Source organism: Pseudomonas serbica (assembly GCF_028823535.1).
Classification (GTDB): Bacteria; Pseudomonadota; Gammaproteobacteria; order Pseudomonadales; family Pseudomonadaceae; genus Aquipseudomonas; species Aquipseudomonas serbica.
Genome location: NZ_JAQIYM010000010.1, coordinates 170,631 through 227,753 on the forward strand (window position 1 = coordinate 170,631; position 57,123 = coordinate 227,753).

The following is a 57,123-nucleotide window of genomic DNA, read 5'->3' on the forward strand; positions in this document are numbered from 1 at the left end:
GAATTCCGCGCCAACCACAACCACATGGCCATCGTCATTGACGAATACGGCGGCGTGGCAGGCCTGGTGACCATCGAAGACGTACTGGAACAGATCGTCGGCGATATCGAAGACGAACACGACGTCGAAGAAGACAGCTACATCAAGCCACTGCCCAGCGGCGACTTCCTGATCAAGGCCCTGACCCCGATCGAGAACTTCAACGAGTTCTTCGACAGCGAGTTTTCCGACGATGAGTTCGACACCGTTGGCGGCCTGGTGATGAGCGCGTTCGGACACCTGCCAAAACGCAACGAAATCACTGAAATCGGCGCCTATCGCTTCCGCATCCTGAACGCCGACAGTCGGCGGATTCATTTGCTGCGACTGACGCCTATCGCCCGGTAAAAACCTAAGGATTGAAATGCGCTGGACAACCCGCCCCGGCTGGCCCGGTAACCTGCTGGCCGTGGCGGCCGGTGCAATCACCACCCTGGCCCTGGCGCCGTTCGATATCTGGCCACTGGCACTGCTGGCGGTCGGGCTTTTCTATGCCGGCTTGCGTGAACTGAATCCACGCCAGGCCCTGGGGCGAGGCTGGTGTTTCGGCTTCGGCCTGTTTGGCGCCGGCACCAGCTGGATCTACTACAGCATTCATCACTTCGGCGGTGCGTCAGTGCTGCTGGCCGGTTTCCTGATGCTGATCTTCACGGCGGCGATTGCCTGGTTCTTCGCCCTGCCCGCCTGGATTTGGGCGCGCTGGCTGCGGCGCAACGAAGCGCCGCTGGCGGACACCCTGGCATTCGCTGCGCTATGGGTCGGCCAGGAGGCATTTCGCGGCTGGTTCCTGACCGGTTTCCCATGGCTCTACTCCGGCTACAGCCAACTGGACGGCCCCTTGGCCGGGCTCGCGCCTGTCGGCGGAATGTGGCTGATATCCTTCACCCTGGCCCTGACTGCGGCATTGATCTACAACGCCATGCGCCTGGTACGCACGGGACGCAAAGGTTTCATCGCCGTGGGCGTGGTGCTGCTGGCAGGTCCGTGGGTAGCCGGCATGGCGCTCAAGCAGCACGCCTGGACCAGCCCCTCCGGTGCGCCGTTGAGCGTCGCGGCGATCCAGGGCAACGTCGAACAGAGCATGAAGTGGGACCCGGCGCAGCTCAACGCGCAATTGGAGCTGTACCGCGACATGAGCTTCAGTTCGAAACGGGTCGATTTGCTGATCTGGCCGGAAACTGCGGTCCCGGTGCTCAAGGAGTCGGCCCAGGGCTACCTGGACATGATGGGTAAATTCGCAGCCGAGCGGGATTCGGCCATGATTACCGGCGTGCCTATCCGCGAAGTCGTCCACCAGCAGAAACGCTTCTACAACGGCATTACCGTAGTCGGCGAAGGCGATGGCACCTACCTCAAGCAGAAGCTGGTGCCGTTCGGCGAATACGTGCCGTTGCAGGATGTGCTGCGAGGCCTGATCGCGTTCTTCGACCTGCCCATGTCGGACTTTGCACGGGGCCCTTCCGACCAGGCCATGTTGCAAGCCAAGGGTTACCAGATTGCACCATACATCTGCTACGAAGTGGTGTACCCAGAGTTCGCCGCCGGCCTTGCCGCCCAAAGCGACCTGCTGCTGACCATCAGTAACGACACCTGGTTCGGCACGTCCATCGGCCCGCTGCAGCACTTGCAGATGGCACAGATGCGTGCACTCGAGGCTGGACGATGGATGATTCGCGCCACCAACAATGGCGTGACCGGCCTGATCAACCCATTTGGCCAGATCACCGCGCAGATCCCGCAGTTCGAGCGCGGCATTCTGTATGGCGAAGTGGTCCCGATGCACAACCTGACGCCTTACCTGCAATGGCGGTCGTGGCCGTTGATCATTGTTTGTGTGCTGCTGTTTGGCTGGGCGTTGATTGCCAGCCGGATGGCCAAGACGGTCTAGACCGACGACGCATGAACCCTGTAGGAGCTGGCTTGTCGGGTCGCCGCATCGCAGCGAAGAACGCCTTCGCCGGCAAGCCGGCTCCTACAGAACGGGGTCAACGGTAAAACAACCAATAACCGATCTGTCCCGCCGCCTCATTCAACAACTGTCCGTTGCGCCAGATCGCCTTGAACTCCGGCATCCAGCCACCCAGTGGCTCGCCGTTGTTGACGCTCAGGAATCCCACTGGCGCTGGTACCACTTCAAAACCTGCCTTGTGGAAACTCCAGACCGCTCGAGGCATGTGCCAGGCCTGAGTGACCACCACCACGCGCTTGATGCCTTCAGGCAACAAGACCTCGGCGCTGAATGTCGCGTTCTCCCAGGTGGTTCGACTTTGGCCTTCCTGCCAACGCACCGCCACGCCAAAATCATCGCGCAACGACTCAGCCATCAATTTGGCTTCAGTTGGCGGTGTGCCGTAATGCAAACCGCCACTGGTCAATATCGGCAAGCCCGAAGCCTTGGCCAGGCGAGCGGCATAGCGCATTCGCTCAAGGGCCACTCCGGTGGGCTGGTCACTGCCCCAGGCCAGATCACCCCGTTCGCGTCCGGCCCCCAGCACCACGATCGCATCGGCGCGCTGGGCCAAGGTTGCCCATTCGTCACGAGCCAAGGGAGCTTCACGCTCAAGGAGCCCGGCGCCCCATTGCACCATCACCGGCAGGCTCATCAACCAGAAGCCACCCACACCCAGCGCAAAGCACCCACCGGCAAGGCGCGGCCTTGAGCGGCGCAGCCACCAGGCAAGCACCAACAACAGGATTAGAACGCCGGGCGGCATCAGAAGGTGTTTAACGAAATAGCGAAAAGGCATCGGGCATCTCCTCAAAGATGCCCGAAGCCTAAGTGGGTTGACGCATTGCGACAATAAATACGGAAGGACTATGCTTCAAAAAACCGTGGAGCATGGCTCTATGCCTTATTTGAACTGCAGGGACCGGACCTTTACCGCGTCTCTGCCAGGTATTTTGTCCTTGAGCCAGATGATCTTGGCCGAACGTGGTGCGTCGAGTTGCTTCACTGCCTCAGACAAGCATCCCTGCGTCTCACGCTCACTGCGATCGAGGTACGCCTTGACCAGTGCAAACTCTGCGGGGCTCAGGCCCCGCAACTCCAGTTCCAAAGGGCGTTCGTCGCGCAGCCGACCAGCTGTTTTGGCTGCATCAAGGGCCATGCCCAAACGATCGATCAGTCTTTCGTACAACTCCGGTTTTGTAACTTTCTGCCGTGACTCAACCATCCCTCACCTCATTGGAAGATAAGACCTACTCCCCAGTTAGAGCTTAGCTTCCATCGACAAACCGGCTGGACGCCGCGACCAACGGCCCTCGCAGCGGTTTTTGCGAGACGCACGGCAGTAATCAGGGTTTCCCTCGATAGAGTGCGGTCATGTATGCTACGGCGCTTCCTGTAACTCCACTTCCAGCTCCTCTGGACACCGAAACGCCGAATTGGCGCGATCACCGTCCAGCGTCGCATTGAAGAGGATTAGGCCACCCCTATTCAGTTCAAAAGTAGCCATGCACGAACAATATCAGCCCCGTGAAATCGAAGCCGCCGCCCAGTCATTCTGGGACGAGCAAAAGTCCTTTGAAGTCAGTGAACAGCCAGGCAAGGAGACCTACTACTGCCTGTCGATGTTCCCTTACCCCAGCGGCAAGCTACACATGGGGCACGTGCGCAACTACACCATCGGCGACGTGATCTCCCGCTACCAGCGCATGCAGGGCAAGAACGTGCTGCAACCCATGGGTTGGGACGCCTTCGGCATGCCGGCGGAAAACGCCGCGATGAAGAACAACGTAGCGCCCGCCAAGTGGACCTACGAGAACATCGCCTACATGAAGACCCAGCTGCGCAGCCTGGGCCTGGCGGTGGACTGGTCGCGCGAAGTGACCACCTGCAAGCCCGACTACTACCGTTGGGAACAATGGCTGTTCACCCGCCTGTTCGAAAAAGGTGTGATCTACAAAAAAAGCGGCACCGTGAACTGGGACCCGGTCGACCAGACTGTCCTGGCCAACGAGCAAGTGATCGACGGCCGTGGCTGGCGTTCCGGCGCGCTGATCGAAAAGCGCGAAATCCCGATGTACTACTTCAAGATCACCGCCTACGCGGATGAGCTGCTGGAAAGCCTCGACGACCTGCCGGGCTGGCCTGAACAGGTCAAGACCATGCAGCGCAACTGGATCGGCAAATCCCGCGGCATGGAAGTGCAGTTCCCGTACAACGTCGACTCCATCGGCGAAACCGGCGCACTGAAAGTCTTCACCACCCGTCCGGATACACTCATGGGAGCGACGTACGTCGCTGTGGCTGCCGAGCACCACCTGGCCACCCTCGCCGCCAAGAACAACCCTGAGCTGCAAGCGTTCATCGCCGAATGCAAAGGCGGCAGCGTCGCCGAAGCCGACGTCGCCACCCAGGAGAAAAAAGGCCTGCCAACCGGCCTGTTCGTCGAGCACCCGCTGACGGGTGAAAAACTGCCGGTATGGGTCGCCAACTACGTGCTGATGCACTACGGCGACGGCGCGGTCATGGCTGTTCCGGCCCACGACGAGCGCGATTTCGAGTTTGCCCACAAGTACAACCTGCCGGTTAAATCGGTAGTGCGCACCAGTTCCGGTGACACCAACCCGGCGCCATGGCAAGACGCCTACGGCGAACACGGCACGCTGATCAATTCCGGCGAGTTCGACGGCCTGGACTTCGCCGGCGCGTTCGACGCCATTGAAGTCGCGCTGATCAAGAAAGAACTGGGCGCCTCGCGCACCCAATTCCGTCTGCGCGATTGGGGCATCAGCCGTCAGCGCTACTGGGGCTGCCCGATTCCGATCATCCACTGCACCACCTGCGGCGACGTGCCGGTGCCGGAAGATCAACTGCCTGTCGTACTGCCAGAAGACGTCGTACCCGATGGCGCCGGTTCGCCACTGGCACGCATGCCCGAGTTCTACGAGTGCAGCTGCCCGAAATGCGGCCAGCCTGCCAAGCGTGAAACCGACACGATGGACACCTTCGTCGAGTCCTCGTGGTACTACGCTCGTTACGCCTCGCCGCACTTTGAAGGCGGCCTGGTAGAAAAATCCGCGGCCGACCACTGGTTGCCGGTCGACCAGTACATCGGCGGCATCGAACACGCGATTCTGCACCTGCTCTATGCGCGCTTCTTCCACAAGCTGATGCGCGACGAAGGCCTGGTGAGCTCCAACGAGCCGTTCAAGAACCTGCTGACCCAAGGCATGGTGATCGCCGAGACTTATTACCGTCGTGAAGCCAACGGTGCCTACACCTGGTTCAACCCGGCGGACGTCGAGCTCGAACGCGACAGCAAAGCCAAGGTCATCAGCGCCAAGCTGATCGCGGACGGCCTGCCGGTGGAAATCGGTGGCACCGAGAAGATGGCCAAATCGAAGAACAACGGCGTTGACCCGCAGTCGATGATCGACCAGTTCGGCGCCGACACCTGCCGGCTGTTCATGATGTTCGCCTCGCCGCCGGACATGAGCGCGGAATGGTCCGACTCGGGTGTCGAAGGTTCGCACCGCTTCCTCAAGCGCGTCTGGCGCCTGGCTCAAGCGCACGTCACCCAGGGCCTGCCGGGCAAACTGGACGTCGCCGGCCTGAACGACGAGCAGAAAGCCATTCGCCGTTCGATCCACCAGGCCATCAAGCAGGCCAGCCACGACGTCGGCCAGAACCACAAATTCAACACCGCCATCGCCCAGGTGATGACGCTGATGAACGTACTGGAAAAAGCCGCGCAAGACACCGAACAGGATCGTGCACTGGTCCAGGAAGGCCTGGAAACCGTGACCTTGTTGCTGGCGCCGATCACCCCGCACATCAGCCACGAACTGTGGAATCGACTGGGTCACGCCGATCCGGTGATCGACGCCGCCTGGCCGGTGCTGGACGAGAGCGCGCTGGTGCAGGACAGCCTGACGCTGGTCATCCAGGTCAACGGCAAGCTGCGCGGCCAGATCGAAATGCCGGCCAGTGCCAGTCGCGAAGAAGTCGAAGCCGCCGCACGGGCCAACGAGAACGTGCTGCGCTTCGTCGATGGTCTGACCATTCGCAAAGTGATCGTGGTGCCCGGCAAACTGGTCAACATCGTCGCCAGCTAATTGGATCAGGCGCCTGGCCATGCCAGGCGCCGAACAAAACCTTTCGGGCCGCTCGATTGGCCCACATGGTTTCAAGGGGAGCAACACAATGATCAAACGCAACTTGCTGGTGATAGGCCTCGCAGTCCTGTTGAGCGCCTGCGGCTTCCAGCTGCGTGGCACCGGCACCACCGAACTGGCGATCAAGGAACTCGACGTGAGCGCCCGCGACGCTTACGGCGAAACCGTGACGCAACTGCGCCAGATGCTGGTAAGCAGCGGCGTCAAGGTCTACAACGGCGCCCCTTATAAACTCATCCTGACCAACCAGCAGGAATCCCAGCGTATCCTCAGCTACGCCGGCGCCGGTCGTACGGGCGAGTATCAACTGAGCACAGTGCTCAACTATGACATTCGCGGCCAGGGCAACCTGCCCCTGCTGAGCGACAAACTCGAAGTGCAGAAGGTGTTCATCCATGACGGCAACAACCTGGTAGGTTCCGACCAGGAGGCCAGCGATGCTCGCCGTGAAATGCGTCGCGAGCTGGTTCAACGCATGATGTTGCGCCTGCAGCAATTCACGCCGTCCCAACTCGACCAGTTGCAGCAGACAGCCGAAGCCAAGGCCAAGGCGGAAGCCGCGGCGCTGGAAGCGGCGCAAAAGGCTGAGGCGCAAACGCCTCGTCAGTCGCCTCTCGAACTGCCTCAGCAGTAAGACTTACGGGGCGCCCTGGCGCCCCGTTTGCCCGCTTATGAAGCTCGCTCCCGCCCAACTCGCCAAACACCTGCAAGGCGCCCTCGCGCCGGTCTACGTCATCAGTGGCGACGATCCCTTGCTGTGTCAGGAAGCTGCCGACGCCATCCGCACGGCCGCCCGCCAACAAGGCTTCGACGAACGCCAGGTGTTCGCCGCCGACGCCAGTTTCGACTGGGGTACCTTGCTGCAAGCTGGCGCCAGCATGTCGCTGTTCGCCGAAAAACGCCTGCTGGAATTGCGCCTGCCTTCCGGCAAACCCGGTGATAAAGGTGCCGCCGCACTCATCGAGTACTGCTCGCGACCGGCCGAAGACACCCTGCTATTGATCAGCCTGCCGAAGCTCGATGGCAGCGCGCAGAAAACCAAATGGGGCAAGGCGCTGGTCGAAGGCCAACAGACCCAATTCGTCCAGATCTGGCCGGTGGATGCCAACCAGTTGCCCAGCTGGATCCGTCAGCGCTTGTCCCAGGCCGGACTGTCCGCCAGCCCGGACGCCGTTGAGCTGATCGCTGCCCGGGTCGAGGGCAACTTGCTGGCTGCTGCCCAGGAAATCGAAAAACTCAAGCTGATGGCCGAAGGCGGCCAGATCACCATCGAAACCGTACAGGCTGCGGTGGCTGACAGTGCGCGCTTCGACGTTTTCGGCCTGACCGACGCCATTCTCAACGGCGAAGCCGCCCACGCACTGCGCATGCTCGAAGGGCTTCGCGGTGAAGGTGTCGAGCCTCCGGTGATTCTCTGGGCACTGGCCCGGGAACTGCGCCTGCTGGCCAACATTTCGTTGCAGTACAGCCAAGGCACGCCACTGGACAAGGCCTTCAGCCAGGCCAGGCCGCCGGTCTGGGACAAACGTAAACCGCTGATGAGCAAAGCCCTGCAACGCTATTCGGCACAACGCTGGGCGCAACTGTTGCTCGAAGCCCAGCGCATCGACGCGCAGATCAAGGGCCAGGCGGCGGGTTCGCCGTGGATGAGTCTGAGTCGCCTGACATTGTTGATGGCCGGGCAGCGATTGTCGTTACCTGCCGAATAAGATTCGTCCTACAAAACACACGTGCATTTGCGCTATAGACAGCCGCCCAACTTCAGCCGATGATTTGTCCCGCAAAAACCCCTCACTTGCGAGAGCCCATCATGAGCAAAAAGCCGTCCAGACACGGCCCCAACAAGGCCAAATCCATCGTCGCCCAGCCATTGTTCCGTAGTCGCCAGGAGCGCCCCGGCAAGGGCAAAGGCAGTTACCGCCGCGAAGCCTTCCAGTCTGACAACTGGGAGGCTTCTTACTTTCTGGCGGCCTGAAAGGCAAGCATCCGCTCAACATGTTAAGGTCTGTATCTGATTCGTTTTCCCTGGACCCGTGCATGCCCCTTTGTCTTTCCCGTCGTTGGCACTTTCGCCAATTGATTGCTGCCTCCAGCCTCATTTTGCTCGTCGCCTGCGCGGAAAAACCCACCGCCGCCGACGCCCAGCCGATTCAGTCACTGCCTGTTGCCACCGCCCCAGCGGTTATTCCACCTGTGGTTCCGACTGGCGAAAGTCTCGACATCCAGCCAACCCAGACCTTCGCCGAATGGCAGGCGGGATTTCGCAAGGACGCCCTGGCCGCCGGGATCCGTGCCGACCTGTTCGACCGCGCCTTCGCCAATGTCAGCTTCGACCCGAGCGTAATCCGCGCCGACCGTAGCCAACCGGAATTCGCAAAACCGGTGTGGGAATACCTCGATGGCGCCCTTTCGCCACTGCGCGTTCGCAAAGGCCAGGCACTGGTCGACCAGTACAACGGCATCCTGCAAAGCATCGAGCAGCGCTATGGCGTCGACCGCCAGGCCCTGGTTGCGGTGTGGGGCATGGAAAGTAACTTCGGCCAGTTCCAGGGCAGCAAATCGGTGATCAACTCACTGGCCACCCTGGCCTACGAAGGGCGTCGCCCCGGTTTCGCTCACGCGCAATTGATCGCCGCCCTGCAAATCCTCCAGCAAGGCGATATCGAACCCGATAAAATGCTTGGTTCCTGGGCGGGCGCCATGGGCCAGACCCAATTCATCCCGACCACCTACAACACCCACGCCGTGGACTTCGATGGCGACGGTCGCCGCGATATCTGGGGAAGCGCCACCGACGCCCTGGCGTCGACTGCCCACTACCTGCAAAGCTCCGGCTGGCAAAAAGGCCAGCCATGGGGCTTTGAAGTACAACTGCCAGGCAGTTTCGACTACGTCCTCGCCGATGGCTCGATTCGCAAGAGCGTCGCCGAATGGCGGCAACTGGGTGTGGTCCTGCCCAATGGCGGCCAGTTCCCGGCAGGTTCCGAACAATTGTCCGCAGCGCTGCTGTTGCCGGCAGGCTATCGCGGCCCGGCCTTCCTGGTGCTGGACAACTTCCGTGCGATTCTCAAGTACAACAACTCGTCGTCCTACGCCCTGGCGGTGAGCCTGCTGGCCGAGCGCTTCAATGGCGCAGGGTTGATCAGCGGCACGTGGCCCAAGGACGATTTGCCCCTGAGCCGCACCGAGCGGATCGAACTGCAAAATCTGTTGAGTGCCCAGAACTACGACGCGGGCACTGCCGACGGAATCATTGGCGCCAATACCCGCAAGGCGATCCGCAGCGCCCAGCAGTCGTTTGGCTGGCCGGCGGATGGTTATCCGACGCACAAGTTGCTGGAAGGATTGCGCAACCGCTAAGCGCCTTATCCACTCCTTATCCACTGTAGGAGCGAGCTTGCTCGCGATGGACCCGAGATCGCTGCGTTTAACCGGTAAAAACGCGCAATCGTTTTACGACCATCGCAAGCAAGCTTGCTCCTACCGCCTGACGACGTTTTGTTCCAGAACCAGTTGCTGGTTCCCTGCATCCAGCTTCACCAAGGCGCCCATTGGCAACGTCAGGTTCGGATTGCAGTGCCCGCTGCGCCACCCGGACAGCACCGGAATGCCAAAGGGTTCCAGGGTCTGCTTGAGCAATCGATCCAGAGCCTGCGGCTCTACCCCCGCTACATCACCCACCAGAACCCCGCGCAGCTTGCGTAATACGCCCGCCAGGCGCAGATGGGTCAGCAGCCGGTCGATGCGATACAGCGGCTCGTTGATGTCCTCGATAAACAGAATGACACCTGCAGCATCAATCTCGTAAGGCGTGCCCATGGTCGCGGCAATCATCGACAGGTTGCCACCTAGAAGGCGCCCAAAAGCGACACCCGGCACGATCGTGGTCAAAGGGCGGCCAACCGGGTGGGTAAGCACCATACCAGCCCTGCACTGCCCTCTGAGCATGTTGAAGAACGAGGACTCGGTCGGTGGCAGCCGTTCGCCCAGCAGATCGGCGTTGAGCAGCGGGCCATGGAAGGTCACGAAACCCGCGTAGCGGCTGATCGCCAGGTGCAGCGCGGTGATGTCGCTATAGCCAATGAATGGCTTGGCATTTTGGCGCAGCAGCTGGAAATCGATGCGATCCAGCAACCGAGGGGTACCGTATCCGCCGCGCAGGCAAATAATCGCATCGACCTCAGGGTCCATGAACGCGGCGTGCAGGTCGTTGAGTCGCACATCGTCGCTGCCGGCCAGGTAGCCATCCTTCTCGAACACCCCGGGAAATATCCGCAGTGAATGACCGCGAGCACGCATCCAGGCGATGGCTTTCTTGGTGTCCAGCGCGGCCGGACCTGCTGGCGCGATAACACCGATCAGCCCTTTCATCGGCAAGGCCGGTACAGGGGTGTGGGGAATGAGCGTCGGGTCAGGTCTTGCGTTCATCCATGGATCTCCCTGCGTGAAAGCATCAAACACACATTAGTCAGGAACGTAGATAAACAGAAGCGGATCAAGCATCGCGTAGTCGCAGGAAAAGACCGATGTCGTTGTGAGACACGCAAAAAAAGCCCGCAAGGCCGATTGAACGTTGCGGGCTGTGTTTTCATGGCCGAATCAGGACGACATCAACTCGGCCTTGACCAGCTTCGCCTGCTCGTCGGCGTGGTACGAGGAGCGTACCAGGGGGCCGGAAGCAACGTTCTTGAAGCCCATTTTGTAACCTTCCTCGGCGAACCAGGCGAAGGTGTCCGGGTGCACGAAACGCTGCACCGGCAAGTGGCTGCGTGACGGCTGCAGGTACTGGCCCAGGGTCAGCATGTCGATGTCGTGTTCGCGCATGCGCTTCATGACCTCGATGACTTCTTCGTCGGTTTCGCCCAGACCCAGCATCAGGCCGGATTTGGTCGGGATGTGCGGCATCATCTGCTTGAAGCGTTGCAGCAACGTCAGCGACCACTGGTAGTCCGAACCCGGACGCGCAGCCTTGTACAGGCGCGGCACGGTTTCCAGGTTGTGGTTGAAGACATCCGGTGGCTCGGCAGCGGTGATTTGCAGGGCGATGTCCATGCGCCCACGGTAGTCCGGGACCAGGGTTTCGAGCTGTACGTTCGGCGACAGTTTGCGGATTTCGCGGATGCAGTCGGCAAAATGCTGGGCACCGCCGTCGCGCAGGTCGTCGCGGTCGACCGAGGTGATCACCACGTACTTGAGTTTCAGGTCGGCGATGGCGATGGCCAGGCTTTCCGGCTCGTTGACGTCCAGTGGCTTCGGACGGCCGTGGCCGACATCGCAGAACGGGCAACGACGGGTGCAGATGTCACCCATGATCATGAACGTCGCGGTGCCGCCGGAGAAGCACTCGCCCAGGTTCGGGCAGGAAGCTTCTTCGCACACGCTGTGCAGCTTGTGTTTACGCAGCAGGGCCTTGATGCGGTCGACTTCCGGAGAGACCGGAATACGCACACGAATCCAGTCCGGTTTCTTCGGCAGTTCGGTGGTCGGAATGATCTTTACCGGGATGCGTGCAACCTTCTCGGCGCCGCGCAGCTTGACGCCGGCTTCAACCTTGGCACGCGGGGCCGGGCGCTCGGAGACATCGAGCGTCGGGATCATGGTTTGCACTGCATCAGTAGTCATATCAGTCGATTCCGCCCGTCAGGGTCGTCTGCTCAGCATAGTCGAGGTGTTTGACGAGCTGCGCGCGCAGCCGGGCACTAACCTCGGCAAATTCAATCGATCCTGCGTGATCGCTCAGCTGGGTCATCGCCAGCCCGGCGTAGCCGCAGGGATTAATCCGTCGAAACGGTTCCAGGTTCATGTCCACGTTCAGGGCCAGGCCGTGAAAGGAACAACCGTGGCGGATCCGCAGACCCAGGGAAGCGATTTTCGCTCCATCGACATACACACCCGGCGCATCCGGCTTGGCCGCAGCGGTCACGCCGTAACTGGCGAGCAGCTCGATCAGGCATGACTCCATGCGACTCACCAGGTCTCGTACGCCGAAACCCAGCTTGCGTACATCCAGCAACAGGTAGGCCACCAGTTGCCCGGGGCCGTGATACGTCACCTGGCCACCGCGGTCGACCTGCACCACCGGGATATCGCCCGGCAGCAGCAGGTGCTCGGCCTTGCCGGCCTGGCCCTGGGTGAAGACTGGCGGGTGCTCGACCAGCCAGATCTCGTCGGCAGCGTCGCTGCCCCGTTCGTTGGTGAAGCGCTGCATGGCATGCCAGACCGGCTCGTAAGCCATCTGGCCAAGCTCGCGAAAGCCCAGCGTGCCGGACATCACAGCACCATGTGCACGAAACCGGTTGCCCGCAGTTCGCTGTTGATGTTGTACAGCTGGTCCTGGTCGGTCGCAACGATGTGCAACTGGATCGTGGTGTACTTGCCGTTGGTGCTCTGGCGCTCATCCACGCGGTCATGGTTGATCGTCGCGTGTTTCTTGACGATCTCGATGATCTTGTCCTTGTTGCCCACACCGGTATCGCTGATCACCTTAACCGGGTAATCAACGTTGGGGAATTCGATCTTGGGCGCCTTTACTTCGGTATCGGTCATGGCGTAACGGCCTCGTAAGCGTAAGCCGTGGCGACGGCAAGGCCCCACGCCGGGTCAGCGCGGGGCCATGCTGGTGCACACTATCAGTTGAACAAGCCGTAGAAGAATAGACGGATGCTATCCCACATGCGACGGAAGATACCACCCTCTTCTACGCCATCCAGGGCGATGAGGTCGGCGCTGTGCACCACCTTGTCTTCCAGTTTGACTTCGACTTTACCGATCACGTCGCCCTTGGCGATTGGCGCAATCAGTTGCGGGTTCATGGTCATGCTGGCGGCAAGCTTTTTCAGCTGGCCTTTTGGCAGGGTCATGGTCAGGTCTTCAGCCAGGCCAGCCTTGACCTGGTTGGTGGCGCCTTTCCAGACCGGAGCCTGGGCCAGCTCGGTGCCCTTCTGATAGAAGGTCTGCGTTTCGAAGAAGCGGAAACCGTAGGTCAGCAGCTTCTGGGTTTCGGCGGCGCGGGCCACTTCGCTGTTGGTGCCGAACACCACGGCGATCAGGCGCATGCCATCACGTACGGCCGAAGAGACCATGCAGTAGCCGGCTTCGTCGGTGTGGCCGGTTTTCAGGCCATCGACGGTCTTGTCGCGCCACAGCAGCAGGTTGCGGTTTGGTTGCTTGATGCCGTTCCAGAAGAACTCTTTCTGCGAGTAGATCGCATAGTGAGCCGGGTCTTCGTGGATGATCGCGCGGGCCAGCACGGCCATGTCGTGAGCCGACGAGTAGTGCTCGGGGTTCGGCAGGCCGGTCGGGTTCATGAAGTGGCTGTTGGTCATGCCCAGGTCAGCCACGGTCTTGTTCATCATGTCGGCGAACGCGTCTTCGCTGCCGGCGATGTGCTCGGACAGCGCAACGCTGGCGTCGTTACCCGACTGGATGATGATGCCGTGCAGCAGGTCGCTGACGGTCACCTGCGAGCCGACCTTGATGAACATCCGCGAACCGCCGGTACGCCAGGCGTTTTCGCTGACGGTCACCGGATCGTTTTCACCGATCTGGCCACGACGGATTTCGAGGGTCGCGATGTACGCGGTCATCAGCTTGGTCAGGCTGGCTGGCGGCAGACGCTGGTCACCATTGTTTTCGACCAGCACGTTGCCGCTGCTGGCGTCCATGAGCACGTAGGCCTTGGCGGCCAATTGCGGTGGGGACGGCATCATCTCGACCGCGAATGCGGCAGGCGAGAGGAGCAGCGGGACTAGAAGGCACAGGCGTTTGGCAAAGGTGGTGATGTTCATCCGTCTCTCGAAATCGCTAATGGAAACTGCCCGAAGGCAAAACTAATCAAATAACCTTCTAACGGGTTATCGCGTGTTCAGTTGCTCACTCCAGCCACCCTTTGCCGGGCTTTTGTTCTTCGACGAGCCAACAACCTGGTTCACCCCCCAAAACCGCAGATGAACCGTCAATCAAGTTCTACGTATTACTCAGTCACGACACTTGGCGAACCGAGATTGGCCAGGCGCACGCTGTTCTGCACTTGCTGGATTTCACCCGGCGAACCGATCGGCCCCAAGCGTACCCGATGCAGGGTCTGTTGATTGCGCACGATCGAGCTGATGAACACCGGAGCGCTCACCATCCCGCTGAGCTTGGACCTCAGCAGCTCGGCAGCGTCCGGGTTGGCGAACGCGCCCACCTGCAGATACTGGCCAGACGCTGGTGCAGAAGCGTTTTTTTTTGCATCCAGTTGTACCGGGACAACGGCGGCGGCGTGTTGCTGCGGCGGTGGCGTCCATTGCTCGACGGTGCCGGCCGAGGCCGTGATCACCGGGGCGCTATTCTGCGCGACTTTCGGCTCATTGAGCATCAATGGCGCCGGACGGCCTTTGGCTGCCCACCATTGCTGCGGATCGATGCCTTCGACCTTGACCCGCGCGGTGCCGGTTTCGGCATACCCGAGCTTCTTGGCGGCGGCATAGGACAAGTCGATGATCCGGTCCGAGTAGAACGGACCGCGGTCGTTGACCCGCAGGATCACGGACTTGTTGTTGTCCAGGTTAGTCACCCGAACGTAACTCGGCAGCGGCAAGGTCTTGTGGGCGGCACTCATGCCATACAAGTCATACACTTCGCCGTTGGCAGTGTTCTGACCGTGGAATTTGGTGCCGTACCAGGACGCGGTACCCGACTGCACGTAGGTCTTGGACTCTTGCAGCGGGAAGTAAGTCTTGCCCAGCACCGTGTACGGGTTGGCCTTGTACGGGCCGGTGTGCAGGGTTGGCGTGGCGTCCGGGATACGCGAAACGTCGACGTCCCACCATGGCGCGCCATCCTTGTGCGCACGGTTGATGTCCAGCCCCGGCGCCGAGCGCACGGCGGTGGACGACTTCTGCGCCGGCGCGCGGCTGGTCGAACAACTGGCGACCAGCACTGCCAACGCGGCAAATGCCATCAGCTTCAGGGGTTTATTCATAGGCAATGCCCGCATTACTTGACGCCCCGTGCTTGGACCAGCTGTTCAGACAGTTGATGTACGGCCATGGCGTACATCACGCTGCGGTTATAACGCGTGATCGCGTAGAAATTCTTCAGGCCCATCCAGTATTCAGGGCCATTGTCGCCTTCCAGCCGGAATGCGGTAACCGGCATATCATCGCGCAGCGCATCATGACTTGACCAGCCCAGGGCCCGCAACTCTCCAACGGTTTTAGTCGGTTCGATACCGGTGGTCAAACCTTCGTCCACCTGCTCACCCCGCACATCGGCGCGACTGACCACCGGCTCGCCGGCTACCCAGCCATGGCGCTTGAAATAACTGGCGACGCTGCCGATGGCATCGTCCGGGTTGTTCCAGATATTGATGTGGCCGTCTCCGTCGAAGTCCACCGCGTAGGCGCGAAAGCTGCTGGGCATGAACTGCGGCAAGCCCATGGCGCCGGCGTAGGAGCCCTTGAGGGTCAGCGGGTCAACCTGCTCTTCCCGGGCCAGCAGCAGGAACTCACGCAATTCCTTGCGGAAAAATTCGGCACGGGGAGGATAGTCGAAACCGAGGGTCGACAAGGCGTCAATTACCCGGAAATTACCGGTATTGCGGCCAAAAAAGGTCTCAACGCCGATAATCGAGACAATTACCTGCGCCGGCACGCCGTATTCCTGCTCGGCACGGGCCAGTACGGCCTCATGCTGGCGCCAGAAGTCGACGCCACGGGCAATACGCGCATCGGTGATGAACATCGGCCGGTATTCGTTCCACTGCTTGACCCGTTCGGCGGGTTTCGAAATGGCGTCCAGGATCGATTGTTTACGCTGCGCCTCGCGGAACACGCCCATCAGCTGCTCACCGGCGAAGCCATAGTCGCGGGTCATCTCGCCGACGAACTCGGCCACTTGGGGCGAGCCTTCGTAATCGCCGGCCGACGCTTGCGGCGCAGTGCCAAGGATGCTTACCAGGCCGACCCATGGCGCGTATCGAGTCGCCCAGCCACGCATTACTTGCATTGAACTCTTCACCTTATTCAAACCTGCGCGATCCACTTGCGATGGGTATGGATCGACATCAAAACCCCAAACGCTGACAGCAGCGTTACCAGCGAAGTTCCTCCGTAGCTAATGAACGGCAACGGCACCCCCACCACCGGCAACAGGCCGCTGACCATACCGATGTTGACGAAAACATACACAAAAAATGTCATGGTCAAGGCGCCCGCCAGCAATTTGCCGAACAGTGTCTGCGCCTGGGCGGTGATCACCAGCCCACGACCGATCAACAGCAGGTAGATCAGCAACAGGGCGCAAATGCCCACCAGGCCGAACTCTTCCCCCAGTACCGCAATGATGAAGTCGGTGTGGCTTTCCGGCAGGAAATCCAGGTGTGACTGGGTGCCCAGCAACCAGCCCTTGCCGAACACACCGCCGGAACCGATGGCGGCTTTGGACTGGATGATGTTCCAGCCGGTGCCTAACGGGTCACTTTCCGGGTCGAGGAACGTGAGGACGCGCTGCTTCTGGTAATCGTGCATCACGAAATACCACATGGCCACGGACACCGGCACGGCGGCAGCGAGCACGCTGAGGATCCAGCGCCAGCGCAGGCCGCCCATGAACAGCACAAAGGCGCCCCCCGCCAGAATCAGCAATGAAGTGCCGAGGTCGGGCTGACGCACGATCAGGATGAATGGCAAGCCGATCAGAAACAGGCTCACACCCACATGCTTGAGTTGCGGCGGCAAGGTGCGCTTGGACAGGTACCAGGCGATGGTCGCCGGCATCAGGATCTTCATGAACTCCGAAGGTTGGAAGCGGATCACACCGGGAATGTTGATCCAGCGCGTGGCGCCCATGGCGTTGTGACCCATGATGTCGACCACTACCAGCAAAAGCACGCCGATCACGTAACCGACCGGTACCCAGCGAGCCATGAAACGCGGCTCTAACTGAGCGATAACGATCATCGACACCAAGCCGATGCCGAACGACGTGGCCTGCTTGGCCAGCAAATCCCAGCTCTTGCCACTGGCCGAATACAACACGAAAAGGCTGCCGGCAGCCAGGGTCAGCAGCAGAATCAGGAGCGGGCCGTCGATGTGCAAGCGTTGCAGCAGCGTCGCACGACGACGCATCACATCCTCGCTGGAGAGCATGCGATCAAAATTATTCATCACGGGGCGGTTGCCTCTGCACTGATAGGGGCGGCGTATTCGGGCTTCAAGCGGCCGTCCGGGCCCAGGAGCCAGGCGTCCATGACTTGACGCACCACCGGCGCGGCGACGCCAGAGCCGGATTCACCGTTCTCGACCATCACCGACACCACGATCTTCGGATCGTCCGCCGGGGCGAAACCAACGAACAGGGCGTGGTCGCGATGACGCTCCTGGACCTTGGAACGGTCGTACTTCTCGCCTTGCTTGATCGCAACCACCTGGGCGGTACCACTTTTGCCGGCAATCCGGTATTGCGCGCCGATCGAGGCCTTGCGCGCGGTACCCCGGGCGCCGTGCATGACCTGCTGCATGCCATGGTTGACCCGCGTCCAGTCCGACGGATCGCGCAGGACGATGTCCGGCATCGGGTTCTCGTCCACCGGCTTCTCGCCTTCGATGGTCTTGGCCAGGTGCGGACGGTTCCAGATGCCCTTGTTGGCCACCAGTGCCGTGGCCTGGGCCAGTTGCAATGGCGTCGACTGCATGTAGCCCTGGCCGATCCCGAGGATCAGTGTTTCACCCGGGAACCATGCCTGGCGACGGGTCGCCCGCTTCCATTCCCGGGTCGGCATCAACCCCGGCGACTCTTCGAACATGTCCAGGGAGACCTTCTGGCCAATGCCGAACTTGGTCATGTACGCCGACAACCGATCGATCCCCAGCTTGTGGGCCAGGTCATAGAAGTAGGTATCGTTGGAGCGCATGATCGCCGTATCGAGGTCGACAAAGCCGTCACCGGTACGGTTCCAGTTGCGGTATTTGTGATCGTAGTTGGGCAGCATGTAGTAACCCGGGTCGAACACCCGGGATGAAGCGGTCACCACACCCGCATCCAGCCCGGCGATCGCTACCGCCGGCTTGATGGTCGAACCCGGCGGGTACAGGCCACGCAGGACTCGGTTGAACAGCGGCCGGTCGATGGAGTCGCGCAGCTCGGAATAGGCCTTGAAGCTGATGCCGGTGACGAACAGGTTCGGGTCGAAACTCGGCTGGCTGACCATCGCCAGTACTTCACCGGTTTTCGGGTCCAGGGCCACCACCGCGCCGCGACGCCCGCCGAGTGCGGCTTCGGCGGCTTCCTGCAGCTTGATGTCCATGCTCAGGACGATGTCCTTGCCGGAAATCGGTTCGGTACGCTTGAGCACCCGCAAGACGCGACCGCGGGCGTTGGTCTCGACTTCCTCGTAACCCACCTGGCCGTGCAGCTCCGGCTCGTAGAAACGCTCGATGCCGGTTTTGCCGATGTGGTGGGTGCCGCTGTAATTGACCGGATCGAGCGACTTCAGCTCTTTCTCGTTGATCCGCCCCATGTAACCCACCGAGTGGGCAAAATGCGCGCCCTGTGGATAGTGGCGGACCAGTTGCGCGACCACTTCCACCCCGGGCAGGCGGAACTGGTTCACGGCAATGCGGGCGATCTGCTCTTCGGTCAATTCAAACAGGATCGGTACCGGTTCGAACGGACGTCGCCCCTGGCGCATGCGCTTCTCGAAAATCACCCGGTCCTCGGGCGTCAACTCCAGCACTTCGACGATCACATCGAGCACTTGCTGCCAGTCACCGGAGCGCTCGCGGGTCATGCTCAAGCTGAAGCTGGGGCGGTTGTCGGCAATCACCACGCCGTTGCGGTCGAAAATCAAGCCGCGGGTCGGCGGAATCGGTTGCACATGGACGCGGTTGTTTTCCGACAGGGTCGAGTGATATTCGTATTGGATGACCTGCAGGAAATACAGGCGCGCGATCAGCACACCAATGAGCAGCACCACTGCAATGGCCCCGAACACGACGCGGCCACGCACCAGACGGGCGTCTTTTTCGTGGTCCTTGATGCGGATCGGTTGGGACATGGGGGCGCAACTACTTGTGGTAAGGGTGACCGGACAGCACTGTCCAGGCACGATACAGCTGCTCGCCGATGAGGATGCGCACCAGCGGATGCGGCAACGTCAGCGGTGAAAGCGACCAGCGCTGATCGGCACGGGCGCAGACTTCCGGCGCCAGCCCTTCGGGGCCGCCAACCATGAAATTCACCGTGCGCGAGTCCAGCCGCCAGCGGTCGAGCTCGACCGCCAGCTGCTCGGTGCTCCAGGGCTTGCCGTGGACTTCGAGGGTGACAACGCGCTCGTTCGGCCCGACCTTGGCCAACATGGCTTCGCCTTCCTGACGGATGAAGCGCGCCACGTCGGCGTTCTTGCCACGGGTATTGAGCGGTATTTCCACCAGTTCAAGCGCCAATTCGGACGGAAGACGCTTGGCATATTCATGCCAGCCTTCTTCCACCCACTTGGGCATGCGTGAACCGACGGCGATCAGTCGCAGTCGCACAGCCGTTCCTTATTCCTGGTCTTTGTTGAGCTTGGTGAAATGCTCATGACCGACTTCAGGGCTGTGGTGCTTGCCGTCAGCGGCACGGCTCTGCTCGGCACCTTTCCACAAGCGCTCCAGGTCGTAGAACTGGCGGGCATTGGAGGTCATCATGTGAACGATCACGTCGTCCATGTCCAGCAGGACCCAATCGCTGTCGCCCTTGCCTTCTTCACCCAGCGGCTTGATACCCAGGGCTTTGACGGCCTCGCGGACCTTGTCCAGCATCGCGCCGATCTGGCGGTTGGAAGTACCGGTGGCGATGATCATGTAGTCAGTGATGCTCTGCTTGTCGCGAACATCGATCACCAGCACGTCCTGGGCCTTGACGTCTTCCAGGGCGGCTACGGCGATCTTGACCAGCTCGTCGCCTTTTGGCGGCTCGGCAGCCAGGACTTTCTCAGGCAGCGGCGCGCTCTTGAAGGTGCCTTTGCGTTTTACTTTGCTTTCGTTGTTGCTCGTCATATAAAACTCGTTTTGCTCGTATGTTCGGGCGCTTCAATACACGTTGTTGCCACGTGCCTTGAGGCACCCCTATTCAGTTCGACGCACGGTAGAGCCCGTGCGCATCGATGTAGGCCAGGACCGCGTCGGGCACCAGGAAACGTACCGACTTACCGCTGGCCAGCAGTTGACGGATCTGGGTGGCGGATACCGCGAGCGGCGTCTGCCAGACGAATGCAATCTGTCCGCTCGACCCCTTGAGGGCCAGCGGGTCGCTCACCGAGCGCGCTGCCAGCAGGTTGCGCAAGGCATCCGGCGGTTCGCTGTCGGCATCCGGGCGTTGCAACACCAGGATATGGCAATGCTGGAGCAACTCTTCCCAGCGGTGCCAAGTGGGCAGGCCGCAAAATGCGTCCCAGCCCAAAAGCAGAAAAACCTGGGTCTCGGCGGCCAGCTCGGCACGCATCAGTTCCAGGGTATCAATGGTGTAGGACGGTTTGTCCCGCTGCAATTCGCGGGCGTCCACCACCAACGGCGCCACTCCGGCTACCGCGCACTCGACCATCGCCAGACGGTCTTTCGCCGACACCTGCGGCGTGCCCCGATGGGGCGGCCTGGCACTGGGTGTCAGGCGCAGCTCATCGAGCGCCAGCGACTCGGCGACTTCCAGCGCACCACGTAGATGGCCGATGTGCACCGGGTCGAAGGTCCCGCCCAGTACGCCGATGCGTCGAGGGGCTGGCGCGCTGGCGGCTACCGGGGCTGACGGGTCGAGGTCGCCCAAGTCAGACCGGCTCCTGTCCGCGCAACTGGCCATCACCGACCACGACGTACTTCTCGCAGGTCAGGCCTTCGAGACCGACCGGGCCGCGGGCGTGCAGCTTATCAGTAGAAATGCCGATCTCGGCACCCAATCCGTATTCGAAGCCATCGGCGAAGCAGGTCGGGGTGTTGATCATCACCGACGAAGAATCGACTTCAGCCACGAAACGCCGGGTGTCGCCCTGATGTTCGCTGACAATCGAATCGGTGTGATGGGAGCCGTAATGGTTGATGTGCTCGATGGCCTGGTCAAGCCCGTCGACCACGCAGATCGACAGGATGGGCGCCAGGTACTCGGTGCTCCAGTCTTCTTGCGTGGCCGGCACGGCATCGATGATGGCCCGGGTGCGTTCGCAGCCACGCAGTTCGACGCCTTTTTCGCGGAACTGGGCCGCCATCGCTGGCAGGAAATCTTTCGCAACGGTTTTATCGACCAGCAACGTCTCCATCGCCCCGCAGATGCCGTAGCGGTAAGTCTTGGCGTTGAACGCGATGCGCTGGGCTTTCGCCAGGTCGGCGTGTTCACTCACGTAAACGTGGCAGATACCGTCCAGGTGCTTGATCACCGGCACGCGGGCGTCACGACTGACACGTTCGATCAGGCCACGGCCACCACGGGGCACGATGACATCGACGTATTCGGGCATCGTGATCAGTGCGCCAACGGCAGCGCGATCAGTGGTTTCGACCACTTGGACCACGGCGGCCGGCAGATCGGCCTCGGCCAGGCCACGCTGGATGCAGGCGGCGATGGCACGGTTGGAATGAATGGCTTCGGAGCCGCCGCGCAGGATGGTCGCGTTGCCGGACTTCAGGCACAGGCTGGCCGCATCGATGGTCACATTCGGCCGGGACTCGTAGATGATCCCGATCACGCCCAGCGGCACGCGCATCTTGCCCACCTGGATACCTGACGGACGATAGCTCATGTCGCGGATCGCGCCGACCGGGTCGGGCAGCGCCGCGACCTGACGCAGGCCAACGATCATGCCATCGATACGCGCCGGGGTCAGCGCCAGACGCTCGAGCAGGGCCGGTTCCAGACCATTGGCGCGGCCAGCCGCCAGGTCCAGCTCATTGGCAGCGGTCAATTCGCCGCGGGCGGCATCCAGCGCATTGGCAGCCGCCTGCAACGCGCGGTTTTTCTGCGCGGTGCTGGCACGGCCGATGACGCGGGAAGCCTCGCGGGCAGCGCGACCCAGGCGGGTCATGTAGTCAAGAACGGACTCAGTCATGGTCTGGAGTGGTCTTTGCTAAGGTCTTGGTAAAGAGTAAAGCGGCAGATTATAGCTGTCGCGTCCGCCGACTAACAGCGGTGACGGGCGGATGGTCGAAATCGAGGGCAATTTGCCGACGTTCAGCCGGGATTAAGCTGCAAATTGTTATCATCACGACTCAATCAGCCCTGATAAACGCCGTTCATCATGACCAACCTGACTGTCCGTGCGTCCGCCATGAGCCTGCCCAAGGGCCTCCCGGACGCGTTCTTCGACCGCGACGCCCAAGTTCTCGCCCGCGATTTACTCGGAAAAGTCATTCGCCACCGGGTCGACGACCTGTGGCTCAGCGCCCGGATCATCGAGACCGAAGCCTATTACTGCGCAGAAAAAGGCAGCCACGCCTCCCTCGGCTATACAGAAAAGCGTAAGGCTTTGTTTCTGGACGGTGGGCACATCTATATGTACTACGCCCGCGGTGGCGACTCGCTGAACTTCAGCGCCCAGGGTCCGGGTAACGCGGTACTGATCAAATCCGCCTACCCTTGGGTCGATGAACTGAGCGGGCCGGCGAGCCTGGCGCAAATGTTGATGAACAACCCTGACGCCCAGGGCCGCCCTCGCCCCTCGCAAAAGCTCTGTGCGGGGCAGACACTGCTCTGTAGGTCGTTAGGCCTTAAGGTTCCCGTCTGGGACGCCAAGCGCTTTGATCATGAAATATTACTGGTGGAAGATGTCGGCCAGACACCCGCCCACATCATCCAGGCTGCACGCCTGGGCATTCCCCATGGTCGCGACGAACACCTGATGTATCGCTTCGTCGACGCGGCCTATGCCGCGTATTGCACGCGGAACCCGCTGCGACGGGGTCAGGTCGAAGGTCGCGACTACATCCTGCTGACCTGACAATGCACGGAACATGAAACTGAAGGAATACCCTGTGGGAGCGAGCCTGCTCGCAATGAGGCCAGTACATTCAACATCATTACTGACTGAAGCTGCGCCATCGCGAGCAGGCTCGCTCCCACAAGGGCCAATTGAACATTCAATGGAGTTGTTTTTATGGGCCCATGGCTCGATAGCGTGACCGGCTGGTTGACGGTCAACCCGCAATGGCTGGCGGCGGCGGTATTCATCGTGGCCTTTGTCGAATGCCTGGCGATTGCCGGCCTTATCGTGCCTGGCACCGTGTTGCTGTTCGCCGTAGCGGTACTGGCCGGCAGCGGCGCACTGTCATTGAGTGAAACCCTGCTGCTGGGGTTTCTCGCCGGCGTGCTTGGCGACGTGATTTCGTATTTCCTCGGCCGGCATTTCCATCAGAACATCCGGCGCCTGCCAGGCTTGCGTCATCACCCGGAATGGATCGCCGGGGCTGAGGCATATTTCCAGCGCTACGGCATCGCCAGCCTGCTGGTCGGGCGCTTCATCGGCCCCTTGCGCCCCATGCTGCCAATGGTCGCCGGGATGTTCGACATGCCATTCCCGCGATTCTTCGCCGTGAGCCTGCTGGCTGGCGCGGGCTGGTCGGTGGCGTATTTGTTGCCGGGTTGGGCAACGGGCGCGGCGATTCGCTTGCCACTGCCCGAAGGCTTCTGGCTTGAAGCCGGCATCGTCGCCGGCAGCATTGCGGTCATGGTCGGGCTGAGCGCAACCAGTAGCCTGCGCCGCCATCGCAAGGCCACGGTGTTCATTGCCGGCATGAGCCTGCTGATCCTGGCGGGGCTGTTTATCGGCTATCCGCACCTGAACGCCCTCGATCAGGGAGTGATGACCCTGGTGCAGGAACACCGCAGCTCGATGCTCGACGAAGTGGCAGTGGTCTTCACCCTCATAGGCGAATTTCGCAACATGCTGATCTTCAGCGCCTTGCTGGTGGTGCTGCTGCTGATTACCCGGCAATGGCGGCAGCTGTTCTTCGCCACCACCACCCTGCTCTGCACCGCGCTGGGCAATACCCTGACCAAACACTTTTTTGCCCGGGTGCGCCCGGAAGTCTTGAGCGACCCGCTGACCAGCTACAGCATGCCCAGCGGCCACGCATCCGGATCGTTTGCGCTGTTCCTGACCCTCGCCGTACTCGCCGGCCGCGGACAACCCCCGCGCATGCGCCTGACCTGGCTGTTGGTGGCGTGCCTTCCGGCACTGGCGATTTCCCTGTCCCGTGTCTACCTCGGCGCACACTGGCCGACGGATGTGCTGGCGGGTGCGATGCTCGCGTCCTGTGTTTGTGCGGCGAGCCTGTGGCTGAGTCAGCGCCAGACGTCACTCAATGCCATGCCGCCCAAGGTATGGTGGCTGGTGCTGCCGTCGCTGGTGGCGCTGTTCGGATTCTTTGTGTTGCGGCATCTACCGCACACGATGTTGCGGTATTCCTATTAAATAAATATTGAGCCAACCTCAAGTCACCCCTTCCCCCCAAAAAAATCCCGCTCGAAATGAGCGGGATCGTTGTGACAAGTAATAACTCACCTTCAATATGGAAGGCAAACTACCAATTCGGAACAAGCAATGATTATTTGAAATCCGGGATAGTGTCTAAAGCGTCAGCAGCCCGTTTCTCAAGATATTTATCCAGACTCCCGTAATACTGCTTAAATACGGCAGTGAGCTCACTGTCCACCTTATCCCGGATTTCTACATACCCTGCAGCCGGATTGCGCTCAATCAACTCATCGGCGATTTGACGCCAAACATATGTCTGAATAAAAATACTCATCCTTTTGCGAGGGATGAAATACATCCAAATCAGCAGGCTCAACAATTTTACTATCCATAATTAAATCTCTCCTTGTTATGCCGACCCAAAAAGTTGGGAGCACAAGGAGAAACCAAATAATAGGGCACCCCATTACAAGTATTTTAATCTTTAAATTAGGACAAAGTAATTAAGCAAACAACTCGCCCTGCAACTCATCCAGCAACGCCTGAATTGCATCCAGCCGTTGCTGCGGATCATCGAGTTGCAGCAGGTCGATCTTGTCCACTTCGGCAAACGGCAACAGGTAAGCCAGCTGATTGGCCAGCGACTGCTGCCCGGTCGCCTCCGTGCCCATGTTCAGCGCTTCGACCATGGGATGTTCGGCCAGGGCCTTGAGCAGCGCCACCAGATCGGCGTCCTCATCCTGCAGCGGCTGCTCGGGTTCGTCTTCCAGCCATTCGACCTGGGCGAGGATCAGCTGGTCGCGCTGGACTTCGGTGGTCAACACGTTGAACCGTCGCCCTCCCTCAACCCGTATCCCCAGCAGGCCGTTGTCCTGCTGCTGAAAATCGGTGATACGCGCCTCACAACCGACCATGGCAAAGCCCTGCGGCGCGATACCGACTTCACTCCCCTCGAGGATGCACACCACGCCGAAGCCGCCGCCCTGTTTCATGCAGCGACCGATCATGTCCAGGTAACGCGCCTCGAAAATCTGCAGGTCGAGGATGCAACCAGGAAAAAGCACCGTGTTCAGCGGAAAAAGCGGCAGACTCATAGACATATTCCTTACACCACCATCGACACCGCCAACGGCAGGAATACCGCCGTGGCCACGCCCATCAAACTCATCGCCAACGCCGCGAAGGCGCCACATTCGTCACTTTCCTGCATCGCCACCGCAGTGCCGACCGCATGGGCAGTCATGCCCAGCGCCATGCCGCGCGCCTCGGGGCTGTGGACACCGAGCCGGGTCAACAGGCTCGGGCCGAAGATAGCCCCGATCACCCCGGTGATCAGCACGAACACCGCCGCCAGTGCGGCGACGCCGCCAATCTGCTCGGCCACCAGCATGGCGATGGGCGATGTCACCGATTTCGGCGCCATGGTCATCAGGATCATGTGCTCGGCCCCGAACCACCAGCCCAACAGCACCCCCATGCCCGTGGCGACCACGCCGCCTATCACCAGCGTAGTAAATATCGGCCAGAACAACTGCCGAATACGCCGCAGGTTGAGGTAAAGCGGCACGGCCAACGCGACCGTCGCGGGGCCGAGCAGAATGCTGAGGATCTCGGTGCTCTTGCGGTACTCGGCGTAGGTCAGGCCGCAACCCACCAGCACACCGATCACCAGCAACATGGAGACCAGCACTGGCTGCAAAAAGATCCAGCGGGTTTTCTCGAACGCCGCCAGCACCAGTTGATAGGCGCCGAGCGTGATGCCGATGCCGAACAAGGGATGATGAATCACCGACGTCCAGGCGCCGTGCCAGTCAAGGATCATTGGCCGTCCTCGGGATGAACATGGCGCTTGACCATGCGTTGCATGAGGACGCCGGCGAAGGCCATCGACAGCAGCAATGACAAAACCAGCGCACCGACAATGGCCCAGAAATCAGCAGCGATATCTGCCGCGTACACCATCACCCCCACGGCCGGCGGTACCAGCAGCAACGGCAGGTAACGCAGCAGGCTGCTGGCTGCGAGGTTCAGCGGTTCACCGACCTGGCCACGACAGATCAGAAAGATAAGCAACAGCAGCAGGCCGACAATCGGCCCCGGCAGGATGGGCAAAAACAAATGGTTGATCGCGGTGCCGAGCAATTGAAACAGCACCAGCCAGGTCAGGCCACGTAACAACATCAAAAATCTCCCGCAAAACCGTCACCCGCATTGGCCCACGCATTATAAGCACGCTTGCGCTATGGACCGGCATTCGCCATAAGCATGGTCTGTTGACCGCGGCCTATTGCCATGGTGATCTAAAGTGGTAAATCCGGGAGGTCAAATCCCCCCACCTAAAAACTATAAAATCGATGAACCCAAGGAGAGTCTCAATGCCCTATGTACCCGTTGCAGAGCTCAAAGATTATATCGGCAAGGAACTCGGACGTTCCGAATGGCTCACCATCGATCAGGAGCGCATCAACCTGTTCGCCGAAGCCACAGGGGACTTTCAGTTCATCCATGTCGACCCGGTCAAGGCCGCGCAAACGCCATTCGGCAGCACCATTGCCCACGGCTTCCTGTCGTTGTCGCTGATTCCAAAGCTGATGGAAGACATCCTCGTCATGCCGCAAGGCCTGAAGATGGTGGTCAACTATGGCCTGGACAGCGTGCGGTTCATTCAGCCGGTCAAGGTCGACTCGAAGGTGCGCCTCAAGGTCGAACTGTCCGAGGTCACCGAGAAAAAACCCGGCCAACTGCTGCTCAAGGCCATCGCCACATTGGAAATCGAAGGCACGGACAAACCGGCATACGTCGCCGAATCCCTGTCGCTCTGCTTCGTGTAAGCGCTTTCGGGTGCGAAGCAGCACAGGCTGTTTCGCACCTGCTGCTTTTCTCCCGGCTGTATATGGACAGATAGCTGCGGCATACTCGGTCGCCTAATTGCCCGGAACCCGCTATGCGCCCATTTGCACTCCTCGCCTTGACCCTGATGCTCACCGCTTGCGGCGACGGCGAATCGCTATTGCCCGCAGATGCCCGCCTGCCGGACGGTGGACGCTATCGCGGTGAACTGGTCAACGGATTGCTGCAAGGCCAGGGCCGCATCGACTACCCGAACGGCAGCTGGTATGCCGGCGAGTTCGACCAGGGCCAGTGGCATGGCCAGGGTGAATGGCATGGCAGCAATGGCGAAGTCTACCGCGGGCAATTCAAGCAAGGCCTGTTCGATGGCCTGGGCTCCCTGACCACCAGCGCCGGCAGCTACAACGGTGGTTTCAAGCTTGGCCGCCGCGACGGTGAAGGCACCCTTAAAGAACACGGCATGCTTTACCGTGGTGAATTCAAGGCCGATCAGTATTCAGGGCTCGGCCGCCTGGAGCTCGAAGATGGCAGCGCCTACCAGGGCCAGTTCGCCCATGGCAAGCCCAATGGCGATGGCCAACGCAGCGACGGCAACGGCAATCAATTCACCGGGCACTTTGTCGACGGTCAACTGGAAGGCAACGGAACCTTCAACAGCGCCGAAGGCGATATCTATGTCGGCGGGTTCAAAAACAACCAATTGCACGGCAAGGGTCGTTATGAAAACGCTGACGGCGACGTATGGCTGGGTCAATTCAAGGAAGGCTCGCTCAACGGCAAGGGCGAATTGATCGGCGCCGATGGCAGCCATTACATCGGCCACTTCAGCGACTGGCGCTTCACCGGCCAAGGCCGCTTGAACCTGGCCGACGGCAGCTTCTACACCGGCCAGTTCGACAACGACAGTTACTCCGGGCGCGGCACCCTGGTCCTCACCGACGGCACCGTGCTCGATGGCACCTGGATCAACGGCCAGCGCGTGCGCGACGCCGAGGGCAAATTGCTGCCCGACGCCCTCGAGCTTGGCTTGCTGGCCCAGGGGCGCTTGCTTGAGGAGGCGCTCACCAACGTGCCAGCCTCGACCCCGGTGGTGGAGCTGTACACCCTGACCCTTGGCGGCGACGGCAAGCAGAGTGTGTTCCTGCGCGAATCCGACTATGTCGCGAACATGCTCACCAGCCGCTTCGGCGCCTATGGCCAGATCCGCCTGGTGAACCATCGCGACCATCTCGGCGACCGCCCGATGGCGACCCGGGAAAACCTGCGCCGTGCCGCCTTGACCCTGGCCGAACGCAGTGGCCCGGAAGACCTGGTTTTCATCTACCTAACCAGCCATGGCACCAGCGAACACGAACTGGTGCTTGACCAGCCGCGCATGGAGCTGGCGGATCTGCCGGCCGACGAGCTTGCCGCCGTTCTTGCCCCGCTGAAAAACCGCGACAAGATCATCGTGATTTCGTCCTGCTACTCCGGCGGTTTCATCCCCGCCCTGAAGGACGAACGCACCCTGATCATGACCGCCGCGCGTGCTGACCGCGTGTCCTTCGGCTGTACCGAAGAAGCCAACTTCACCTACTTCGGCGACGCCCTGTTCGCCCAGGCGCTGAACCAGACTGATGATCTGGAGCAAGCCTTCAAACTGGCCAAGGCCACCGTCGCCGAACGCGAGCTGGCGGACAATTTCGAAGCCTCCGAACCGCAGATCTGGGCACCGAAAACCGTGCTCTCCCACTGGCAACTGTTACGTAGGCAGCAGGCACGAAAAGCCCTGCAAAGTGTCTCCATTGACAGCAAGGATGCAAAGAACAACTAAGCTGAACAGTATCAAGGGAGAAACACTATGTACTTGACGCCTCAGCACGTATTGCTCGCCGGAGCCACCGGCTTGACCGGTGAACACCTACTCGATCGCTTGCTCAACGAGCCAACGATATCGCGCGTATTGGCCCCCTCGCGCCGGCCGCTGGCCGAGCATCCGCACCTGGAAAACCCAGTGGGCGACCCCATTGAGTTCCTGCCGCAGCTGAACGGCCGCGTCGACATCGCCTACTGCTGCCTGGGCACCACCATCAAGCAGGCAGGCTCTGAGCAGGCGTTTCGCGCGGTGGATCTGGACATGGTGGTGGCATTCGCCAAACGTGCCCGGGAGATGGGTGCACGGCACCTGATCGTGATCAGCGCCCTGGGGGCCGACCGCAGATCCTCGATTTTCTACAACCGGGTCAAAGGCGAAATGGAATACGCATTGCGCGCGCAGAACTGGCCGCAACTGACCATCTGCCGTCCGTCGTTGCTGCTGGGTGAACGCACCGAGCCGCGCCTGGGCGAGCAGTTCGCCGGGCCCTTGTCGAAATTGATTCCCGGCAAATACCGAGGCATAGAAGCCTGCCAATTGGCCCGCGCGATGTGGCGCCTCGCGTTGGAGGAGCAGGATGGGGTGCGGATTGTCGAGTCGGATGAATTGAGGAAGTTGGGCAAATAAATGGCGGCGTCCGGGAGGACGCCTTCGCGAGCAGGCTCGCTCCCACATGGGCCTTGTGAACGACACAGATTCAATGTGGGAGCGAGCCTGCTCGGGCGAAGTGCTCTCCTACAATCCGCCGGTCGCCTGGAAGCTCACGCCGATCACCGTCAGCAACGACAACGGCAACAACAGCGTGTCGAGCAACGCACTGGCCGGCAAATCAACACCCGGATAACTCGGTGCCTCGGCGCCGAAACGATCCATCGCGCAACAACCGCCATTGAGCGCGTACAAATCCAGCCGCGTCCCGGAGTACACCACGGGCGCCCCCGGTTTGGCCGCATCCAGCGTACGTACTGTGGCACACCCACCCAGCTGTAGCGCCAGCACTACCACCAACCACTTATTCATCGCTGGTCAGATGGTATTCGCCCCAACGCGGCAGCATGTCCTGGGGAATGTTCAGCAAATTGAGGATCCGCGCTACGACGAAATCGATCAGATCGTCGATGGTTTGTGGCTGATGATAGAAACCTGGCGATGCCGGCAAAATCGTCACACCCATGTTCGACAACTTGAGCATGTGCTCCAGGTGAATGCTCGAGTATGGCGCTTCACGAGGCACCAGAATCATCTGCCGGCGCTCCTTGAGCGTGACATCGGCGGCACGTTCGATCAGGTTGTTGCAAGCGCCCGTCGCGATGGCGGACAGGGTCCCGGTGGAGCACGGCACCACCACCATCGCCGCTGGTGCGCCGGAGCCCGAGGCCACCGGCGACATCCAGTCTTCCTTGCCGTAGACCCGGATCTGCCCGGCGGCAGCTCCGGTATATTCGGTGAGGAAGGCTTGCATCATCTGTGGCTTGGCCGGCAGCGTGACGTCGGTTTCGGTGGCCATCACCAGTTGCGCCGCCTTGGAAATCAGGAAGTGCACTTCGCGCTCTTCGCGCACCAGGCAATCGAGCAGGCGCAAGCCGTACTGGGCACCAGAAGCGCCAGTCATCGCCAGCGTGATGCGGTCCGGGCCGTTACTCATTTGAGCGCCTCGGCCAGCTTGCCGTGCAGGCCGCCGAAGCCGCCGTTGCTCATGATCACCACATGGGTGCCCGGCTGGGCCTGACTCTTGACCCGTTCGATGATGCCTTCCAGCGAGTCGCTGACAATCGACGGTACTGTGCACAGCGCCGCGGTGCCTGCCAGATCCCAGCCGAGATTGGCCGGTGCATACCAGATCACCTGATCAGCATCGTTGACGCTCTCCGGCAAGCCGTCACGGTGCGCGCCAAGCTTCATGGAGTTGGAGCGCGGTTCGATGATCGCAATCAACGGCGCATCGCCAATGCGCTTGCGCAGGCCGTCGAGTGTGGTGGCGATGGCTGTCGGGTGGTGGGCGAAGTCATCGTAGATGGTGATGCCACGCACCTCTGCGACTTTTTCCATCCGTCGCTTCACGCTCTTGAAGGCGCTCAATGCAGCGATGCCCATGGCCGGCACCACGCCAACATGGCGCGCCGCGGCCAAGGTGGCCAATGCGTTGGCCACGTTATGCTGGCCGGTCATGTCCCAATCGACCACGCCTTGAGCGACGCCTTCGAACATCACTTCGAACTTCGAGCCATCTTCGCTGAGCAGCTTGACCTGCCACTGCCCGCCAGCACCTGTGGTTTGCACCGGGGTCCAGCAGCCCATCTCGATGACGCGCAGCAGGGCGGGTTCGGTGGTTGGATGAATCACCAGGCCCTCGCTCGGGATGGTCCGCACCAGATGGTGGAACTGTCGCTCGATCGCCGGCAGATCCGGGAAGATATCAGCGTGATCGAACTCCAGGTTGTTCAGGATCGCCGTGCGCGGGCGGTAATGAACGAACTTGGAGCGCTTGTCGAAGAACGCACTGTCGTACTCATCGGCTTCGATTACGAAAAATGGCGTATCGCCCAGGCGCGCCGAGACCGAGAAGTTCTGCGGCACACCGCCGATCAGGAAGCCCGGGCTCATGCCCGCGTGCTCCAGCACCCAGGCAAGCATGCTGCTGGTGGTGGTCTTGCCATGCGTACCGGCGACCGCCAATACCCAGCGGCCTTGCAGCACGTGGTCGGCCAGCCATTGGGGGCCGGAGACATACGGCAGGCCTTTGTTCAGCACGTATTCGACCGCCGGGTTGCCGCGCGACATGGCGTTGCCGATGACCACCAGATCGGGGGCCGGGTCCAGTTGCGCCGGGTCGTAGCCTTGGGTCAACTCAATGCCCTGCGCCTCGAGCTGAGTGCTCATCGGCGGGTAGACGTTGGCATCGGAGCCGGTCACGTGATGGCCGAGCTCTTTGGCCAAAACCGCCATCGAACCCATGAAAGTGCCGCAGATACCCAGAATATGAATGTGCATAGTCGACCTCGTAAAACATGGCCGCAGGTTAGCGTAGGGGGGAAAAAATCGCACCTTTGTTTCGTCCCCTAGGATGTCATCACCAGCAGGCTAGCTCCCACAGTAGATCTGCGGCAGTTCCAAAATTGCGAATTCAGCCAATAACCCTGCGGGAGCGAGCCTGCTCGCGATTGGGCGCGACACGACCTATCGGGCTATGCCGTGTTTACGCAGCTTTCGATACAGGGTATTGCGACTGACCCCCAACTGTTCAGCCGTATTCGTCATATGCCAGCGTGTGTGCTCCAGCGCATTCAACAGCGCCAGTTTCTCGGCATCTTCCAGGGGATGCTCGCAAGGCGCTTCAATGGTCGGCATAACCACCGGCCGCGCCTGGCGGATCATCGCTGGCAGATCCTCCAGGCCGATCCGTCCGCCGTCACACAACGCCGCCAACGTACGCAATACATTGCGCATTTGCCGCACGTTGCCTGGCCAGGCGAATCCCAACAACGCCTCGCGCGCCGCCCCGTCGATCCGCACGGATTCCCCGCGCGCCTCTTCGGCCAGCAAAAAGTCGAGCAACTGCGATTTGTCACTGCGCTCGCGCAACGCCGGCAACGCGACTTCCAGCCCATTGAGCCGGTAATACAGGTCCTCGCGGAAACTGCCGTCCTGCACCCGCTCCAGTAGATTGCGGTGCGTGGCACTGATGATCCGCACGTTGACCGACTCCGGCTCGCCACCGATTGGCACCACTTGCCGATCTTCCAGCACACGCAGCAAACGGGTCTGCAAGGCCAGGGGCATGTCGCCAATTTCGTCTAGGAACAAGGTCCCGCCATCGGCCTGCTGCAGCTTGCCGCGCATGCCCTCCTTGCGCGCGCCAGTGAAGCTGCCGCCGCGGTAACCAAACAGCTCGCTCTCGATCAGGCTTTCGGGGATCGCCGCGCAGTTGAGGGCGACGAAGGCTTTTTCCGCGCGCTGGCTGGCCTGGTGCACAGCCTTGGCGAAAGCTTCCTTGCCCGAACCGGTTTCGCCGTTGATCAGCAATGGCACGTCCCGCTCGTATACGCGCAGGGCCTTGCGGAAATCCGCCTGCAACGTGGGATCGCCCAGGCAGATGCCCGCCAAGCGCGGGCGTTCTTCAACCGCGGGAGCCGGCACCAGTGGCACTGGAACTGTACGGGATTGCCCGCGCAACACCGCGAACAGCTTGCGTCCGTCACGGCTACGCAGTGGCCAGCTGGCACTGGCGTTGACGCTCGCGCGGCCGAGCAATTCGTCCAGTGAGCAGTCGAAAAACGCTTCCACCGGCTTGCCCAGCAAGCCGCCACGGATATGCCCCAACAGGTTCAGCGCACTTTGATTGACTGCACAGATCCGCCCTTCACCGTCGAACGCCAGCAGCCCTTCGCTGAACAAACCGACGGACTCGGCCTGCAAATGAAAACGCAGCAGCCATTGATTATCGAAACAACGCAGGAAATAGCAGCTCTCGATCATCTTCGCCGAAAGATTGACCAAGGCCATGGTATGGAACTGACTCTGGCGCGACACCTCGTGCCGGGCAGATGACACATCAAGCACCGCCAACAACTCGCCGTGCGGATCGAATACCGGGCTAGCCGAGCAGGTCAGGCCCGTGTGTCGCCCACGGAAATGTTCGTCCTGGTGAATGGTCAGCGATTGGCGCTCCACCAGGCAGGTGCCGATACCATTGGTGCCTTCGCAGGCCTCGCTCCAGTCGGCCCCCAGCCAGAGGCCGGCACGCTCGAAAATCTTGCGTTCGGCCGGTGCCGTCACGCAATTGAGGATCACCCCGCGCGCATCGGTCAACAGCACGGCGTGGCCGGCACCGGAGAGCTGTTGATGAAGACTGGTCATTTCATTGCCGGCGATGTGCAGCACCTGTTGCAAGCGCTCGCGGCTTTCCAGGACGCGGCCATGCTCCAAAACCGTCGGCGCCATGTTCAGGGCCGGGTCAAGGTGATAGTCCTCAAGGCAGCGCAGCCAGGAACGAGCGATGGACGGGTCGCTGCCAGGCCCCTGCAGGTGCGCCTTGCCCTGGGCTACGGTCAACACCTGCTGGGCATGGCGACTCAAATGGTTGTCGTGCATTTCTTATTATTCTCCCGGGGCTCGGCGACCCGTGCATGCGGTGATGCCGAGCATCCTCCAGCCCGGCCTGCTTTGCAATGCTGGCAAGACCGGCCAGTCACAGCCTGTGCCAGAAACGGTACAAAGTGTCACGGACGCTGTACCGAAAGCGTCACAAGCACTCCCCGCCCGTCCGACAAAAACCGCGCAAGGCCTTGATTTACATGAGCTGCAAGGCGGTGGCCCGGCCCTTGCTCTACGCTTAAAGCAAGCGCACATGCGCGTCTTCCTTATAAGCACAAGAACCAAGGAGAAACCATCATGCGTTACGCTCACCCCGGTACTGAAGGCGCAATCGTTTCGTTCAAGAGCAAATACGGAAATTACATCGGCGGCGAGTTCGTCGCGCCTGTCAAAGGTCAGTACTTCACCAATACCTCGCCAGTGAATGGCCAACCCATTGCCGAATTCCCACGCTCCACGGCCGAAGACATCGATAAGGCCCTGGATGCTGCCCACGCGGCGGCCGATGCCTGGGGCGCCACGTCCGCCCAGGCACGCTCGCTGGTGCTGCTGAAAATTGCCGACCGCATCGAACAGAACCTGGAATTGCTGGCGATCACCGAATCCTGGGACAACGGCAAGGCCGTGCGTGAAACCCTCAACGCCGACATCCCGCTGGCCGCCGACCATTTCCGCTACTTCGCCGGCTGCATCCGCGCCCAGGAAGGCAGTGCTGCTGAAATCGACGGCAACACCGTGGCCTATCACATCCATGAACCGCTGGGCGTGGTCGGGCAGATCATCCCGTGGAACTTCCCGATCCTGATGGCCGCGTGGAAACTCGCCCCGGCCCTGGCCGCCGGTAACTGCGTGGTGCTCAAGCCGGCCGAGCAAACCCCGCTGGGCATTACCGTACTGGTCGAGCTGATCGGCGACCTGCTGCCACCGGGCGTACTGAACATCGTCCAGGGTTACGGCAAAGAAGCCGGCGAAGCCCTGGCCACCAGCAAACGCATCGCCAAGATCGCCTTCACCGGCTCGACCCCGGTCGGCTCGCACATCATGAAATGCGCCGCCGAAAACATCATTCCGTCCACCGTGGAGCTGGGTGGCAAATCGCCGAACATCTTCTTCGAAGACATCATGAAGGCCGAACCGTCCTTCATCGAAAAAGCCGCCGAAGGCCTGGTGCTGGCGTTCTTCAACCAGGGCGAAGTCTGCACCTGCCCTTCCCGCGCCCTGGTGCAGGAATCGATCTACGACGAGTTCATGGCCGTCGTGATGAAGAAAGTCCTGCAAATCAAACGTGGCGACCCACTGGACACCGACACCATGGTCGGCGCCCAAGCGTCCGAACAGCAATTCGACAAGATCCTTTCGTACCTGGAAATCGCCAAGGGCGAAGGCGCCGAGCTGCTGACCGGCGGCAAGGTGGAAAAACTCGAGGGCAACCTGGCGAGCGGGTATTACATCCAGCCGACCCTGCTCAAGGGCACCAACAAGATGCGCGTGTTCCAGGAAGAAATCTTCGGCCCGGTGGTGAGCATCACCACCTTCAAGGACGAAGCCGAAGCCCTGGCCATCGCCAATGACACCGAGTTCGGCCTCGGCGCCGGCCTATGGACCCGCGACATCAACCGCGCCTACCGCATGGGTCGCGCCATCAAGGCCGGGCGTGTCTGGACCAACTGCTACCACCTCTACCCGGCACACGCCGCATTCGGTGGCTACAAGAAGTCCGGCGTCGGCCGTGAAACCCACAAGATGATGCTCGATCACTATCAGCAGACCAAAAACCTGCTGGTGAGCTACGACATCAATCCGCTGGGCTTCTTCTAACCCGGCGCGACACCGCGTAACGGCTTTCGCTGGCAAGCCAGCTCCTACAAGGATCACACCGCACCTGTAGGAGCTGGCTTGCCGGCGAAGGCGCCCTCATTGACATAACACTCAAGGCCTGGCCGCTCTGGCACGGGCTTTGCGTGCGCGAATCACACCCAAACGCAACACCCGAAAGTCCAACAAGATCAAAAAACAGCGAGGACTTATGACTTCTTCCACACAGCTCAAACCCACACTCGGCACCCTGCACCTATGGGGCATTGCCGTTGGCCTGGTGATCTCCGGCGAATACTTCGGCTGGAGTTATGGCTGGGGTACCGCCGGGACCTTGGGGTTCCTCGTCACCGCACTGATGGTGGCCACGATGTACACCTGTTTCATCTTCAGCTTTACCGAATTGACCACGGCCATTCCCCATGCCGGCGGGCCGTTTGCCTATAGTCGGCGGGCCTTCGGTGAAAAAGGCGGATTGATCGCCGGCATCGCCACCCTGATCGAATTCGTTTTCGCGCCGCCGGCCATTGCCATGGCCATCGGTGCCTATCTCAACGTGCAATACCCGGAACTGGACCCGAAAATCGCTGCGGTTGGCGCCTATTTCGTGTTCATGACCCTCAATATTCTCGGCGTGAGCATCGCCGCCACCTTCGAACTGGTGGTGACCGTGCTGGCGGTCGCCGAACTGCTGGTATTCATGGGCGTGGTTGCGCCAGGCTTCAGCTTCAGTAACTTCGTGCTCAATGGCTGGTCCGGCTCCAGTGAGTTCACCATCGCGTCTATTCCCGGCATTTTCGCGGCCATTCCCTTCGCCATCTGGTTTTTTCTCGCCATCGAAGGCGCAGCGATGGCCGCCGAGGAAGCCAAGGACCCGAAACGCACGATTCCCCGTGCATACGTCAGCGGCATCCTGACCCTCGTGTTCCTGGCCATCGGTACAATGGTAATGGCCGGTGGCGTCGGCGACTGGCGTCAGCTGGCAAACATCAACGACCCACTGCCCCAGGCCATGAAAACGGTGGTCGGCAACAATTCAACCTGGATGCACATGCTGGTCTGGATCGGCCTGTTCGGGCTGGTGGCGAGTTTCCACGGGATCATTCTCGGCTACTCGCGCCAGTTCTTCGCCCTCGCCCGCGCCGGTTACCTGCCGCGCAGCCTGGCCAAGCTCTCACGTTTCCAAACCCCGCATCGGGCGATCCTGGCTGGCGGCGTTATCGGCATTGCGGCCATCTACAGCGATGGCCTGGTCAACCTGCAAGGCATGTCGCTGACGGCGGCCATGATCACCATGTCGGTATTCGGTGCCATCGTGATGTACATCATCAGTATGCTGAGCCTGTTCAAGCTGCGTAAAACCGAGCCGAACCTTGAGCGCACCTTCCGCGCCCCGGGCTATCCGATCGTACCGGGGATTGCGCTGTTCCTGGCGGTGGTGTGCCTGGTCGCGATGGCATGGTTCAACACCTTGATCGGCCTGGTCTTCCTCGGATTCATGGCCGCCGGTTACCTGTATTTCCAACTGACCGCACGGCAACGCTCCGAAGCACCGGCGGACGCTATGCTCGAAGGTATCTAGTTGCACCGGCGCCGGGCCATGAGCCTGGCGCCTGCATTATTGAAGTGCACACCTATACACAACAGGAGGCCCCGCCCCATGGCCGTATTTGCCCATTCCGTCGGCGCCCAGACCTACCGCTTCGAAAACCTCAAGGAAGTGATGGCCAAGGCCACCCCGGCGCGCTCCGGGGACTATCTGGCCGGCGTTGCCGCCCTCAATGACGGCGAGCGCGTGGCGGCGCAGATGGCGTTGGCCGACATCCCGCTGAGCCATTTCGTGCAGGAAGTGCTGATTCCCTACGAGGACGATGAAGTCACCCGCCTGATCATCGACACCCACGATAAACAGGCTTTCGCGGTGGTCAGCCATCTCACCGTCGGCGGTTTTCGCGACTGGCTGCTCAGCGACGCCGCCGACGAACAGGTCCTGCGCGCCCTCGCCCCCGGCCTCACCCCGGAAATGGTGGCGGCCGTCTCGAAAATCATGCGCGTACAGGACCTGGTCCTGGTGGCGCAAAAGATCCGCGTGGTCACGCAATTCCGCGGCACGCTCGGTCTGCGCGGCCGCCTGTCCACCCGCCTGCAACCCAACCACCCCACTGACGAACCGGCCGGCATCGCCGCGAGCATCCTCGATGGCCTGTTGCACGGTAACGGCGATGCCATGATCGGCATCAACCCGGCCACCGACAGCATCGCCTCGATCTGCGCCATGCTGGAGATGCTCGATGCGATCATCCAGCGCTACGAAATCCCGACCCAGGCCTGTGTGCTGACCCACGTCACCACGTCTATCGAGGCGGTCAATCGCGGCGTACCCCTGGACCTGGTGTTCCAGTCGATTGCCGGCACCGAGGCGGCCAATGCCAGCTTCGGTATCAATCTGAATGTGCTCAAGGAAGGTTACGACGCCGGGTTGAGCCTCAATCGCGGCACGCTCGGCAAGAACCTGATGTATTTCGAAACCGGCCAGGGCAGCGCCCTGTCGGCCAATGCCCACCACGGTATCGACCAACAGACGTGCGAAACCAGGGCCTACGCGGTGGCCCGCCATTTCAATCCGTTCCTGGTGAACACCGTTGTCGGATTCATCGGCCCCGAATACCTCTATAACGGCAAACAGATCATCCGTGCCGGCCTCGAAGACCACTTCTGCGGCAAGCTGCTGGGCGTGCCAATGGGCTGCGATATCTGCTACACCAACCACGCCGAGGCTGACCAGGACGACATGGACACCCTGTTGACCCTGCTCGGGGTGGCCGGGATCAATTTCATCATGGGCATCCCCGGTTCTGACGACATCATGCTCAACTACCAGACCACGTCGTTCCACGATGCGCTTTATGCCCGCCAGACGCTGGGGCTCAAGCCTGCGCCGGAGTTCGAGCAATGGCTGGCGAAAATGGGCATCTTCACTCAGGCGGACGGCAAGGTCCTCTTCGGTAACAGCCTGCCACCGGCCTTCCGCCAGGCCTTGGCGCAATTGGGATGAGTGTTGTCATGGAAAAACCACCCTTTGATCCGCACAACCCGTGGCTGGAGCTGCGACGCCTGACGCCCGCACGCATTGCCTTGGGCCGCACCGGCACCAGCATGCCCACCCGTGCCCAGCTGGATTTTCAGTTTGCCCACGCCCAGGCGCGAGACGCGGTGCACTTGCCGTTTGATCACGCATCCCTCAGCGAACAACTGGCTGAACGTGGTCGTGAGAGCCTGTTACTGCATAGCGCCGCCCCCGATCGCAACAGCTACCTGCAGCGCCCCGATCTGGGGCGCAAATTGAGCACGGAGTCGGCAAAAGCCCTGCGCGAATACGCTGCAGCCCATCCTGGCGGTGTCGATCTGGCCATTGTGGTTGCCGATGGTTTGTCGGCATTGGCGGTGCACCGTCATACATTGCCGTTCCTGACGCGCTTTGCAGAGCAGAGCGCAGCCGACGGATGGTCCATGGCGCCTGTGATGCTGGTGGAACAGGGCCGGGTCGCCGTTGCCGACGAGATCGGCGAACTGTTGGGCGCGAAAATGACCGTGATCCTGATCGGCGAACGCCCTGGGCTGAGCTCTCCAGACAGTCTGGGATTATATTTTACCTACAATCCAAAGGTCGGCCTGACCGACGCCTATCGCAACTGCATCTCCAACGTACGTCTCGAGGGCCTGACTTACGGCATGGCGGCACACCGTTTGCTGTACTTGATGCGCGAGGCATGCCGGCGACAGTTATCCGGAGTCAACCTGAAGGACGAAGCGCAGGTGCAAACACTGGAATCAGACGCGGGAGCGGAGATGAAAGGAAATTTCCTACTTGATGCGCCCCAAGCCTGAACCGCTTCCGCATTGCACTTTCGCACCCTTTTCAGGCAGGATCGATGCACGGCTGCCAGTGAGTACCCTTTGCCGCCAAAGCACGTGAAGACAGCCACTTGAAGACGAGACCTACCATGCGGATTATTCAAGCGACCCTCGAACACCTGGACCAGCTGACCCCGTTGTTCGTCAAATATCGCGAGTTTTACGGCTCCCTGGCCTATCCAGACTCGTCCCGGGCGTTCCTCGAGAAACGCCTGCGTCGCAAGGAATCGGTGATCTACCTGGCCCTGTCCGATGACGACAGCAGACTCCTGGGCTTCTGTCAGCTGTACCCGAGTTTTTCTTCGCTTTCGCTCAAACGCGTTTGGATCCTCAACGACATCTACGTCGCTGAAGACGCCCGTCGCCAGTTGGTGGCCGACAACCTGATCCGAACCGCGAAGAAAATGGCCAAGGAAACCAACGCTGTACGCATGCGCGTGTCCACCAGCAGCAACAACGAAGTGGCGCAGAAAACCTACGAATCCATCGGATTCAAGGAAGACACCGAGTTCAAGAACTACGTGTTGCCGATCAGCGACGAGTTGTAAGGTCAGAAAAGATCGCAGCTTTCGGGCGAAGGCTGCGATCTTGCCCTCAAATACACGCCGAAATCCCCTGCTACAAACCCTACGCGCTTTTCACTTCCCAGCCCGTATAATCGCGTTCTTTTCGGCTTGTAAGAAAAACTACCTCCTGTCTGTAGTCTTACGCGAAGTCATCCGCAGGCCTGCAGAGTCGGGCCGTTACCACAGGTGCCGCCCATGGATTTCAACCCGCTCGATCTCGTCCTGCATCTCGATGTCTACCTCGACTTGCTGGTCACCAACTACGGGCCCTGGATCTACGCCATCCTGTTCCTGGTGATCTTCTGCGAGACCGGCCTGGTGGTCATGCCCTTCCTGCCGGGCGACTCTCTGCTGTTCATCGCCGGCGCCGTGGCCGCCGGTGGCGGCATGGACCCGGTATTGCTGGGAGGCTTGCTGATGCTCGCGGCGATCCTCGGTGACAGTACCAACTACATCATCGGACGAACGGCCGGCGAACGATTGTTCAGCAACCCGAACTCGAAGATCTTCCGCCGCGACTACCTGCAGCAAACCCATGATTTCTATGACAAGCACGGCGGCAAAACCGTGACCCTGGCGCGCTTCCTGCCGATCATCCGCACCTTTGCCCCCTTCGTCGCGGGCGTCGCGAAAATGCCTTACCCGCGTTTCTTCGCCTTCAGCGTGCTGGGTACGGTTCTGTGGGTCGGCGGCCTGGTCACCCTGGGTTACTTCTTCGGCAACGTACCGTTCATCAAATCCAACCTGTCGCTGCTGGTGGTGGGCATCATCCTGCTGTCGCTGGTGCCGATGATCATTGGCCTGGTGCGCAGCCGCCTTGGCGGTTCGAACTCCAAAACCGCATCGCGCTGAGCGCATGTGGTCCCTTGGCGCCTGGCGCCGTCGGCGCATCCTGGCCAAGCACCCGATCGCCGACGAGATGTGGCACCGGGTGCGCCAGCACCTGAGTTTTCTCGATGGCATCAGCGCCGCCGAAGACCTGTGGCTGCGCGAAGCCTGCGTACTGTTTCTGCAGGACAAACACCTGACTGCCCTGCCCGGTGTCGAGCTGCACCAGGAACAACGCCTGCTGCTCGCCGCCCAGGCGCAACTGCCGTTGCTGCACCTGGGTGACCTGAACTGGTACCAGGGCTTTCACGAAATCGTGCTCTACCCCGACGACTTCATCAGCCCCCAGCGCCATCGGGACGCCAGTGGCGTGGAGCACGAGTGGGACGGCGAACACAGCGGCGAAGCCTGGCAGCAAGGGCCGATCATCCTCGCCTGGCCGGGCGTCATGGCCAGCGGCGGCTGGGAAGGCTACAACCTGGTGATCCACGAGCTGGCGCACAAGCTCGACATGCTCAACGGCGACGCCAACGGCCTGCCACCGCTGCACTCAGACATGCGGGTCAGCGACTGGGCCAGGGTCATGCAGCAAGCCTACGACGATCTCGACCGCCAACTGGAACGCAATCCGGACGCCGAGACCGCCATTGATCCGTATGCCGCGCAAAACCCTGCCGAGTTCTTCGCCGTCACCAGCGAATACTTCTTCAGTGCCCCGGATCTGCTGCACGAGGCTTATCCACAGGTCTATGAGCAACTGCGGCTGTTCTACCGCCAGGACCCACTGGCAAGGTTGCGGCAACTTCTGGCCGAGAACCCGGTCTATCAGGCACACGACTAAGGTCTACACGACCTCTGGTACGTGGCGTCGCCGTAGGAATATGCCTATAATCGCCGCCACTTTTTGGTCAATCCGGCCAAGTGTTTCTGGTCAACTAACGGGGGCAACGCCCAATGAGCTACAGCAAGATTCCGGCTGGCAAAGACCTGCCGAACGACATCTACGTCGCGATCGAGATTCCGGCCAACCACGCGCCGATCAAATACGAAATCGACAAAGACAGCGATTGCCTGTTCGTTGACCGTTTCATGGCCACCCCAATGTTCTACCCGGCCAACTACGGTTACATCCCGAACACCCTGGCGGACGACGGTGACCCCCTCGACGTGCTGGTCGTGACCCCTTACCCGGTTGCCCCAGGCTCGGTGATCCGCGCGCGTCCAGTCGGCATCCTGAACATGACCGACGATGGCGGCGGCGATGCCAAAGTGATCGCGGTGCCACACGACAAGCTGTCCCAGCTGTACGTCGACGTGAAGGAATACACTGACCTGCCGCCGCTGCTGATCCAGCAGATCGAGCACTTCTTCGCGAACTACAAAGATCTCGAAAAAGGCAAATGGGTCAAGATCGAAGGCTGGGCCGGTGCAGACGCCGCCCGCGAAGCGATCACCAAGTCGGTCGCTGCCTACAAAGGCTAAGAGCGGCTGCAGGCTTGCAGAAGAACCCCGGTTGATCCGGGGTTTTTTTTGCGCGCCTATAAAGCGGATTTAAACGATTCGTTTAACGCTCGGTATTTCCGAGTTTTCCTGTTTATTTTTTACCCAACACGCCTCACATCCAGTCGTAATTTTCCCGCGAAATTTGAACGAGCCGTTTATTCAAAGCCCCGGCGGGCGCCAGTAGACTCCCGTTCATGAAAAAGAACACTAGCGGCCCACGGTTTAAAGCGCTCCTCGAAGCAGCGAACATCACGACGACAGGATTCGCCGAATTCCTGGATACGGCCCCGCAAAACGTACACAACTGGTACACCCGCGGTGTCCCCGCCCATTGCCTGGAAGAAGTGGCCAGAAAACTCTCGGTCAACAGCGACTGGCTGAAAACCGGCGAAGGCTCGAAAGACGCCAGGCACCTGCGCCTGGTCGACGACACCGGCCACACCTTCGACGCCCAGACAATCCGTGGCGTCTATACGGTGATCGAGCCCACCGACATCGAACTGCCCTTCTACAAGGAAGTGATCACCGCCCCCGGCTCCAAAAAAACCCACGTCATCGAAGACCGCGGACAATGCCTGCGCCTGCCTCGCAGCCACCTCGATTCCCTGGAAATCAATCACGCCGATGCCATCGGTGCCGCCATGATTGGCAACAGCATGGCCGAGAAAATCGACGACGGCTCCACCCTGGCGATCGATCGTGGCCTGACCCAGATTGTCGATGGCGAAATCTACGCCATCGAACACGACGGCATGCTGCGCATCAAATACCTGCACCGAATGCCGGGCAACGCCCTGCGCTTGCGCAGCCATAACCGCGCCGATTACCCGGATGAAATTTTCCGACCGGCGCAAATCGAAGAACAGAATATCCGGGTACTGGGCTGGGTGTTCTGGTGGTCGACCCTGAACAAACGACGGCCGCCGCTGCCGTTCCTGTAACCCCTGGAAACGCCAACTCACACACCAGGCTGGGAATTTTGCAAAAAAATCAGTATGCTGCGCCCCACATTTGCGCATCACCCCGCCAAGCGGCCCTGATCGCACCGACAAGGCAGATGACTTTCTCGCCGAGTCCCACAGCCGGACGCAAGATCCGGGTGTACGTTTTGAAGGCTGGCGCGGTTTACCAAAAATGAACCAAGCCAGTCCCCGAGAAGCCGGCCACAAGCCGGCTTTTTAATGCCCGCCAAAAAGCCGAATCCGTCTGAAGATGTAACGCCCTCCGAGCTTTTGAATGCAAGCCGTCCCGGGTCGCCTGGCGTGATATCACCCCTCGTATGCACTGCCCGAAAATCCGAGCTATACCTCTCGCTGGCTGTCCGAAAATGCAAGATGCATTTCTGCTGTCTGCATGCTGTCCGCGGACCTGATTCCCGGTTTTTTTGCGACTGCCCATAAGCTGCAGTTGCTCGAAACTAACGAGGTGAACATGAACAGGATGTCACACAGGGGCTGGACGCTGGCTGCGGCAGTTGTCGTAGCGGGTTCAACGCTTTTCGCGGGGTGCGCGGGCAAGAACGATCCCATTGCGCAGGCAGACAAGACGGATGTGGCCAAGGGCGTGCCCGCGCCGAGTCTTGAGCAGACCAAGGCGATCGCCGAGGAAGGTTTTATCTACGGCTTGCCGCTGGTCATGAACTATGCGGTGATGAACGAGTTCGCGGTGGACCCCAAGTCCAGCCAGTTCAAGGCGCCCTTCAATCAACTGCACAACGAGCATCGGGTCGCGACGCCCGCCGATACCGCCGTCATTACGCCAAATAGCGACACCCCGTACTCGATACTCTGGGCCGACCTGCGCGCGGAGCCGCTGGTGATCACGGTGCCAGCGGTTTCCAAAAAGCGTTACTACTCAATACAACTGATCGACGGCAACACCTATAACTATGGCTACATCGGCAGTCGGGCAACTGCCAGCGCAGCCGGCAGCTATCTGGTTGCAGGCCCCGACTGGAAAGGTGCAACACCTCCAGGCATCGACAAGGTGTTTACCTCCACGACCCCCTTCGCGCTGACCTTGATCCGCACCCAATTGTTCAATCCGGCCGACATGCCAAATGTCGAGAAGGTGCAGGCGAGCTACAAGATCCAGGCGCTGTCTGCGTTCCTTCATCAACCCGCGCCGCCTGCTGCGCCGAAAATCGATTTCATGCCGGCTACCACGGAAGGTATCAAGGCCAACTTCTTCGAGTACCTGTCGGCCGCAATGCAGTATGTGCCAGCATCGACTGATGACAAGGCGATCCGGGCCAGGCTGGCCAGCATCGGGGTAGGTCCCGGCCGGAACTTTGAATTCAAGGACCTCTCGCTCGAGCACAAGGCCGCGGTCCTGCTCGGGATGAAGGCCGGCGACGAAAAGGTCGACAAGTTTCTCTCGAGCGGAATGAAGAATATCAATGGCTGGAACGTCGGTGCGTTCTTCGGTGATCAGGCGTTCTACCAGTCCAACTGGCTCATGCGTGCCGGCGCCGCGAAGGGCGGCCTGTACGGCAATGACGCCGCCGAGGCGATGTACCCCTATACGCGCACCGACGGCAGCGGCCAGACGCTCGATACCAGCAAGCACAATTACACGCTCACCTTCCCGGCCGGCAAGCTGCCGCCCGTCAATGCCTTCTGGTCGGTCACCATGTACGACGGCAAGAGCCAGCTGCTGATCAAAAATCCGCTCAACCGCTACCTGATCAATTCGCCGATGCTGTCAGGCATGACGAAGAACGCGGATGGCTCACTCACCCTGTACATACAGAAGGATTCGCCGGGCAAGGCCAAGGAGTCCAACTGGCTGCCCGCGCCTGACGACACGGTGTATCTGGTGATGCGTCTCTACTGGCCGAAGACCGCACCGCCTTCGATTCTTCCCCCTGGCAACGGCAGCTGGCAGCCACCGGCGCTGGTGGTCGCGAAGTAGCGTGAATCATGCGGCTGCTTGCGCCTGGCAAGCAGCCGTTCGCGTGACTGCCAGTTGGGGAACTCCGATTCACGGATAACTGAACGATTTCACCAACGTCAACTCCCCCACCGCCCGCATCGGCACCAGGAACGTCTGCATCTTCTCGCTCGGCGTCCCCTCCTCGGTAATCACCGTCACCTGCGCCGTCGTCAGCGGTTGAACCGCATCCTCCTGCCCCTCTTCATCGCTGCGATAGCCACCGCCGAAGTAATTCACATACACCAGGTACTGCCCCTTGATCGGCGCCGGCATGGCGAAGATTTCCGGGCCGTAGCCGGTGGTGACGTCGACGTCGAGGGCGGCGCCGTTGGCTACGGCGCGGTCGCCGTACCAGATATGGGCGCCGTCAGGGGTGACCAGGTGCAGGTCGAGGTCAGTGCCGTCGCTGTCCCAGGCCAGCAGCACGCGCAGTTTGGCTGGGGTTGCTCCGCCGCTGGCATTGAGGAATTGGGTTCGGTGGCGTTGTTGGCCGTCGGGGCTGCGGACTTCGACGCTGTTGCTACCGTTGGGGAATGAGAACGGTCGATCGAAGCCACCTGATGGATCGATTTTCAGGGGCATGCTGACGCCGTTGACGATCAGTCGGCCGGGTTCGCCGCTCTTCGGCGCGGCTTTGATCTGACCGGCGATGCGTGCGGTGTTTGCCTGGCCTGCCGGGGTATTCACCGACGACGCCGGGTAGTTGACGACCTGGCGAAATGGCTCGCCTTCACCTTCGGCAGCGCCGGTTCGCCAACCGCCGGAGGGGGTGTCGAGTTTGACGCTGTCGGCGGCGGTTGCCGGCGACAGCGCGGCGATCGCGCAGAGCAGCAGCAAGACCTGTGGATAACGATGGGTCATGGTCTATTCCAGCAAAAGGTGGCGGGCAAGCCCTTCGATGTAGGTTTCATCCTGACCGTTGGGGTGCGCTTCGAAAGCCAGGTGCAGGTATTCGTGGGTCAGGTCGAGACGGTCTTGCAGGGAGAGCACGCCGCGCACGTAAAGGCGCTGGCGCTCGCGGTCGACGAAGGGACGGCCGAACGCCAGGCGGCAGACGGCGAAGGTGCTGACTTCGTTGTAGCCGGCTTCACCTTCCAGACGGGGGCGCCAGCTGCGGCGCTGCTTTTGCAGCCAGTCTTGGGCGGCGGGCAGCGCGTCGCAGGAGGCCACAGGGTTGTCCCAGCGGCTGAGACTGGCGCGTGGGTAGGCGTGGAGCAGGATCGCGTCGTAACGCTGGCCGGCGCTGCCTTGTTCCACGGCCTGTTGCCAGGACAAACGGTCGAGGCCCGGCTGGTTGGAGTGATAGGTCACTGCGGTGCCGGCGAGCACCAGGTCGCTGGTCCAGGCGGCGATGGCGCGTGCATCCGCGGTGGCCGGGCGTGGGGCGACGCGCTGGCGCTGGCTGCTGTCGTCGATGCTCAGGCAATCACCGCGGCGCGTGGCGTTTTGCAGCAGGTAGGTGCGGATGGCCACGGCGAGGGCCTTGGCGGCTTCGGCGGGTTCGGCGCGGGCCTCACGCTGGAGGACACGAGCGACATACTCTTCGCGGTCCAGGCGGGCGACCAGCTTGTCCTTGAGTAAGAACAGTTCGCCGTCGCCGTGGATATCCAGTTGATTGCCATTGACGAACTCGACGCGGTAATCGCCCTGCAATGGGCCAGAGGACACCACGCGGTCACCTGACATCACCCGCTGAAGTGGATAACGCGAGAACAGATCGACCTCGACACACTGCCCCGCCTCCGCCGGCCAGGCCGCCGGCACCACTGCCGACAACGCCTGGGCGTAATCGCGCAGGACCCGCTGGCTGGTTCCGCGCCCTCCCGCCCAGATCGGCGTGCCATCCGCCGTCCAACCGGCGAAGCCACCCTGACGCGACGCCGCATCGCGATCCCCCCGCCAGCTCCAGGTCTTGACCCGCAAGCGGCTGCCGAGCTCGCCCACGACGCTGCCATCCGCCGCGTTCAACAGCACGTCCAGCAACACGCGACGCGCCTGGTCCTGCGCCGGCATCCGCGCCAGCGCACGCAACAATTCAGCCACCGAAACCCGGGTGGCGGGCTGCAATGACGGCAAGTCCAGCAGCCACTGCGGCGCCTGTCGTGCCTGCCAATATTCACGCCAGTCACCAGGGTTGATCGCCAGTCGCGCCGGTTCGAAATACAACCCACAGGACTTCACCAACGCCTGATCCCGCTCGACTTTGCCACCGGCGGCGCAGCAATAGACCTCCTCTTTCGATTGGCCGTGACACTCGTACGCCGGCTCACTCGCCCCGGTATCCACCAGCCAAGCGTACACAAACAGCTTCCAGACACTGCCCAGGGGGGCCTGCAGACTGTCGGATAGCGGTTCGCGCGATAACAGCTGCGTCGGACTCAAGGTCAGCAGTTGATCCTTGAAGGCCAGCCGCAACGGCTCCTCCCGCGCTGTGGCCAGCGCGGGAATCAGACACAGCAACAGCCAGACCCAATGCCGATACATGTCAGTGAACCATTACCTGACCGAGGGCCGGTTTCTGCTCCTGAGCCTGATGCTGCGGCGCATAGACCTGGGTGAAGCGCGCCGGCGGCAGGCTGAACTGGCCTTTTTGCGAGAAACGCACCAGATGACGTAGACGCAATTCGCCGCTCAAGGCATCCACCGGCACGGCGTAGGCCATTTGTCCCGGCTCGAAACGGGCCTTCTCCAGCGCCGTCGGCTCGGTCCCGGCCTTGCCCATGAGCTTGATGCCCCAGGTCGTGCGTTCGACATCCGCGCCCGGGGGCAGCGGCACTTCGAGCAGACCATAACGCAAGGGTCTGGCGGCTTTGCTGGTCAGGATCACTTCGTCGAGATACAGGTTGTCGCTGGACAACGGGGCATTGCCGACCGGCTGCAGCTTGAAGGTGAACGCTTCATCACCCGGCACCAGTCGCGACAGGCGACGGGTGATGGTCACAGGCAGCGGATCGACCGCTGGCTGCTTGCTCTGGAAGCTCAACGCAGCGCTCAGTGGACGCTCTTGCTCACCGTTCAACGACAATACGCCGGGTACCTGTGCGCCTTGCCATCTCCAATAGGCTTCACCCGTGGCGCTCTGCTCCTGCTTCCAGCCGTCACCCGGTTTCAGGGCCACGGCCGGCGCGGCCTGCTCGATGCTGCGTTGCAACCAGGTCAGGGCCAGCGCACGCTCCAGGGTGGATTGCTGTGGCAGCAGACGTTGCAACAACCTTTGTGCATGGGCCTGATCGAATGGCTGCAGCGATGCATTGAGCGCCTCGGCAAACGGCACGGAGCTGGTGGCCAGGCGCTGCTGCGCGTCCGCCATTTGCCGCTTGAACGCTTCCGGCAAAGCGACCTTCGATTGCCCGGCCAACGAAGCGGTCAATACCCGGGCAGCGGCCAGGCCCAGCGCCGAATCCGGATCACCCATGACCAGGCTATCGCCCGCCACCTCCATGACGTTCGCGGCACTGCCCTCACCTGCCTGCATCAGGTCTTCCATCAATCCGCTGAGCAAGGTGTTGATCGGCAACTGCATCTGTTTGGCGAACGACAGGATCAATGCCCGTTGCAGCAACGGCGTGTTTTTCGCCTGTTTCGCGTACACCTCCAGCACTCGCTGCCAGTGCTCCGGCGGCAGGCTCAGCTCCAACACCCGGCTGGCATGCCAGTCGGCGTAATAGGCGTAGGCGGTGAGAAACGCGTCTGGCTCACCGTCCATGCCCCACCAGGTGAAACTCGCCGAAGGACCGGCCATTTGCACCAGGCGCAGGCGGCTGTTCTGCATGATCAGGCGCAAGCGATCGCGCACCTGCGGGTTCGACGACAAGGCTGGATAGGCGATGCTCAACGGCAGCAAACCACTGGCGGTTTGCTCGACGCCGCCGTACGGGTAGCCCAGCAGGTCATCGAGGGCCGCACGGAACAGCGCTTGCGGGCTGTCATCCAGACGCAGGCGAATATCCGTGGCGTCCGTCGGCAGGGCTAGCGGTGTCTCTGCGCCGGCCACGTCCAGGCGCTGGCTTTGCGTGACCTGCCAACCTTCGCCGGTGGCGCTCAGGCGCACGGCCAGGGCATCGGCGGTTATGCCGTCCTGCAGCAGTTCAGCGGTCCACTGGCCATTGACCAACTCAAACGCCGGCAACGGCAGGTAGTTGATGCCGCTGTTAAGCGTGACAGGAAACCGCTGTTCGCTGCCCGCGTAATGAATCACCAGCTCGGCCTTGACCGGGTTTTGCGCCTGGCTGAAAGCAAACACGCCGAGATCCGGTTTGTCGCCCGCGCGGAATCGCGTCGGCCCGCTCCACTTCAGGTACAGCGGTTTCTCCGAGCGCACGAACTGTTTCTTCTGCCCGACCTGGCCGTCATCGGCGATGGCCCGGGCGGTAATGCGCCAGCGGGTCAACGAGTCCGGCATCTTGAAGGTGAAGCGGGTCTTGCCGTTGGCGTCGGTGACGAGTTCCGGCTGCCACGCTGCGGTGTCGACGTCTTCGCGACGCGGCCGCTCCAGCACCTTCACCCCACGCTCACTGCGGTTGGCTTTGCCCGGCGCCCCAGGGCTACCCGGCAACGCGACGTCGTAGCTGATGAACGACAGACTGGCGCTGGTGCGCACGTTGTTACGGCGCGGATGGTAGAAGAACTGGTCGATGGTCGGGGCGATTTCCGGCTGCAAGGCATAGACCATTTCGTCGACCACGCTGACCGTCAGGTGCGCTGGTATCGGCTTGCCGGCGAACTGCGTGGCCAGGTCCACCGACACCGTGTCGCCGGGTCGGTAGGTCTCTTTGTCCGTGACGATGGCCACGTCGATCTGCGGCGTGATCACCTTGATCCCGGCGTTCTGGAAGCTGTACTGGCCGCCCTTGGTGTAGAGCACCGAGAAGGTCAGGTTCGGCGCGAAGCTGTCCTGCACCGCAATGCGTGCGCGGTATTGGGTGTCGCTGAGTTTTTCCAGCTTCAGCCAGTCGGCGCCCTTGGACAGCAGCGCCGTGGCTTCGACCTTGTCGCGTTCCAGCGACAGCAGCGCATCGCTGATCGGCTCGGGGAAGGTGATCAACGCCAGCGCTTCATCGCCGGCCTTGTACTCGGGTTTGTCGAGGACGATTTCCACGGTGCCCGGTACGGCCTTGACGCCCTCGCCGGTGACCGAATGGCCTGTAGCGCCGAGGGTTCGGCCGTGCTCGTCCCTGAGTGTCAGGTTGTAGGTGCCGGGACGGTCGAAGGCCAGGATGAAACCTTTGTCGGTTGCCGCAAGCTTGCCTTCGCCAGTGCTCTGGTCCTCCAGGCGAACCCAGCCATAGCTGCTCGGAGTGACCGCTGCACTTTGTTCGCTTTCGTTGACGTAGCTGAACGTTACCTTGTCGCCCACCGCACTGAAACGCTGCGGCGCACTCAAGCGAAAGTTCGCCGCACCGCGATCAATGAGGATTTCCTTGGTGGTCTTGACCCGATACGCCGCGCCATCGCTGGCGAACACGGTAAGCATGTAGCGACTCGGCTTTTGCGCAGCCGGCAAATCGAGGACGGCGTTGCCCTTGGCGTCGGTGGTCAGTTCAGTGCTGGTCAGTTCCACCGGGAACTGCCCGAGGTATTGCAGCTCGTTGTCGACCATCGACAGTTGCTGGGCGCGCAGGCTCAGGCTCAACTTGGCGTTGGCCACCGGCTTGCCGTCCGGATACAGCAGCACCAGACTGCCCTTGACCGGTTCCCCGGTGCGGTAGTCCTGCCTGGCCAGGTTCAGGGCGATTTCGAAGTGCGGCTTGATGTATTCAGCCACGCGAAAGGCGCTGCTGTAAGCCTGGTCCTTGTAGCTGAAGCGCAGCTCATAACCACCGGCCACGGCATTGTCAGGCAACTGGAAACGCCCTTGAGTGCCGGCCTTGGAATCAAGTTTAAGGTCCAGGCTTTGCAGCGCCGTACCGGTCGCATCGAGCACCGTTACATTGACATCAGCCGCGGTTGGCTGCACCGAATCCCGGGCGTTCTTGAACTCGCGCCCGACGATTTTCAGTGATACCCAATCACCTGGCCGATACAGCGGGCGATCGGTAAAGGCAAAGAGTTTGGTGTCGTAGATTTCACTGTCGTAGTAGAAGTTTTCCGCGACGAAAACCCCGCCTTCTTCATCCTCGCCGATCATGAACGAACGCTCGGGACTGACGTGTTTCAGGCGCAGCAAACCATCGGCGTCGGTCGCCCCGCTGCTCATCACACCCAGACCATCGGTCCACAACACATTGACCCTGGGCACCGAACTGCCCTCGTGTTTGCGCGCCGCCCACACCAGCAATTCATTACCGGCAATCTTGCTCACCGCCACGGTGTTGGAGACGAAAACCATGGTGGTCGCACGGTACTTGCCGATCAACGCTTCGACCAGATACAGACCCGGTTTCAAGTGGCCCAACGGGATATAGACGTTACCCGGCGCAACGCTGACGAACTCGCTGGAAGAACCGGCGAGGTTGACACCTTCCGGCGGCTGGATCGGCTTGGCTTGCCACAGCGGATAGCGAAACTGGCTGACCACCGGCAGGCCCGGGATCAGGGCGAATTGCGGCTGTGCGTCGTAGGGCGTTGGCGCGGCCATGGCGTTGCCCATTTTCAGTTCCGGCACTTGCTCGGTGACTTGTTTACGCGACTCGTAGGAAAACGCCCGCTGCATCACCCGACGGGATTTGCGGTACCAGTTGTCCCACAGGTAGGCGAGCGTATTCGACAGGCCTTCGCCCTTGAACTGGCCGTCACTGACCACCCGGTGGAGGTTCTTCTGGCGCTTGAGGAAGTCCAGCGGCTTGTCGATGCGATACACCCGGATATCGGCGCCGCCGTACGGTTCCATACGGAAGCGGCGGTAGTCGCGACCTGGCGCTTCAAGGCGCACCGTGGCCTGTTCGTCGCTGGCAAAACTGCTGTCGGCCAGCAGGAAAAAGCTCTCGCCGGCCACCGGTGTGTAGCCGCTCGGCTCGACAGTGTCTTCGGCGTTGGCCACCGATAAGGGCAGCACCCATATCAACAGCAAGGACAGAAAGCGCAGCATGCGGGCACCGGTCATTGGGAGAGAAAATTCAGTCGATAGACGCCGATGAAGTTGGGGTTGGCTGCATCGGGTATCCATCGGGTGTCCTTCCATGTCATGAGTTGTTGCAGGCTTGCCGAGCGCATGCCGTTGTCGGTAGGGGTGGTGGTACCGGTGTGATAGGCCACGTAGCGGCCCATCCAGATCATCAGGTGCTGGTCGTCGCCCAGGTCGAAAAACATCAGGTCGCCGGGACGCGCCTGCGCAACATCGCGGCCAACCAGGTGACTGTTGAACTGGATCAGCTTGATCGCGTTGACGTAGGGCCCGACCTTGCCATCACCCTGCTGCCATTGCTGGGCCAGGCCGCGCTGGGCCCCGTCCAACTGCAGTTCCGGCGGCAGGTAGCGGTTGGACAGACCATTGCTGCGCAGCCATTTGTCGTCATGGACTTTCAGCGCTTCGTTGGCGGCGAATCGCACCAGCCCGGCGCAGTCCTGCTGATACCAGCGTGGGCTTGGGCCCTGGCTCAGTTGCTCTTGGGCGATGCGCACGAACCAGGCGCGGAACACCTGGGATTGCTGCGGATCGAGCGCCGGTGCCTCAATGGCTCGGGCGCCCGCGCTCAACAGGAGCGCGAGCACTCCGAGGCTGCGGATCAGTGTGTTCACAGCGCTTTCCACTCCAGCGGCAGCCATTGCCAGTGGCCATCAGGCTCGCTGCCCTCCGGCAGGATCAGGGCGTACTTGCCGTAACCGCCGAGCTTGCGCAGTTTGGGGATCAGGTAGGTTTGCGCAGCGTTGTAGAACACCGGCTCCATGTCTTGCGGCAGGCTGTCGAGGGTTTCCTGCTGCATCAGTTGCGCCATGGCGTCCGGGCCGAAATACACCGGCATGAGCAGGTCTTTGGGCACCACGTCGGCCATCGGCGGGAAGCGTTTGTCGAGAGTGCCTAGTGCCTTGTCCAGCAGCTTGTCGTCGAGGGAAAACAGCAGCGTCGAACCGTGACGCGCCAGGCTGACCTTCATGAATCGCTTGCCGGTGATCGCATCGGGATCCGGTGCATCCTTGGCCGCATACGGACCGAAACTGGAGCTGACCTGGCGCTGCCATTGATGACTCAGGCCCGCCTGTTTCTCGACCACCGGGAAGGCGTGGTCCTCGACCTTGCCTTCATAAGCGCCGACCATCGAGCCGAACAGCCTGCCCAACTCGCCATCGAGGCTGGCACTGTCTTCATCGTTGAGACTGACCACCAGCAGCGGCGTGTACAGTCGCGAATCGGCGTACCAGCACAGGCCCGCCGCACCGGCCATGTGCTCGGTCAACGCCTGGGCCGCGGCCTCGTCGGCACCGAGCTTGAGCAGCAGCGGCTGCTGTTGTTCGGCCGCCAGCGGCAGGGCCACGCAAGCGCTGGCGCCCATGGGCATGGCTTGCCAGATCGGTTTGAAATCGAAGTCCGGCTGATTGTCCAGTTCATCCATGGCGAGGAAGCTGTGCCAACCCTTGTCGTCCATGTCGAAGCGCAACCCGGCGAAGTTCGGAATGAAACGCTGATACCCCATGGCCAGCACACTGGCATTCACCGACAGCCGCTGTTTCACCTCTGGCGCGCGGGGTTGCAGGCCGAAGGCTTCGGGGAACAGTTTGTCGCCGTTGAGCAGCGCGGCGATGGCTTGGGTCGAGACGCCGCCCGCTTCCCGTGTCTCGCCGCTTTGCGGATCGTAGAGCCTGGTCGGATTCGACAGCACCACCAGTTTGTCGCCGTGGGACGCAAACAGTAGCGCCTTGCTGGCGTTATAGGTGAGTTGATAGAGCGCCACGTCGTCGTTGCCGACTTTCAGGTCCGCGAGTTTGCTCAACTGCGAATCATCCAGCGCGACTTTGGCCAGCGGCTCCAACACCTTGGCCAGGCCACCGCGATCCATCACCAGCAGAAAATCCTTGAGCCGGCCATCCGGCCCGCGCCACAACGCAACGTCCGCCGGTTGATCGAACAGTTGCTCGATCAGCGTGTCCTGCAACTTCAGGTCGTGCTCGTAAATGATCCGCCGCAAGCTGCCGATCAGCCCGAGGCGATCGGCGTGGGTTTCGTAATAGAAAACGAAATCTTCAGTCAGGGTTTCCTTGAGAAACGGCACTGCCAGCAGGTCCTTGGGCAACTGGCTCAGGGAATGGGTTTCGAGCAAACCATCGGGGCGGCTCATGCCGAGCTTCTCAGCCACCAGTTGCGGTGCCGGGGCTTGGTTTTTATTCAACAGCCAGCCCATGCCAACGGCCGCGCCCGCGACCAGACACAGCCCGGCCACAATGACCGGCCAACGGCGGGACGGCTTGGCGCTCGGTGTCTCAGCTGCCGGTAAAATAGTGCTATCGCTCATTTCACAAAGCCCAGTTCATCCGTGGAGCGGGATGCTTAATAGTTGAAAGTCTTGACCAGCAGCAGATCCCCGATCGCGCGCAGGGGCACGATGAAGGTTTCGCGTTTTTCGTCGACGGTGTTTTCGTTGAGCACCAGGTTGATCTGCGAGGTGATGACCTCGTTCTGGTTGCTGGTCTCATCGAAGTTATAGCCGCCGCTACCGAAGTTGCCCCAATAGTTGACGTAAACCAGATAGGTGCCATGCAGCGGCGCGGTCATGGTGAACATTTCCGGGCCAGGGCCGTCGACGCCGTCCGGGTCCAGGCCACCGCCATTGCTCATCGCCGGCCGTGCCCAGAATGCGTGCTGGCCGTCCGGGGTCACGATGTGCAGGTCGAGTTCGGCTTTCGGATCGTCCCAGCCCAGCACCACGCGAATCCGCGCCGGGGTGCGAAGGTTGTTGGCTTCGTAGAACTGCACGCGCTTGAGCGACTGGCCTTCGGCGCTGCGCACTTCGACGCTGTTGGAACCGGCGCCGAATGCATAGGGCCGGGCAAAACGCCCCTGGTCGTCGGTGTACAGGTTCAACGGATTGCCGTTGACCGCCAACGTATGGGGCCCGCGCTGTGTACCGATGGCCTTGAGCTGGCCCTGGATCATCGTGCGATTGCGCTGCACACCGCGGTCGATGGGTGGCGTGGGATAAGCGACTTGCGGGTTTTCTGTACGGTCGAGCAAACCATTGAAGCGCCAGCCGCCCACCGGTTCCGACAATTCGGCGCTTGGCGCGGCCAGGGCGGGCGCACAGACCAAGACGATCAGCAGCAATAGAAATGAGCGCATGTGACGCCTCCTGCCATGCATGACGAAACCTTGCGCCTGATCCTCGGCGCGTTACAGATGCGGATACTGCGTTTCGTCTGAAAGACCCAGACTCGTGGGTCGTAGATGGCGCGAAGGTTAGACGCTGGGGCTGTTCTTAACAATCAGAGAACGGTGAAAATGCGCTGTGAATCACGCCGATGGCTCACACCTTCAAGAGTATCGAGTTCATGGCACCTTTCTGGATCTGGCAGCAGCCCGATTGGCCGAGTTTCACCTGGAACGCCGAACGACTGGCACCGTTGCTGCGCGAGTGCGTCCAGGCTCAAGGTCGATTGATGGGCATGGCCAGTTCCGTGGGCGGCTCAATCAGTGCGCAAAGTGAGCTTCGAAGCGCCGCCGCGCCAAGGCCTTGAGCAGGGCAAGGCGCGGTTCTGGCAGGCGCATCGGGAATCCGGGCTTTCGGCCGAGCAGACCAGGGTTCTGAATCGCTTGCTGGCTGGACTGTTGGACAAGGGATGCCTGCAGCGCTTGCCCGGTGGCGGGCGTAGCACTCGGTACCGGATCCGGCACCCCGATGACGGGCAAACCTGAGTCCGGATCCACGGTTTCAAACACCCCGCTCATTTGCCCATAACCCCCCTATCTGCTAGTGTCGCGCCGGTTTAACGTCAACCGGAAATCGCCGCCATGGCCCGCAAAAAAGCTGCACTGGATTTCGAACAATCCCTCGCTGACCTGCAAACGCTGGTGGAGCGTCTGGAGAATGGCGAATTATCGCTGGAAGACTCGCTGACCGCTTTCGAGCAAGGCATCGGCCTGACCCGCGATTGCCAGGCGGCGCTGGCCCAGGCCGAGCAAAAGGTCCAGGTGCTGCTCGAGCGCGACGGCGAACTGGCCGAGGAACCCTTCGACGCGGATCAACCAGAATGATTGCAGCGTATTCGGCGACCAGCCAGGCCCGTGTCAACGCCGCCATGGAAACCCTGTTCAT

At 61.2% G+C, this 57,123-nt stretch carries 54 protein-coding genes and 1 pseudogene (2 of these 55 running past the window's edge); 26 read left to right on the forward strand and 29 right to left on the reverse strand.

The features are described from left to right. Both NQL71_RS18095 and lnt read left to right on the forward strand, forming a co-directional pair. On the forward strand, positions 1-387 hold the 3' portion of the coding sequence (locus NQL71_RS18095) for a CorC family transporter (protein ID WP_046815833.1). The gene continues 453 nt to the left of window position 1, outside the view; the window shows 387 of its 840 coding nt (coding positions 454-840); the start codon falls outside the window, past its left edge; it ends in the stop codon at positions 385-387. A 16-nt stretch (positions 388-403) separates the two neighbouring features. Continuing rightward, positions 404-1,927 carry an apolipoprotein N-acyltransferase gene (lnt, locus tag NQL71_RS18100; protein WP_046815834.1) on the forward strand — a complete coding sequence of 508 codons (1,524 nt, stop codon included), beginning with the start codon at positions 404-406 and terminating at the stop codon, positions 1,925-1,927. A 97-nt stretch (positions 1,928-2,024) separates the two neighbouring features. Here the strand turns inward: lnt and NQL71_RS18105 are convergent, their stop codons facing one another. Continuing rightward, positions 2,025-2,786 (reverse strand): YdcF family protein, encoded by a 762-nt coding sequence (locus NQL71_RS18105; protein WP_077185811.1) that lies wholly within the window; start codon positions 2,784-2,786, stop codon positions 2,025-2,027. Between the two features lie 105 nt (positions 2,787-2,891). Then, complete coding sequence (locus tag NQL71_RS18110; protein ID WP_046815836.1) at positions 2,892-3,212, reverse strand: hypothetical protein; 321 nt, start codon at positions 3,210-3,212, stop codon at positions 2,892-2,894. Between the two features lie 280 nt (positions 3,213-3,492). Between NQL71_RS18110 and leuS the strand changes: the two genes are divergently transcribed. The 5 genes from leuS (at position 3,493) to NQL71_RS18135 (ending at position 9,519) form a co-directional block, all read left to right on the forward strand. Next, entirely contained in the window at positions 3,493-6,099 is a 2,607-nt protein-coding gene (gene leuS / locus NQL71_RS18115) for a leucine--tRNA ligase (protein WP_248687013.1), read from the forward strand. 88 nt (positions 6,100-6,187) lie between these two features. Next, on the forward strand, positions 6,188-6,793 hold the full coding sequence (locus NQL71_RS18120) for an LPS-assembly lipoprotein LptE (RefSeq protein ID WP_046815928.1): 606 nt from the start codon (positions 6,188-6,190) through the stop codon (positions 6,791-6,793). A 37-nt stretch (positions 6,794-6,830) separates the two neighbouring features. Further along, positions 6,831-7,868: a DNA polymerase III subunit delta gene (gene holA, locus NQL71_RS18125; RefSeq protein WP_046815838.1), complete on the forward strand. Its 1,038-nt coding sequence runs from the start codon at positions 6,831-6,833 to the stop codon at positions 7,866-7,868. Between the two features lie 101 nt (positions 7,869-7,969). Continuing rightward, positions 7,970-8,134: an alternative ribosome rescue factor ArfA gene (arfA, locus tag NQL71_RS18130; protein WP_046815839.1), complete on the forward strand. Its 165-nt coding sequence runs from the start codon at positions 7,970-7,972 to the stop codon at positions 8,132-8,134. 62 nt (positions 8,135-8,196) lie between these two features. Further along, positions 8,197-9,519, forward strand: coding sequence for a lytic murein transglycosylase (locus tag NQL71_RS18135; protein WP_274643080.1), 1,323 nt, complete (start codon positions 8,197-8,199; stop codon positions 9,517-9,519). Between the two features lie 120 nt (positions 9,520-9,639). Here the strand turns inward: NQL71_RS18135 and NQL71_RS18140 are convergent, their stop codons facing one another. The 13 genes from NQL71_RS18140 to NQL71_RS18200 all read right to left on the reverse strand — a co-directional run bounded on the left by NQL71_RS18140 (position 9,640) and on the right by NQL71_RS18200 (position 22,216). After that, complete coding sequence (locus NQL71_RS18140; RefSeq protein ID WP_274643081.1) at positions 9,640-10,587, reverse strand: S66 peptidase family protein; 948 nt, start codon at positions 10,585-10,587, stop codon at positions 9,640-9,642. 171 nt (positions 10,588-10,758) lie between these two features. Continuing rightward, complete coding sequence (gene lipA / locus NQL71_RS18145) at positions 10,759-11,781, reverse strand: lipoyl synthase (protein WP_046815842.1); 1,023 nt, start codon at positions 11,779-11,781, stop codon at positions 10,759-10,761. Between the two features lies 1 nt (position 11,782). After that, on the reverse strand, positions 11,783-12,430 hold the full coding sequence (lipB, locus tag NQL71_RS18150) for a lipoyl(octanoyl) transferase LipB (RefSeq protein WP_034148130.1): 648 nt from the start codon (positions 12,428-12,430) through the stop codon (positions 11,783-11,785). Continuing rightward, entirely contained in the window at positions 12,430-12,705 is a 276-nt protein-coding gene (locus NQL71_RS18155) for a DUF493 domain-containing protein (RefSeq protein ID WP_003215438.1), read from the reverse strand. Before NQL71_RS18155 ends, lipB begins: the two co-directional genes overlap by 1 nt. A gap of 83 nt (positions 12,706-12,788) precedes the next feature. Next, complete coding sequence (locus NQL71_RS18160) at positions 12,789-13,946, reverse strand: D-alanyl-D-alanine carboxypeptidase family protein (RefSeq protein ID WP_046815843.1); 1,158 nt, start codon at positions 13,944-13,946, stop codon at positions 12,789-12,791. A gap of 185 nt (positions 13,947-14,131) precedes the next feature. Continuing rightward, positions 14,132-15,139: a septal ring lytic transglycosylase RlpA family protein gene (locus NQL71_RS18165; RefSeq protein ID WP_046815844.1), complete on the reverse strand. Its 1,008-nt coding sequence runs from the start codon at positions 15,137-15,139 to the stop codon at positions 14,132-14,134. Continuing rightward, positions 15,139-16,149, reverse strand: coding sequence for a lytic murein transglycosylase B (gene mltB, locus NQL71_RS18170; protein WP_046815845.1), 1,011 nt, complete (start codon positions 16,147-16,149; stop codon positions 15,139-15,141). Before mltB ends, NQL71_RS18165 begins: the two co-directional genes overlap by 1 nt. Before the next feature lie 17 nt (positions 16,150-16,166). Then, a complete protein-coding gene (gene rodA, locus NQL71_RS18175) occupies positions 16,167-17,270 on the reverse strand; it encodes a rod shape-determining protein RodA (protein ID WP_046815929.1) in 1,104 nt (367 codons plus the stop codon). Positions 17,271-17,308: 38 nt separating this feature from the next. Continuing rightward, positions 17,309-19,198, reverse strand: coding sequence for a penicillin-binding protein 2 (gene mrdA, locus NQL71_RS18180; protein WP_077185807.1), 1,890 nt, complete (start codon positions 19,196-19,198; stop codon positions 17,309-17,311). A 10-nt stretch (positions 19,199-19,208) separates the two neighbouring features. After that, positions 19,209-19,676: a 23S rRNA (pseudouridine(1915)-N(3))-methyltransferase RlmH gene (gene rlmH / locus NQL71_RS18185; RefSeq protein ID WP_007937439.1), complete on the reverse strand. Its 468-nt coding sequence runs from the start codon at positions 19,674-19,676 to the stop codon at positions 19,209-19,211. 9 nt (positions 19,677-19,685) lie between these two features. Beyond that, on the reverse strand, positions 19,686-20,180 hold the full coding sequence (rsfS, locus tag NQL71_RS18190; protein ID WP_008065972.1) for a ribosome silencing factor: 495 nt from the start codon (positions 20,178-20,180) through the stop codon (positions 19,686-19,688). Positions 20,181-20,253: 73 nt separating this feature from the next. Beyond that, positions 20,254-20,943, reverse strand: coding sequence for a nicotinate-nucleotide adenylyltransferase (nadD, locus tag NQL71_RS18195; RefSeq protein WP_162488902.1), 690 nt, complete (start codon positions 20,941-20,943; stop codon positions 20,254-20,256). A 1-nt stretch (position 20,944) separates the two neighbouring features. Further along, a complete protein-coding gene (locus tag NQL71_RS18200) occupies positions 20,945-22,216 on the reverse strand; it encodes a glutamate-5-semialdehyde dehydrogenase (protein WP_046815848.1) in 1,272 nt (423 codons plus the stop codon). Between the two features lie 189 nt (positions 22,217-22,405). Between NQL71_RS18200 and NQL71_RS18205 the strand changes: the two genes are divergently transcribed. Next, positions 22,406-23,104, forward strand: a complete 699-nt coding sequence (locus NQL71_RS18205; protein ID WP_046815849.1) for a DNA-3-methyladenine glycosylase — start codon at positions 22,406-22,408, stop codon at positions 23,102-23,104. A 156-nt stretch (positions 23,105-23,260) separates the two neighbouring features. Further along, positions 23,261-24,577, forward strand: a complete 1,317-nt coding sequence (locus tag NQL71_RS18210) for a bifunctional DedA family/phosphatase PAP2 family protein (RefSeq protein WP_166619557.1) — start codon at positions 23,261-23,263, stop codon at positions 24,575-24,577. A 133-nt stretch (positions 24,578-24,710) separates the two neighbouring features. On the opposite strand, the gene NQL71_RS18215 is transcribed toward NQL71_RS18210, so the two are convergent. From NQL71_RS18215 to NQL71_RS18230, 4 genes are all read right to left on the reverse strand, one after another. Next, positions 24,711-24,956: a hypothetical protein gene (locus NQL71_RS18215; protein WP_274643082.1), complete on the reverse strand. Its 246-nt coding sequence runs from the start codon at positions 24,954-24,956 to the stop codon at positions 24,711-24,713. A 127-nt stretch (positions 24,957-25,083) separates the two neighbouring features. Beyond that, the gene (locus tag NQL71_RS18220) at positions 25,084-25,674 is read right to left on the reverse strand and encodes an LON peptidase substrate-binding domain-containing protein (protein WP_046815851.1); all 591 of its coding nucleotides are present in this window, start codon (positions 25,672-25,674) and stop codon (positions 25,084-25,086) included. A gap of 11 nt (positions 25,675-25,685) precedes the next feature. Then, positions 25,686-26,402 (reverse strand): LrgB family protein, encoded by a 717-nt coding sequence (locus NQL71_RS18225; RefSeq protein WP_046815852.1) that lies wholly within the window; start codon positions 26,400-26,402, stop codon positions 25,686-25,688. Then, positions 26,399-26,761, reverse strand: coding sequence for a CidA/LrgA family protein (locus NQL71_RS18230; protein WP_046815853.1), 363 nt, complete (start codon positions 26,759-26,761; stop codon positions 26,399-26,401). The genes NQL71_RS18225 and NQL71_RS18230 overlap by 4 nt, the downstream gene beginning before the upstream one ends. A 194-nt stretch (positions 26,762-26,955) precedes the next feature. Between NQL71_RS18230 and NQL71_RS18235 the strand changes: the two genes are divergently transcribed. The 3 genes from NQL71_RS18235 to NQL71_RS18245 all read left to right on the forward strand — a co-directional run bounded on the left by NQL71_RS18235 (position 26,956) and on the right by NQL71_RS18245 (position 29,912). Beyond that, positions 26,956-27,411 carry a MaoC family dehydratase gene (locus NQL71_RS18235; protein ID WP_046815854.1) on the forward strand — a complete coding sequence of 152 codons (456 nt, stop codon included), beginning with the start codon at positions 26,956-26,958 and terminating at the stop codon, positions 27,409-27,411. 113 nt (positions 27,412-27,524) lie between these two features. Then, the gene (locus NQL71_RS18240; RefSeq protein ID WP_077185802.1) at positions 27,525-29,243 is read left to right on the forward strand and encodes a C13 family peptidase; all 1,719 of its coding nucleotides are present in this window, start codon (positions 27,525-27,527) and stop codon (positions 29,241-29,243) included. A 27-nt stretch (positions 29,244-29,270) separates the two neighbouring features. Further along, complete coding sequence (locus NQL71_RS18245; RefSeq protein ID WP_046815856.1) at positions 29,271-29,912, forward strand: oxidoreductase; 642 nt, start codon at positions 29,271-29,273, stop codon at positions 29,910-29,912. A gap of 108 nt (positions 29,913-30,020) precedes the next feature. On the opposite strand, the gene NQL71_RS18250 is transcribed toward NQL71_RS18245, so the two are convergent. From NQL71_RS18250 to NQL71_RS18265, 4 genes are all read right to left on the reverse strand, one after another. Continuing rightward, positions 30,021-30,305, reverse strand: coding sequence for a YceK/YidQ family lipoprotein (locus tag NQL71_RS18250; RefSeq protein WP_077185801.1), 285 nt, complete (start codon positions 30,303-30,305; stop codon positions 30,021-30,023). Then, the gene (ubiX, locus tag NQL71_RS18255; protein ID WP_046815858.1) at positions 30,298-30,930 is read right to left on the reverse strand and encodes a flavin prenyltransferase UbiX; all 633 of its coding nucleotides are present in this window, start codon (positions 30,928-30,930) and stop codon (positions 30,298-30,300) included. Before ubiX ends, NQL71_RS18250 begins: the two co-directional genes overlap by 8 nt. After that, positions 30,927-32,276 (reverse strand): UDP-N-acetylmuramate:L-alanyl-gamma-D-glutamyl-meso-diaminopimelate ligase, encoded by a 1,350-nt coding sequence (mpl, locus tag NQL71_RS18260; protein WP_248687019.1) that lies wholly within the window; start codon positions 32,274-32,276, stop codon positions 30,927-30,929. The genes ubiX and mpl overlap by 4 nt, the downstream gene beginning before the upstream one ends. A gap of 186 nt (positions 32,277-32,462) precedes the next feature. Further along, a complete protein-coding gene (locus tag NQL71_RS18265) occupies positions 32,463-34,376 on the reverse strand; it encodes a sigma-54-dependent Fis family transcriptional regulator (protein ID WP_046815860.1) in 1,914 nt (637 codons plus the stop codon). Positions 34,377-34,676: 300 nt separating this feature from the next. Here NQL71_RS18265 and exaC point away from each other — a divergent pair, with 300 nt between their 5' ends. From exaC to NQL71_RS18315, 10 genes are all read left to right on the forward strand, one after another. Continuing rightward, positions 34,677-36,197: an acetaldehyde dehydrogenase ExaC gene (gene exaC / locus NQL71_RS18270; protein ID WP_077185798.1), complete on the forward strand. Its 1,521-nt coding sequence runs from the start codon at positions 34,677-34,679 to the stop codon at positions 36,195-36,197. A gap of 208 nt (positions 36,198-36,405) precedes the next feature. Further along, positions 36,406-37,776, forward strand: coding sequence for an ethanolamine permease (eat, locus tag NQL71_RS18275; RefSeq protein ID WP_046815861.1), 1,371 nt, complete (start codon positions 36,406-36,408; stop codon positions 37,774-37,776). A 78-nt stretch (positions 37,777-37,854) separates the two neighbouring features. Then, a complete protein-coding gene (locus NQL71_RS18280) occupies positions 37,855-39,249 on the forward strand; it encodes an ethanolamine ammonia-lyase subunit EutB (RefSeq protein WP_077186304.1) in 1,395 nt (464 codons plus the stop codon). An 8-nt stretch (positions 39,250-39,257) separates the two neighbouring features. Further along, positions 39,258-40,082 carry an ethanolamine ammonia-lyase subunit EutC gene (gene eutC / locus NQL71_RS18285; RefSeq protein ID WP_077186305.1) on the forward strand — a complete coding sequence of 275 codons (825 nt, stop codon included), beginning with the start codon at positions 39,258-39,260 and terminating at the stop codon, positions 40,080-40,082. Positions 40,083-40,198: 116 nt separating this feature from the next. Beyond that, entirely contained in the window at positions 40,199-40,657 is a 459-nt protein-coding gene (locus NQL71_RS18290) for a GNAT family N-acetyltransferase (protein WP_046815864.1), read from the forward strand. A 213-nt stretch (positions 40,658-40,870) separates the two neighbouring features. Further along, positions 40,871-41,527 (forward strand): DedA family protein, encoded by a 657-nt coding sequence (locus NQL71_RS18295; protein WP_046815865.1) that lies wholly within the window; start codon positions 40,871-40,873, stop codon positions 41,525-41,527. Between the two features lie 4 nt (positions 41,528-41,531). Then, positions 41,532-42,344, forward strand: a complete 813-nt coding sequence (locus NQL71_RS18300; RefSeq protein ID WP_248687532.1) for a M90 family metallopeptidase — start codon at positions 41,532-41,534, stop codon at positions 42,342-42,344. 113 nt (positions 42,345-42,457) lie between these two features. Then, positions 42,458-42,985, forward strand: coding sequence for an inorganic diphosphatase (gene ppa, locus NQL71_RS18305; protein WP_003205933.1), 528 nt, complete (start codon positions 42,458-42,460; stop codon positions 42,983-42,985). Between the two features lie 215 nt (positions 42,986-43,200). Beyond that, the gene (locus NQL71_RS18310) at positions 43,201-43,947 is read left to right on the forward strand and encodes a S24 family peptidase (RefSeq protein WP_046815867.1); all 747 of its coding nucleotides are present in this window, start codon (positions 43,201-43,203) and stop codon (positions 43,945-43,947) included. A gap of 499 nt (positions 43,948-44,446) precedes the next feature. Beyond that, positions 44,447-45,919, forward strand: a complete 1,473-nt coding sequence (locus NQL71_RS18315) for a DUF1254 domain-containing protein (RefSeq protein WP_274643098.1) — start codon at positions 44,447-44,449, stop codon at positions 45,917-45,919. A 69-nt stretch (positions 45,920-45,988) separates the two neighbouring features. On the opposite strand, the gene NQL71_RS18320 is transcribed toward NQL71_RS18315, so the two are convergent. From NQL71_RS18320 to NQL71_RS18345, 6 genes are read right to left on the reverse strand one after another with little or no spacing between them, the layout of a single operon-like run. Next, positions 45,989-46,801 (reverse strand): YfaP family protein, encoded by an 813-nt coding sequence (locus tag NQL71_RS18320; RefSeq protein ID WP_046815868.1) that lies wholly within the window; start codon positions 46,799-46,801, stop codon positions 45,989-45,991. Between the two features lie 3 nt (positions 46,802-46,804). Further along, on the reverse strand, positions 46,805-48,424 hold the full coding sequence (locus NQL71_RS18325) for a DUF2300 domain-containing protein (RefSeq protein ID WP_274643083.1): 1,620 nt from the start codon (positions 48,422-48,424) through the stop codon (positions 46,805-46,807). A 1-nt stretch (position 48,425) separates the two neighbouring features. After that, a complete protein-coding gene (locus tag NQL71_RS18330; RefSeq protein ID WP_274643084.1) occupies positions 48,426-52,982 on the reverse strand; it encodes an alpha-2-macroglobulin family protein in 4,557 nt (1,518 codons plus the stop codon). Next, positions 52,979-53,644 (reverse strand): DUF1175 domain-containing protein, encoded by a 666-nt coding sequence (locus NQL71_RS18335; protein ID WP_046815870.1) that lies wholly within the window; start codon positions 53,642-53,644, stop codon positions 52,979-52,981. Before NQL71_RS18335 ends, NQL71_RS18330 begins: the two co-directional genes overlap by 4 nt. Next, entirely contained in the window at positions 53,614-55,326 is a 1,713-nt protein-coding gene (locus tag NQL71_RS18340) for a DUF2138 domain-containing protein (protein ID WP_274643085.1), read from the reverse strand. The genes NQL71_RS18335 and NQL71_RS18340 overlap by 31 nt, the downstream gene beginning before the upstream one ends. A gap of 35 nt (positions 55,327-55,361) precedes the next feature. After that, entirely contained in the window at positions 55,362-56,150 is a 789-nt protein-coding gene (locus NQL71_RS18345; RefSeq protein ID WP_046815872.1) for a YfaP family protein, read from the reverse strand. Positions 56,151-56,359: 209 nt separating this feature from the next. On the opposite strand from NQL71_RS18345, the pseudogene NQL71_RS18350 reads away from it, so the two are divergent. The 4 genes and pseudogenes from NQL71_RS18350 to ispA all read left to right on the forward strand — a co-directional run. Continuing rightward, positions 56,360-56,518: pseudogene (locus tag NQL71_RS18350) on the forward strand (DUF4172 domain-containing protein); the annotation flags it as partial. Continuing rightward, positions 56,502-56,723, forward strand: coding sequence for a hypothetical protein (locus NQL71_RS18355; RefSeq protein WP_235431822.1), 222 nt, complete (start codon positions 56,502-56,504; stop codon positions 56,721-56,723). The pseudogene NQL71_RS18350 and the gene NQL71_RS18355, both read left to right, overlap by 17 nt. A 96-nt stretch (positions 56,724-56,819) precedes the next feature. After that, positions 56,820-57,062 (forward strand): exodeoxyribonuclease VII small subunit, encoded by a 243-nt coding sequence (locus tag NQL71_RS18360; RefSeq protein ID WP_007894317.1) that lies wholly within the window; start codon positions 56,820-56,822, stop codon positions 57,060-57,062. Next, positions 57,059-57,123, forward strand: the 5' portion of a protein-coding gene (gene ispA / locus NQL71_RS18365; RefSeq protein ID WP_046815874.1) for a (2E,6E)-farnesyl diphosphate synthase. Its footprint extends 823 nt past the window's final position; only the first 65 of its 888 coding nucleotides appear in the window; its start codon is at positions 57,059-57,061; its stop codon lies off the right edge, out of view. The genes NQL71_RS18360 and ispA overlap by 4 nt, the downstream gene beginning before the upstream one ends.

Bases quoted from the DNA above. Each gene is read 5' to 3' on its own strand.
- NQL71_RS18295 (WP_046815865.1), top strand. From the start codon at position 40,871: ATGGATTTCAACCCGCTCGATCTCGTCCTGCATCTCGATGTCTACCTC.
- eat (WP_046815861.1), top strand. From the start codon at position 36,406: ATGACTTCTTCCACACAGCTCAAACCCACACTCGGCACCCTGCACCTA.
- NQL71_RS18280 (WP_077186304.1), top strand. From the start codon at position 37,855: ATGGCCGTATTTGCCCATTCCGTCGGCGCCCAGACCTACCGCTTCGAA.
- NQL71_RS18325 (WP_274643083.1), bottom strand. From the start codon at position 48,424: ATGTATCGGCATTGGGTCTGGCTGTTGCTGTGTCTGATTCCCGCGCTG.
- eutC (WP_077186305.1), top strand. From the start codon at position 39,258: ATGGAAAAACCACCCTTTGATCCGCACAACCCGTGGCTGGAGCTGCGA.
- lipB (WP_034148130.1), bottom strand. From the start codon at position 12,430: ATGTCCGGCACGCTGGGCTTTCGCGAGCTTGGCCAGATGGCTTACGAG.
- NQL71_RS18155 (WP_003215438.1), bottom strand. From the start codon at position 12,705: ATGACCGATACCGAAGTAAAGGCGCCCAAGATCGAATTCCCCAACGTT.
- ppa (WP_003205933.1), top strand. From the start codon at position 42,458: ATGAGCTACAGCAAGATTCCGGCTGGCAAAGACCTGCCGAACGACATC.
- NQL71_RS18220 (WP_046815851.1), bottom strand. From the start codon at position 25,674: ATGAGTCTGCCGCTTTTTCCGCTGAACACGGTGCTTTTTCCTGGTTGC.
- NQL71_RS18315 (WP_274643098.1), top strand. From the start codon at position 44,447: ATGTCACACAGGGGCTGGACGCTGGCTGCGGCAGTTGTCGTAGCGGGT.
- mpl (WP_248687019.1), bottom strand. From the start codon at position 32,276: ATGCACATTCATATTCTGGGTATCTGCGGCACTTTCATGGGTTCGATG.
- NQL71_RS18320 (WP_046815868.1), bottom strand. From the start codon at position 46,801: ATGACCCATCGTTATCCACAGGTCTTGCTGCTGCTCTGCGCGATCGCC.
- NQL71_RS18330 (WP_274643084.1), bottom strand. From the start codon at position 52,982: ATGACCGGTGCCCGCATGCTGCGCTTTCTGTCCTTGCTGTTGATATGG.
- ubiX (WP_046815858.1), bottom strand. From the start codon at position 30,930: ATGAGTAACGGCCCGGACCGCATCACGCTGGCGATGACTGGCGCTTCT.
- NQL71_RS18290 (WP_046815864.1), top strand. From the start codon at position 40,199: ATGCGGATTATTCAAGCGACCCTCGAACACCTGGACCAGCTGACCCCG.
- NQL71_RS18210 (WP_166619557.1), top strand. From the start codon at position 23,261: ATGGGCCCATGGCTCGATAGCGTGACCGGCTGGTTGACGGTCAACCCG.
- rodA (WP_046815929.1), bottom strand. From the start codon at position 17,270: ATGCGTCGTCGTGCGACGCTGCTGCAACGCTTGCACATCGACGGCCCG.
- NQL71_RS18230 (WP_046815853.1), bottom strand. From the start codon at position 26,761: ATGTTGTTACGTGGCCTGACCTGGCTGGTGCTGTTTCAATTGCTCGGC.
- NQL71_RS18165 (WP_046815844.1), bottom strand. From the start codon at position 15,139: ATGCGGGCATTGCCTATGAATAAACCCCTGAAGCTGATGGCATTTGCC.
- NQL71_RS18360 (WP_007894317.1), top strand. From the start codon at position 56,820: ATGGCCCGCAAAAAAGCTGCACTGGATTTCGAACAATCCCTCGCTGAC.
- NQL71_RS18300 (WP_248687532.1), top strand. From the start codon at position 41,532: ATGTGGTCCCTTGGCGCCTGGCGCCGTCGGCGCATCCTGGCCAAGCAC.
- NQL71_RS18135 (WP_274643080.1), top strand. From the start codon at position 8,197: ATGCCCCTTTGTCTTTCCCGTCGTTGGCACTTTCGCCAATTGATTGCT.
- exaC (WP_077185798.1), top strand. From the start codon at position 34,677: ATGCGTTACGCTCACCCCGGTACTGAAGGCGCAATCGTTTCGTTCAAG.
- lnt (WP_046815834.1), top strand. From the start codon at position 404: ATGCGCTGGACAACCCGCCCCGGCTGGCCCGGTAACCTGCTGGCCGTG.
- NQL71_RS18140 (WP_274643081.1), bottom strand. From the start codon at position 10,587: ATGAACGCAAGACCTGACCCGACGCTCATTCCCCACACCCCTGTACCG.
- mrdA (WP_077185807.1), bottom strand. From the start codon at position 19,198: ATGTCCCAACCGATCCGCATCAAGGACCACGAAAAAGACGCCCGTCTG.
- mltB (WP_046815845.1), bottom strand. From the start codon at position 16,149: ATGCAAGTAATGCGTGGCTGGGCGACTCGATACGCGCCATGGGTCGGC.
- NQL71_RS18240 (WP_077185802.1), top strand. From the start codon at position 27,525: ATGCGCCCATTTGCACTCCTCGCCTTGACCCTGATGCTCACCGCTTGC.
- NQL71_RS18110 (WP_046815836.1), bottom strand. From the start codon at position 3,212: ATGGTTGAGTCACGGCAGAAAGTTACAAAACCGGAGTTGTACGAAAGA.
- NQL71_RS18265 (WP_046815860.1), bottom strand. From the start codon at position 34,376: ATGCACGACAACCATTTGAGTCGCCATGCCCAGCAGGTGTTGACCGTA.
- NQL71_RS18105 (WP_077185811.1), bottom strand. From the start codon at position 2,786: ATGCCTTTTCGCTATTTCGTTAAACACCTTCTGATGCCGCCCGGCGTT.
- holA (WP_046815838.1), top strand. From the start codon at position 6,831: ATGAAGCTCGCTCCCGCCCAACTCGCCAAACACCTGCAAGGCGCCCTC.
- NQL71_RS18120 (WP_046815928.1), top strand. From the start codon at position 6,188: ATGATCAAACGCAACTTGCTGGTGATAGGCCTCGCAGTCCTGTTGAGC.
- lipA (WP_046815842.1), bottom strand. From the start codon at position 11,781: ATGACTACTGATGCAGTGCAAACCATGATCCCGACGCTCGATGTCTCC.
- NQL71_RS18335 (WP_046815870.1), bottom strand. From the start codon at position 53,644: ATGGCTGCCGCTGGAGTGGAAAGCGCTGTGAACACACTGATCCGCAGC.
- NQL71_RS18340 (WP_274643085.1), bottom strand. From the start codon at position 55,326: ATGAGCGATAGCACTATTTTACCGGCAGCTGAGACACCGAGCGCCAAG.
- rsfS (WP_008065972.1), bottom strand. From the start codon at position 20,180: ATGACGAGCAACAACGAAAGCAAAGTAAAACGCAAAGGCACCTTCAAG.
- NQL71_RS18160 (WP_046815843.1), bottom strand. From the start codon at position 13,946: ATGAACATCACCACCTTTGCCAAACGCCTGTGCCTTCTAGTCCCGCTG.
- NQL71_RS18245 (WP_046815856.1), top strand. From the start codon at position 29,271: ATGTACTTGACGCCTCAGCACGTATTGCTCGCCGGAGCCACCGGCTTG.
- NQL71_RS18310 (WP_046815867.1), top strand. From the start codon at position 43,201: ATGAAAAAGAACACTAGCGGCCCACGGTTTAAAGCGCTCCTCGAAGCA.
- arfA (WP_046815839.1), top strand. From the start codon at position 7,970: ATGAGCAAAAAGCCGTCCAGACACGGCCCCAACAAGGCCAAATCCATC.
- NQL71_RS18235 (WP_046815854.1), top strand. From the start codon at position 26,956: ATGCCCTATGTACCCGTTGCAGAGCTCAAAGATTATATCGGCAAGGAA.
- NQL71_RS18225 (WP_046815852.1), bottom strand. From the start codon at position 26,402: ATGATCCTTGACTGGCACGGCGCCTGGACGTCGGTGATTCATCATCCC.
- leuS (WP_248687013.1), top strand. From the start codon at position 3,493: ATGCACGAACAATATCAGCCCCGTGAAATCGAAGCCGCCGCCCAGTCA.
- NQL71_RS18250 (WP_077185801.1), bottom strand. From the start codon at position 30,305: ATGAATAAGTGGTTGGTGGTAGTGCTGGCGCTACAGCTGGGTGGGTGT.
- NQL71_RS18345 (WP_046815872.1), bottom strand. From the start codon at position 56,150: ATGCGCTCATTTCTATTGCTGCTGATCGTCTTGGTCTGTGCGCCCGCC.
- NQL71_RS18200 (WP_046815848.1), bottom strand. From the start codon at position 22,216: ATGACTGAGTCCGTTCTTGACTACATGACCCGCCTGGGTCGCGCTGCC.
- NQL71_RS18205 (WP_046815849.1), top strand. From the start codon at position 22,406: ATGACCAACCTGACTGTCCGTGCGTCCGCCATGAGCCTGCCCAAGGGC.